Consider the following 56,204-nt stretch of genomic DNA (forward strand, 5'->3'; position numbering starts at 1 on the left):
GTTACTCCGAGGACTACCCGATCGCCTCGAACACCACCGAGGAGGGACGGCGCAAGAACCGCCGCGTGGAGGTGTCGTTCCCACGCAGCGAGAGCTGAGGGGCGTCGCGCGTTGAACCGCTCGGCCGGCCACCACGTACCAGTCGGAGACGGTCCGTGGCAGGCCTGTGCACCCAGAGAAGGGTCCGAGCGATTTCAGTTGATGCGAGTCCGCCGGTCGGCAGCCCTGTCGTACCGACGGAAAGGACGAGCGAGGCACCCACCCCCCGGCAGGTGCGGGGCCTGGACGGCCTGCGCGGCCTGGCGGCGCTGTACGTCGTCCTGTTCCACTGCTGGCTGTACACCTTCCCGGGCTACCCCGACAGTTCCGCGCCCGCCTGGCTGGACGGACTGATGTTCGGGCGGGTCGCCGTCGTCTTCTTCCTGGTGCTGTCAGGTTTCTCCCTGGCCATCTCCCCGGCGCGGCACGGCTGGCGCTCGGGCGGCGCCGCCGAGTTCCTGCGCCGGCGCGCCTGGCGCATCCTGCCTCCGTACTGGGCGGCGCTGGTCCTGAGCCTGGCCATCTCCTGGTTCGTGGTGCCGGCCTCGCACTTCGGGCCGCCCACCGCCGCGACGGTCCTGGTCTACGGGCTCGTCGCACAGGACGTGATCACCGCCCCGACACCGAACGGCGCCTTCTGGTCGATCGGGGTGGAGGCCGAGCTGTATCTCCTCTTCCTTCTCTTCCTGTACGTCCGGCGGCGCACGAACGCGACGGTCCTGGTGGCCTGCGTGGCGCTCCCGGTGATCGTCGGCGGCCTGACGGCACCCGGCGCGTCCCCCGTCGAGGGCGACAACTGGCTCGCTCCCCATCTCGCCCCCGTGTTCGTCGCCGGCATGGCCGGTGCGGGAGTCGTCGCCGCCTCCGAAAGGGTGCGGCGCCTGCCGTGGGCCTGGTTCGCCGCCCTGGCCGCCCTGCCCGTCCTGGTACTGGGCGTCGTACAGGGTTCCGTGTGGACGGTGAACCACTACTTCTGGGTGGACCTGGCCATCGCCCCCGCCATGACGATGCTGCTCGCGGCGGTGGCCACCGGCAGGCCCGCCGTCCTGGTGCGGCTGCTGACCACGCGGCCCGTCGAGGGCCTGGGCGGCTTCTCCTACAGCCTCTACCTCATCCATCTGCCGATCGTCCTGGCGGTGATCCGCCGGGTGGCCCCGCACTTCGTGGCGCCCGGCCTGCCCACGTTCCTCTTCACGCTCGCCGTCGCGCTGCCCGTGTCGGTTGCCGGGGCGTGGCTGTTCTCGAAGGTCTTCGAGATCCCGTTCAAGCGGTACAGGTCGTGGAAGTCCCTGACGGCGGCGCTCGGCGCACGTCCCCGGGGCTAGGCCCGCACTTCGACCCGCTCCCCGACCCGCACTCCCCACTTCTCCATCGCTCCGGCCTCGGCCTCCAGGACATGCCGTGAGCGGAGCCGGGGCAGCCCGAGCCTGCCGGGCCGCATGGTGCGCACGGCGACGACCCTGAGGCCGCGGTCGAGGTAGGCGACGTCGATCGGGAAGCCCATACGGAAGGTGTGCACGCTGTTGGCGGGGGAGAGCAGGATCGCGCCGTCGACGCCGTCCCGGCCCAGCAACCCCCTGGTGCGCGACCGGTAGGAGGCGGCGATCTCCAGGGGCACGGACACGGCTGCCGCCCCGTCCTCCGGACGCACCACGAGTTCGCCCCGCCCGTCACGCCATCGCCGCGCCATACTCAGGACCTCCCGGCGGTGCCGCCCACCGCGCGAACCGAAGGTATCCGCCCCGCGCACGGGAAAGAAGGGGACCATGGGAAAGATCGTCCTGATGATGTCCGTCTCCCTCGACGGTTACATGGAGGGCCCGGACCACGACATCAGCTGGAGCCGGGTCGACGAGGAACTCGCCCAGCACTTCAACGACACGGTCAGGGGCCTGGGCGCCCTGATCGAGGGCCGCCGGGTCTACGAGCTCATGGCCGCCTACTGGCCCACCGCCGACTCCGACCCGGACGCCTCCCCGACCACCGTCGAGTTCGCCGGGATCTGGCGGGACATCCCCAAGGTCGTGTACTCGCGGACCCTGGAGAAGGCCGACTGGAACGCCACCCTGCGCCGGGAGGTCGTGCCCGAGGAGGTCCGGGCGCTCAAGGAACGCACGCAGGGCGACCTGTGGGTCGGCGGGGCCGAACTCGGCGCCGAGTTCCTGCGCCTCGGGCTCGTCGACGAGTACCGGGTGTACGTCCATCCCGCCCTCGTCGGCCGGGGCAGGCGGCTCTTCCCGGAGGGCGACATCGCCGCCTCGCTCAGGCTCGTCGAGAGCCATGTCTTCGGCAACGGCGTCGTACTGCTGCGGTACGCGCCGGACGGCGACAACGGCGAGGAGTAAAGCAGTTGTCCGGTTCCTGCCCGCCGGGTAGGAAGAGGGGCATGACTGCACTCGGCGCCGTGTTCCGACCCCAACTCCCGCCCGAGCGACTGCGTGCCGTCGCCGAACTCGCCGACGACAGCGGGCTCGAGGAACTGTGGCTGTGGGAGGACTGCTTCAGGGAGGGCGGCATCTCCACGGCCGCCGCCGCCCTCGCCTGGACCGAGCGGCTGAAGGTCGGGGTCGGTCTCCTGCCGGTGCCGCTGCGCAACGTCGCCGTCACCGCCATGGAGACCGCGGCGCTGCACCGCATGTTCCCCGGCCGTCCGATCGTCGCCGTCGGACACGGAGTGCAGGACTGGATGGGGCAGGTCGGGGCGCGGGCCGAGTCGCCGGTCACCCTGCTGCGGGAGCACCTCCTCGCCCTGCGCGCCCTGCTCCGCGGGGAACGGCTGACCACGAACGGACGCTACGTCCGTCTCGACGACGTCGCCCTCGACTGGCCGCCCGCCACCCCCGCCCCCGTCCTGGCCGGCGCCACCGGTCCGCGCTCACTGCGGCTGGCCGGGGAGGCCGCCGACGGCACCGTCCTGACAGCGTCGACCAACGCCGACGGCGTACGTGCGGCCCGCCGGCTCGTCGACGAGGGCCGGGAGTCGGCCGGACGCACCGCCGAACCCCACGAGACCGTCGTCTACCTCCTCACCGCCACCGGCCCCGACGCCGCCTCCCGGCTGCGCGCCGAGCTCACCGCCGAGGGCCTGGAGTCCGTCCCCGACATCGGCGTCGCCGGGGACGCCGACACCGTCGCGAAGGCCGTCCGGCGGCTCGCCGAGGCCGGCGCCGACCGGGTGATCCTCCAGCCGACGGGCGACGAGCCCGACCCGGAGGGGTTCGTGCGGTTCGCGGCACAGGAGGTCGCACTCCTCGTCCGCTGAAGCCGGCGACAGCGGCCCCGGCAGCCGCGGGGCACGGAAATTCGCGAGCGCCCGTCGCCGCACCCCTGTCAGGATCACCTCATGGCCCCCCACGACACCCCCCGTTCCTTCGAAGCCCTCGTCGCCGAGGGTGCCGCCGTCCCCACCGACGGCTGGGACTTCTCCTGGTTCGACGGAAGGGCCACGGAGGAACGGCCCTCGTGGGGATACGCCGCCTCGCTGGCCGGCCGCCTCGCCCGCGCCACCGCCGCGCTGGACATCCAGACCGGGGGAGGAGAGGTACTCGACTTCGCCCTGGGCCGGGCCGGCACGAGCGCGCCGGTGCTCAGCGCCGCCACCGAGGGCTGGCCGCCGAACGTCGCCAAGGCCACCGAACTGCTCCGGCCTCGCGGCACCGTGGTCGTCGCCGCGCACGAGGACGCGCCGCTCCCCTTCGCGGACGGCGCCTTCGACCTGGTCAGCAGCCGGCACCCGGTGACCCCGCACTGGACGGAGATCGCCCGCGTCCTGCGGCCCGGCGGCACGTACTTCGCCCAGCACGTCGGCCCTCGCAGCGTCTTCGAACTCGTCGAGTACTTCCTCGGTCCGCTCCCGGCGGAGCAGAGCTCCGGCCGGGACCCCGACTGCGAACGCGCGGACGCCGAGGCCGCCGGTCTGGAGGTCGTCGACCTGCGCGCCGAGCGCCTGCGGATCGAGTTCCACGACATCGCGGCCGTCGTCCACTTCCTCCGCAAGGTGGTGTGGATGGTCCCCGGTTTCACGGTCGAGGCCTACGAGGACCGCCTGCGGTCCCTGCACGAGGAGATCGAGAGCAAGGGCCCCTTCGTCGCCCACAGCACCCGCCACCTCTTCGACATCCGCAAGCCGCACGCGTAGACGCCCGCGGACGCCCGCTTCGGCGCGGATTGGCCAGGAAGCGCCGCTGCAGACGGCGAGCGGCGGGACGGGATGAGGACAGCTCCTGTCCGCCGCCGTCGGTGGTTCACCCGGCCGGGCCCGTCCGGCCCACGCACCCCGGTTTCCACATTGTTATGCCCGCGAGTCCCATCCCGCCCCAAGCGTCACGTAGGTTCGGACCAATGTAATTCGCGTGAGCAAAGCTGCGCGGGCGGCACCGCGCAGCGGAGGGGGCTGCGCGGTGCCTTTTTGCATGTCCATGGCCCGCACCGTCGTCAAGCCGGGGTTCGCGGCCCGCGTCACCCGCCCGGGCGACCCCCGACCACATTCCGCCGAACGGCCGCACAGGCCCGCCGAACCTCCCGAATCCTGCCGCGTCCTACGCGAATCCCCTGTACATCAGCTGTCTTTCGGCCATGGGGCACCCTGAAAAGGGCTCTCGGCGACCACCCGGGCGTCGCCGTTCGATTCCGGAGAGTAGTTGTGGCACGCCGATGCACGCAGCATCACTTACGAAGGGTTATGGTGGAAACCCCCCCTCGGGCCGGTCCGTCTCCCCCCCACGGACCGGCCCGTTTTTGTGTTCCCCCGCCACCCTTGGGAGAGTGGCGGTGCGGCGGGGGTAGGCTTTCGCCGCCGGGGACCGCCATTTGGACAGGGAGCGCCCGCCGCACGCCTGGGCCGCGCCGTCCGATCGCATCTGAGGGGCTGACAATCACGTGAACCTGCGCGACAAGCTGCGCGGCCTGCTGGTCAGGCTGTACGCGCGCCGGGTGGAAGGCCACCTGGACCACGCTCAGGTGCCCAAGCACATCGGCGTCATCATGGACGGCAACCGGCGCTGGGCGAAGGCCTCGGGCTCCACCACCGTGCACGGCCACCGCGCCGGTGCCGAGAAGATCGAGGAATTCCTCGGCTGGTGCAGCGAGACGGACGTCGAGGTCGTCACCCTGTGGCTGCTGTCGACGGACAACTTCGACCGCCCTCAGGAGGAACTCGGCCCGCTCCTCGGCATCATCGAGGACGTCGTCCGCACCCTGGCCGCCGACGGCCGCTGGCGGGTGCACCACGTGGGCACCCCCGACCTGCTGCCGTCGAACATGCAGACGACGCTCAAGGAGGCCGAGGAGACCACCGCCCACGTCGACGGGATACTCGTCAACGTGGCCATCGGCTACGGCGGCCGCCAGGAGATCGCGGACGCCGTGCGCTCGATGCTCCTCGACGCCCACGAGAAGGGCACCTCCATGGAGGACCTCGCGGAGGCCGTCGACATCGACATGATCGGCCGCCACCTCTACACCGGCGCCCAGCCAGACCCCGACCTCGTCATCCGCACCAGCGGCGAGCAGCGGCTGTCCGGCTTCATGCTGTGGCAGACCGCGCACTCCGAGTACTACTTCTGCGAAGTCTTCTGGCCGGCCTTCCGCAAGGTCGACTTCCTGCGGGCCCTGCGCGACTACGCGGCGCGACACCGGCGCTACGGAGGCTGACCGCCCTACCCACATTGGGGCGCGTGTAACAAGGAGTTCACCGGGGCGCCGTGGTGAGTGTCGGCATGGTGACGCGTGTTCGAGGGCATAAGCCAGTCAGGTCGATGCCCGAACCACGGGTGTCGGATCTCAGCGGACGGCACGGGGCCGTCCGCCCGGGAGGCCCTTTGCACCAGCCCGACCGTGCGGTTCCAGCACGGAAGACAAGGCGGAGGGCCGGTCCTCGGCCCGTGCATCGCGGCCGTCGACCGGTCCAGCTCCACTCCGTCGCTCCCCGACCTCATCCGAGGGGGTACGTCCTTCCGTGGTGACCAGCACAAAGCGCCACAAGCCAGACCGGCGCACCTATGTTCTCGACACCAGCGTCCTGCTGGCCGACCCGAACGCCCTGACCCGCTTCGAGGAGCACGAGGTCGTGCTCCCCATCGTGGTGGTCACGGAGCTGGAGGCGAAGCGGCACCATCCCGAACTCGGCTACTTCGCCCGGCAGGCCCTGCGCCTGCTCGACGACTACCGGGTGAAGCATGGCCGCCTCGACGCCCCCATCCCGATCGGGGAATTCGGCGGGACCGTTCGTGTCGAGCTCAACCACTCGGACCCCAGCGTTCTGCCGACCGGCTACCGCCTGGGGGACAACGACTCCCGTATCCTCGCGGTCGCCCGCAATCTGCAGGCCGAGGGGTTCGACGTCACCGTCGTGTCGAAGGACCTGCCGCTCAGGATCAAGGCCTCCTCCGTCGGTCTCCTCGCCGAGGAATACCGCGCCGAGCTCGCCATCACGGACTCCTCCGGCTGGACCGGAATGTCCGAACTGACCCTGCCGGCCGAACAGGTGGACATCCTCTTCGAGGAAGGGCACGTCTACGTCCCCGAGATGTCCGACGTGCCCGTGCACACCGGTCTGACCATCCACTCCGAGCGCGGCAAGGCACTCGGCAGGGTCACGGCCGAGGGCAACGTCCGGCTGGTGCGCGGCGACCGGGAGGCGTTCGGCATCAAGGGACGCAGCGCCGAGCAGCGGATCGCACTCGACCTGCTCCTCGACCCGGACGTCGGGATCGTGTCCATGGGCGGCCGGGCCGGCACCGGCAAGTCGGCGCTCGCGCTGTGCGCCGGCCTCGAAGCGGTCCTGGAGCGCCGCCAGCACCAGAAGGTGATGGTCTTCCGTCCGCTGTACGCGGTGGGCGGGCAGGAACTCGGCTATCTGCCGGGCTCCGAGGCCGAGAAGATGAGCCCCTGGGCGCAGGCGGTCTTCGACACCCTCTCCGCGGTCACCAGCCGCGAGGTCATCGAGGAGGTCACCTCCCGCGGGATGCTGGAGGTTCTGCCGCTCACCCACATCCGCGGACGCTCGCTGCACGACGCGTTCGTCATCGTGGACGAGGCACAGTCGCTGGAACGGAACGTCCTGCTGACCGTTCTGTCCCGAATCGGCGCCAATTCGCGGGTGGTTCTCACCCATGACGTGGCGCAGCGGGACAATCTGCGTGTCGGGCGCTACGACGGTGTCGTCGCTGTCGTGGAGAAGCTGAAGGGTCATCCGCTCTTCGCGCACGTGACCCTGACGAGGTCCGAGCGGTCCCAGATCGCGGCACTTGTGACCGAAATGCTGGAAGACGGCCAAATCTGACCGATTCCGCACCAGTTGGCGCCGTCCCGTAAAGGCCGAGAGCCTAGCGGGGCGGCGCCTTCGCGTTGTGCTGTTCCGTGAAATCCCCCGGGGCAAACGGCATGTGAGCTTTCACACGCAACTCGGAATTGCCACCCGGCGTCCGCGTACGGCAGAGTCTCATTCCTGTCAGGCCCCGCATGCGACACACCTGTACCCCCAGCGGTACGGCACCACAGAAGCACCACAGCCAACTCCATAGCGTCGTCGTATGCCGCCCGAGCACCACCGGCGCTCCCCGAGCGGGAGTTGCCCACCGGGCCCGTGTCTCCCGTGACCCCGTAGTTGGGAGGCCAGCGCCAGGGGCACGATTGCGTCCGCCAGGGTCACCGAAGCGGGCGATGCTGGAAGGAAACCGTGTGAGCCGGATTTCGGTCCGGGGATTCGCAGTGGCCTCGGCCACCGCGGTCACCGCCGTCGGAAGCGTCGTCGGAGTTGCCTCGGGCAGCGTCGCGCAGAACAACGACGCCGAGCCGACGGCCGCCGACACCACGCTGCTCGCGGACATACCCACGGGTCAGCAGGCCCAGGTGCAGACCGCTTCCCTGACGCAGCAGGCCGACGCGCAGGCCATCCAGGCCGACGCGAGCGCCAAGAAGGACGCCGAGGCGGCCGCCCGCAAGGCCGCCGCCGACACCGCCATCGCCAAGAAGGCGGCGGCGGAGAAGGCCGCCAAGGAAGCCAAGGAGCGCGCCGAGGCCAAGCAGACCGCCAGCCGCAGCAGCGCCGACTTCCCGGTCCAGAGCTCGTACACGGTCGCCGAGATCCAGGCGATGGCCCGGCAGATGGTCCCGGGCAACCAGTTCCAGTGCTTCAGCTACATCGTGGACCACGAGTCCAGCTGGAACTACCACGCGGTCAACGCCTCCTCCGGCGCCTACGGTCTCTTCCAGGCACTGCCCGCCTCGAAGTACTCCACGGCCGGCTCCGATTGGCAGACCAACCCGGCCACCCAGATCAAGTGGGGCCTGAACTACATGAACAGCCGCTACGGCAGCCCGTGCGAGGCCCAGTCCTTCTGGGTCGCCAACCACTGGTACTGAGCCGGCGAGGCTCACCGCCTCACCTCTCAACCCCGCGCAGCCCCTCCCCGTCCTAGGGGGAGGGGCTTTCGCACTGTACGGTCGGACCCGAACGACTCCAGGGGGGAGTAGTGGCATCACCCGGGGACTCGGGGGAAGAGGACGGATCATGTCGCGAGTACCAGGGTGGCTCGGCCGGCTCGGCGCAGGGCTGACGGAGGTCGGCGAGCTGTTGGACGAACGCCGCGCCGAGGTGGAGCGGGAGGAGTCCGAGATCGGGCCGCCGTCCCGTCGGCGTCCGGTGCGCGCGGCTCAGGAGCCCGTGGCGGACGAGGTGCCCCAGGCCGTCGTCGTCCCGGTGCGCCCCGACCCCGCCCAGGCCGTGCCCTGGGGCGTGCGTGTCGCCGCCGAGGCCGGCTGGCGGCTGCTGGTGCTCGCGGGCACCGTCTGGGTGCTGATGCGGGTCATCAGCGCCGTACAGCTCGTCGTCTTCGCGTTCGTCGTGTCCCTGCTCATCACCGCGCTGCTGCAGCCCACCGTGGCCCGCCTGAAGAGCTACGGCGTCCCGCGCGGCCCCGCCACCGCCCTCACCGCGATCCTCGGCTTCATCGTCATAGGGCTCCTGGGCTGGTTCGTGACCTGGCAGGTCATGGAGAACATCGACACGCTCTCCGACCAGATCCAGAACGGCATCGACGATCTGCGCAACTGGCTGCTGAAGAGCCCCTTCCACGTCACCGAGAAGCAGATCAACCAGATCGCCAAGAATCTCAGGGACGCGGTCGGCGCCAACACCGACCAGATCACCTCGGCGGGCCTGGAGGGCGTCCAGGTCGTCGTCGAGGCCCTCACCGGCATCCTGCTGACGTTCTTCTCCACCCTCTTCCTGCTCTACGACGGCCGGCGCATCTGGGAGTGGTTCCTGAAGCTGGTCCCCGCGGCGGCCCGCCCGGGCGTCGCCGGCGCGGGCCCGCGGGCCTGGCGCACCCTGACCGCCTACGTCCGCGGCACGGTCCTCGTCGCCCTCATCGACGCCGTCTTCATCGGCCTCGGCATCTACTTCCTCGACGTCCCCATGGCGGTCCCGCTGGCCGTCTTCATCTTCCTGTTCTCCTTCATCCCCCTGGTCGGCGCGGTGGCCTCCGGCGCGCTGGCGGTGGTCGTCGCACTGGTCACCCAGGGCGTCTTCACCGCGGTGATGACCCTGGTCGTGGTCCTCGCCGTGCAGCAGATCGAGGGGCACATCCTGCAGCCCTTCATCCTCGGCCGCGCGGTACGCGTCCACCCCCTCGCGGTGGTCCTGACGGTCGCCGCGGGCGGCATGGTGGCGGGCATCGGCGGCGCCGTGGTGGCCGTACCGCTGGTGGCGGTGACGAACACGGTGGTCGGCTACCTGCGGGCCTATTCCGCGGGCGAGACCGACGAGACGGACGGGACCGGAGGGACGGAGCCGGAAGACGCCGACGCGCCCGAAGCCCGTCCGGCGATCGAGGACGAGACCGTCCAGGCCGAAGCCGGGTCCGGGGGCGCAGCCCCCGGCGACGCCCACGACAAGGCCGGAGCCTGACCGCCGACCCGCTCCGAATCCCCTTCGCGTTCGATCAAATGAACGCCGAACAAAGCCAATTGCGCGGACCCTCGGTCCAACTTCCGCCATTGAGCGACAGGTCGGAAATCTCCGTCCGGAATATGCGCTCCGGCTGATAAATCTTCCCCCCTCAGCGCTACGCGTCAGGCGTATGTGCGAGACGGCTGCGGCGGGCGAGGAGCGTGATGTCGGGCTACGACCTGCTGGCGCGGTCCCTGGCCGCCTGTGGGCGCGAGGGGCTGACCGGCGAGCTGAGGGTGTCCGGGGTGCCCGGCGGGACCTTCCATCTGCGCAACGGACTCGTCGTCGCCGTGGAGACACCCGGCGCGCCCGGACCAGAGGCCCTGCTGCTGCGCTCCGGACGGGTGAGCGGTGAGCAGTGGGCGGCGCTGGTCCGCGAGGCCGGCGGCGCGCGCTGGCCGGTGACCGGGCTGATCGCGCACGGCTACACGGGCGCCGCCCAGCTGCGGGTGGTGTGCGCGATGGCGCTGCAGGACGCGGTGTTCGCGGTCATCGCCGGACGGATCGACGGCTGCGAGAGCGGCCCCGCCGGACTGGAACCGCCCGCCCCGGTACCGGTCGGTGAGTCCTCCGTGCGGCTGCTGGAGGAGGCGAGCCGCAAGCTCGCCGCCCTGGCCACCCTGCCGTACCCCGTCCACCCGGACCGGGAACGGCCGCTGCCCGTGGCGGGGTACGAGGGCCCGCTCACCGAACTGCGGCGGGACGTCCTCGCCCACGCCGACGGCCGCCGCACCGCCCGCGACCTCGCCTTCCGCACCGCCCGCGGCGTCTACACCGTCACCGTCGAACTCGCCCGGATGCTCGCCGAGGGACTGCTGACCTGCCCCCCGACGCCCGCTCCCATCCCGGTCCGCACCCCTGCCGAGGGCGTACGGCACCGCGTACCGCCGCCTCCCACTCCGCCCCCACCCGAACCGCCCGGCCCGGCGGACCTGCCGCGCCGCAGGCCGGGCGGCTTCTTCCGGCTTCGCAACGGCACCACGAGATGAACAAAGACCAGAGAAATCACGGGAGTTGAGTACATGGATCACGAAGCCCTGGCGCTCGAGATGCGCGGTCTACGGGAGCAGGTGACCGGCATCACCGACACCGCGGTCGCCGCGGCCGACGGCCTGCTCATCGCGGCCGACACCGCCGACTCGATCGACCCGGAAGGTCTGGCCGCGCTCGCCGCGGCAGGCCTGGGCCTGGCCCGCCGTACCGCCCAGGCGACCGCCCGCGGCGCCCTGCGCCAGACCGTGACGTACGGAAGCCACGGCTGCGCGGCCTTCTACGCGGTGGGTGACACGGCTCTCATGATCGTCCTCGGTGACGAGGGCATGGACGTCGACCGGCTGCACCTGGCGACCCAGCCCGCCCTGGACCGGATCGGTTCGATCCTCATGAGCAGGACAGCAGAAGGAGTCTGAAAGGATGGCGACGAAGCGTATGAACGCCGGTTTCTCGGACCAGGTGATGAGCCTGGTCAAATCCCTGCGCACCGAGGCCCCCGACTGTGTCGCGTCGGGTGTCGTCGACATGGCCACCGGCATGCTGCTGGCGTACGAGACGGTCGACAATCACCCTCCGGAGGTCCTGGACCTGCTGGCGGGCGCGACGCTCGACCTGTTCCAGGGCCGAACCGTCCTGATGATCGAGGACCTGTGGAAGGAACGCCGGGGGCAGAGCGGCGACGAGACCCACTTCTTCCAGGAGGTCCTCGTCAACAGCGACAACGTCACCCACCTGTTCGTGCGGATGAGTCAGCAGCAGGACGTCGTGGCGGTCGTCGTGTGCCGCAAGTCCGTCAACGTCGGCATGCTGTTCGCGCAGGTACGGCGGGTGGTGGGGCAGCACAGCCTGTGAACGGGCCGGGCCCCTCCCCGGCGCGGGGGAGGGGCCTTGCGGGGCACGCGTACTACTCGGTGCGCAGACCGTCCGGGCGCATCAGCCGCAGCAGTGGCGGCAGGCTGAGCACGGTCACGGCGATGACCACCGCGGCGCCGATGCCCGTCATGGACAGCACGCTCGCCCAGTCCACCCGCACGGTCTCGCCGGTCATCCGCAGCAGCACCGCGCCCAGCGTCAGCCCGACGGCCGACGCCAGCAGCAGACCGAGCGCGATCGGGATCGCCGTCTGCCACAGCACCGACAGGCTCAGCGTGCGCCGCCGGGTGCCGAAGGCGACCAGCGACGACAGCAGCTTCTTGCGCTCCCGCAGTTGCTCCAGCTGGGAGACCAGCAGACTCGCCCCGATCAGCACCAGGACGCAGGTGGCCCCGACGAACAGGCCGGTGCGGATGGAGCGGAACTGCAGGTTCACCCTGCCCGACGTCAGCGCGTACACGTCCGCCAGCGGGTCCATGGCCGCGGCGGAGTTGCGCGCGTACTCACGGGCGTCGGAGACCGACGGGTCCAGCGAGACGTACACCTTCCGCACGAAGCCGGCCGTGGTGGCCGAGGGGAGCGCCTTGGGCGTGATGAGCAAACCGCCGCGCTCGTAGCCGGTCGGGTCCTTCCGCGGCCCCGCGGTCTTCAGACCGGCGGGCACCTTCCAGGCGACCGTGTGGCTCGTCGACCCGCTGTAGGCCGGGTCGAAGTAGAGGGTCCTGCCCGCCTTGAGCAGCTTCGGCGACGTGGAGTCGTAGTGGGCGCCGACGACCCGGAAGATGTCGCCGTCCCGGCACGAGGCCAGCCGCGCCACCTGGCCGAGTTCCGCGCAGGAGCCGACGGCCACCTCCACCGAGTCGTCCGGATCCTTCGGGACGTTGCCGGCCGCGCCCAGCGACAGGGCCGTCGCGCGGCGCACCCCCTCGGTCTTCGCCAGCCGCCGGCCGGCCTCGGACAGCGGGACGTCACCGTGCAGGGACATCTCCATCTGGGCCCGGTTCAGGTCGGCACGGGTGGACTTGACGTAGTCGTGCTCGACGCCGGCGAACAGCATCTGCAGCGCGATCGCGCCGGCCACCGCGACGGCGATGCCGTTGACCATGCGGGCCGCCGAGCCGCTGCTCAACTGCAGGCGGCGCACGGCCAGTTGCCAGGACACGGCGCCCGGGTCCAGCCGGGCCACCACGGCCTCGACGAGCCACGGCAGCAGCGCGGTGACGCCGACCAGCAGCAGCACGGTGCCGCTGATCACCATCCACTCGTTGAAGTTCCCGTTTGAGTTGCCCTTGCCCATCATCGGGTAGAGCAGCGCCAGACCGCCCAGCGGCAGCAGCAGCCGCCACCACAGCCGGCGGCGCGGCGGCTTCGCCGTACGGACCACGCCGAGCGGTTCGATGACCACCCCGCGCAGCGCGAACAGCGTCACCAGGACGGCGGCGGCCGGAACGGCGACGGCGACCAGCGCGACGAGCGCGGGCGCGGGGTTGAGGTCGCTGGGGAAGACACTGATGTCCCGCACCACCAGCAGGGCCGCGAGCTGCCGCCCCACCAGGAAGAAGACGGTGCCCAGGACGAGCCCCAGCAGGGCCCCGGCGAGGGCCTCGCCGCCCGCGATCCGGCGGGCCATCCGGCCGTCCGCGCCGACCAGCCGCAGGGCCGCGAGCCGCCGGTCGCGGCGCTCACCGCCGAAGCGCACGGCCGCCGCGATGAACACGCCCACCGGCAGCAGCAGCACCACGAAGATGATCATGATGAGCAGGAGCAGCACCGGGTCCAGTTCGTCCTGCTGGTGTCCCTGGGACGGGCCGAAGTAGTCGATGCGCTCGACGTACCCGCCGGCCAGGTGGTCCTCCAGGCCGGTGGCGCCCGCGTAGTAGGCGAGTTCGGCGGGCCCGATCAGCCCGGCGTGCCCGATCGTGCCGCTGATCCGGTACGGCAGGCGTTCGCGCAGCAGCTTGCCCGAGCCGGACTCCAGCAGCTTGCGCAGCGCGGGCGAGACCACCATCTCGCCCTTCGCGGGGAACTTCCCCACGCCGGGCGGCAGCGGTGCCTTCGCGCCGTCGGGCTGCAGCAGCCGGCCGCGGATGTCGTCGCTGCGGAAGGTGGTGTCCGTCTTGGCGACGATCAGCGTGTCGTCTGCCTTCGGCAGCACCTTGCCGCTGTACGTGAAGTCGTCCCGGTCGCTGCCGCGCCGGTCACGCGCGGACAACGCACTGGGAATGGCGGTCGTCAGCAGCAGCAGGGCCACGCCGAGCCCCACGCCGACCGCCGTCAGCAGGGCCCGTACCCAGCCCTCGCGGCCGCCGGCGAAGGCGAACCGCACCCCCATGGCCAAGTCCTTGGCCCACCCCCGCAAGGTCATACGACGCGCTCCATGTCCCGGGACTTGCCGTCCCGTACGACGATCTCGCGGTCCGAGTACGCGGCCACCCGCGCCTCGTGCGTGACCAGCACCACGGCCGCGTTGGTGGACCGCGCGGCGTCCGTGAGCAGTTCCATCACGCGCTCGCCGTTGAGCGAGTCGAGCGCGCCCGTGGGCTCGTCGGCGAACAGCACCCGCGGGTCGGTCACCAGCGCCCGCGCCACCGCGACGCGCTGGCCCTGACCGCCCGAGACCTCGCCGGGCCGCTTCTTGCCGAGGTCGTCGACCTCAAGCCGCTCCATCCAGGTGAGCGCGGCCCGCTCGGCCTCCTTGCGGGAGGTGCCGTTGAGCCGCAGCGGCAGCGCGACGTTCTCGACGCAGGTCAGCTCAGGCACCAGCTGGCCGAACTGGAAGACGAACCCGAACTCCGAGCGCCGCAGGGCGCTGCGCTCGGCGTCACTCATGGTCGCCATCTCGCGCCCGTTGTAGAGGATCGACCCCGAGTCGGGCGGCACGATCCCGGCGAGGCAGTGCAGCAGCGTCGACTTGCCGGACCCGGAGGGGCCCATGACGGCGACGACCTCGCCCGGGTGGATGGAGAACTCGGCGCCGTCGAGGGCCACGGTCGGGCCGTACGCCTTGTGCAGGTCGTCCGCGACCAGCAGGGAACCGTCGGGAGTCACTTGGTCACCGCCTCGGCGAGTTTGTCGAGGCGCGCGGCGGTGAGCTCCAGCCAGCGCAGGTCGGCCTCGAGGTGGAACAGGGCGTGGTCGCAGATGAGCTGGTCGGCGAGGTCGCCCCTGCGCTTGCGGTCGGTGAGGATCCGCATCATGCGCAGGTGCTCGGCGCGCTGGGTGTCGAGGATGTCGGCGGCGTCGCGGTGCGTGAGCAGCGCGAGGACGACCTTGGTGTAGAGCGTCGACTGCAGATACGGCTCCGGCGCCTCCGGCGTCGCGAGCCACCGCTCCACGTCGGTGACCCCGGCGTCGGTGATGGCGTAGCGCTTGCGCTCGGGGCCGCCGCCCGGCTCGATGCCGTCGACCTCGACGAGGCCGTTCTTCAGCAGCCGGGACATCGTCGAGTAGACCTGGCCGTAGTGCAGCGGCCGGTCGTGACCGAACTTCTCGTCGAAGGCCCGCTTGAGGTCGTAACCGTGGCGGGGCCCGGACTCCAGGAGTCCCAGAAGGGTGTGACCGATGGACATGCCAAGGACTGTACACGGGGTGTATACGCCTTGTGTATACGCGCTGTGTGTAGATCATGGCGCGCTGTGCGGCCGCCCTGGTGGCGGTCGATTGTCATGGTTCTGCAACAAGGGCCCCAGGTGTCGAGGTGGTATCGCTTCGCCTGGTCGGGCAACCCCGGGCGGCCCGTATCCGTCGGTTCCGTTGGGGTGGGTGCTGATTGTCACGTCCGCAAAAGGCGGGAACGACGGACCTTTGGCACATCTCCCAGTGTTAGCTTTCTGAGCTGACCTGTGCGGCGAACCTGTGTGACACATGAGCACACATGAACGAAGCGGAGCGGAACGGACTCATGGGACGAGCGGAAGAGAGAAGAGCGCGACAGCGCGGTGGCCGCCGCGCGGCGCCCCCCACGCGCTCGTCCGGCACGGCGGCGCCCACCCGCCCGGCCGGCCCGGCGTCGGTCGGCACGGTCGAGGGCGGTCCGGTCGAGGGCGGCCGCGCCGCAGCTCGGCGCGCCGCCAAGGGCAAAGCGGGCCGTGCCGCCGCGGGCGCGGGCAAGGGCAAGGACGGCAAGAGCTTCATACGCCGGCTCTTCACCTGGAAGAAGATCGTCGGCGGCTTCCTCGGCGTGTGCCTGCTCGGCATGGGCGCCTTCGTCGTGCTGTACATGATGATCGACATTCCCAAGGGCAATGCCGACGCGACGCTGCAAAGCAACGTCTACAAGTACAGCGACGGCTCGCTCCTCACCCGCGACGGCAAGCGCAACCGCGAGATCGTGCCGCTGTCCAAGGTGCCCAAGAGCGTCCAGAAGACCTTCGTCGCCGCCGAGAACAAGACGTTCTACAAGGACAACGGCATCGACCTCAAGGGCACCGCCCGCGGTCTGCTGAACACCCTGTCCGGCAAGGGCGCGCAGGGCGGTTCGACCATCACCCAGCAGTACGTCAAGAACTACTACCTCACCCAGAACCAGACCGTCTCGCGCAAGCTGAAGGAACTGGTCATCTCGCTGAAGCTGGACCGGGAGAAGTCCAAGGACTACATCCTCGCCGGCTACATCAACACCAGCTACTACGGCCGCGGCGCCTACGGCATCCAGGCCGCCGCGCAGGCCTACTACCGCGTCGACGCCGAGAAGCTCTCGGTCCGGCAGGGCGCCTACCTCGCCGCCCTGCTCCAGGCGCCGAACCAGTACGACTGGGCGATCGCCTCCGACACCGGCCGGCGCCTGGTGCAGGCCCGCTGGAACTACGTCCTCGACAACATGGTCGGACAGGGCTGGCTGGACAAGGCCGAGCGCGACAAGATGACGTTCCCGAAGCCGAAGGCGCCCAAGGCCGCGCCCGGCATGGACGGCCAGGTCGGCTACCTGGTGAACGCCGCCAACAACCAGCTCGCCAAGCAGCTGGTCGCGCAGGGCAGCGCCGACAACGTCAACGACGCCCTGAATCTCGTGGACGCGGGCGGCTGGACGATCACGCTCAACATCGACAAGAAGAAGCAGACCGCGCTGGAGAAGGCCGCCAAGTCTCAGCTGACCAGCAAGCTCGATCCGAAGAAGCGCTCGGTGGACGCCGACGTCCAGGCCGGCGCGGTGTCGGTCAACCCCAAGACGGGCGCGGTCGTCGCGATGTACGGCGGCAAGAGCTACTACCAGCACTACCGCAACAACGCGACCCGCGTGGACTACCAGCCAGCGTCGACGTTCAAGCCGGTCATCCTCGCGGCCGCCTTCGACGAGGCCGCTCAGACCCAGACCGGCAAGCCGATCACCGCCAACACGATGTACGACGGCACCAGCAAGCGCCCGGTCGTGGACAAGGGCGTCAAGGTCGGTTTCGCCCCGCAGAACGAGGACGACCACGACTACGGGCCCATCACCGTCCAGACGGCGATGAACTACTCCGTCAACTCCGTCTTCGCGCAGATGGGCGTCGACGTGGGCATGGACAAGGTGCTCAAGGTGGCGAGCCGGCTGGGCATGGACACCGCCGACCTCAAGGCCGTGCCCGCGCAGACCCTCGGCACGATGGGCGCCAGCCCGCTGCAGATGGCCGGCGTCTACGCGACCCTCGACAACCACGGCAAGAAGGTCACCCCGTCCATCATCAAGTCGGTCGAGAACAGCAGGCGCACGGTCGACCTGCCGAACCCGATCGGCGGGCAGGTCATCGACCGCAACGCCGCCGACTCCGTCACCTCCGTGCTGACCGGCGTGGTCGACGACGGTACGGCCAAGATCTCGGTCCGGGACAACGCCAACCGCGACGGGCGCAAGGTCGCCGGCAAGACCGGCACCTCCGACGAGAACCGCTCTGCCTGGTTCAGCGGGTACACGCCCGACCTGGTCACCTCGGTGGGCCTGTTCGGCGAGTCCAAGAAGAACGGGGCCCAGGTCTCGATGTACAAGGCGGGCGGCTACCCGCGCGTCAACGGCGGTGGGTTCCCGGCGCAGATCTGGGCGGCCTACATGTTCGGTGTCTCCCAGACGGGCCTGAAGTTCGACCTGGAGACCGACCAGGGCGCGGCGGTCCAGCCGACGTACACGCCGACGGTCTCGCAGACGCCGACCCAGACCCCGTCGCAGACGCCGTCGAGCCAGGCGCCGACGTCCCAGTCGCCGTCACAGACACCCACGCAGACGCCGACCCAGACCCCGACGCAGACACCCACCCAGACCCCGACGCAGACACCGACGGGGACGCCGACCAACGGGAACATCGACAATCCGCTGAATCCCAACGGCCGGCCGTAGCAGCGCGAAGGGAGGGCCGCCCGGTATGCACCGGGCGGCCCTCCCTTCGGTCTTCCTCAGGCTTCCTACGGCGCGGTCTTGCTCAGTTCGAACCACACGACCTTGCCGGTGCTCAGCCGGGTCGCGCCCCACCGCCGGGCCAGCCGGTTGACGAGGTACAGACCGCGTCCACCCTCGTCGGTCGCGCGGGCCTGCCGCAGCCGGGGCAGCTGGGGCACGTCGTCGCCCACCTCGCACCGCAGCACGTCGGTGCGCAGCAGCCGCAGCGTCACCGGCCGCGAGGCATAGCGCACCGCGTTGGTGACGACCTCGCTGACCAGCAGCTCGACGGAGTCGCTGAGCTCCTCCAGGCCCCACCGGGACAGCGCCCGGCGCGCGAGCCGCCGCGCCCGCCCGGGCGCCGCGTCCTCCGGTTCCAGGAACCAGTACGCGACGTCACTGGGCGCGATCCCGTCGAAGCGGGCCGCGAGCAGCGCGATGTCGTCGTCGCGGTCACCCGGCCCGAGCATGTCCAGGACCTCGTCGCACAGCGCCTCCAGCGGCGGCGGATGGTCGGGCCCCGTCAGCTGCGCGGTGGCGGCCAGCTTCTCCCGCAGCTGCTCTATCCCGGTCCAGACGTCCCGCAGCCGGGACTCCACCAGACCGTCGGTGTAAAGCAGCAGGGTCGCGCCGGCGGGCGCGTCCAGTTCCACGGCCTCGAAGTCGACCCCGCCGACGCCGATCGGCGCGCCCGGCGGCACCCGCAGCACCTCGGCCCGCCCGCCCAGGTGCAGCAGCACCGGAGGCGGATGGCCCGCGTTGGCGATGGTGATGCGGTGCGAGACCGGGTCGTAGACGGCGTAGAGGCAGGTCGCCATGCGGTCGGTGCCCAGCCGCTGCGCCTGTTCGTCGAGGTGGTGCAGCACCTCCTGCGGTGGCAGGTCCAGGCCGGCGAGCGTCTGTGCCGTGGTGCGCAGCTGGCCCATGATGGCCGCCGAGGTCATGGAGTGACCCATGACGTCGCCCACCACCAGCGCCACCCGGCTGCCCGGCAGCGGGATCGCGTCGTACCAGTCGCCGCCGACCCGCGCCGTCTCGGCGGCCGGGAGGTAGCGGGAGGCCAGCCGCACGCCCGTGGGCCGCGGCAGGTGCTCCGGGAGCATGGTGCGCTGCAGCTCGTCGGCGATGTACGCCTCACGGCCGTACAGCACCGCCTTGTCGATGCCCAGCGCGCTGTGCGTGGCCAGCTGGGCGGCGACCAGCAGGTCGTCGGCCTCGAAGGCCAGGCGTTCCGGCCGTCGCAGGAACAGCGCGGCGCCGATCACCCGGCGCCGACCGCGCAGCGGGGCGAGGATCGAGCGCTGGCCGCCGGGCACCAGCGACTCCCCGCCCTCCCCGAGCAGCTCGGGCAGCGCGGCGTGGGCCGCGGGCGCGTCCGTGAAGACCGGACGGACACCGCGCAGCACCTCGGCGAGCGCGCTGCCCGGCCGCACCTCGCACAGCTCGGCGCCGAGCGAGTCGAGTTCGGTGAGCTCCGCGGGCTCGGGCTGGAGCGCGGGCGAGAAACCGGCGCCCTCGCTGTCCCGCTCGGCCGGGATGCGGTCGGTGCGGCGCAGCCGCAGCAGCAGCGGACCGGTGGGCCGCTCGTCGCCGACGGGCAGCGGATCACGCAGATAGACCAGGATCGCGTCCGAGAACGTCGGTACGGTCGCCCGGCACAGGCCCATGACGATCTCGTCCAGGTCGATGCCGCGGGCGATCCGCCGCGTCGCCGCCCCGACGAACCGCAGCCGGTCGCCGTCCCGGCGCATGGGCGTGGGCCGGCCCGGCGCGAGCCCCTGGCCCTTGCGGCGCTCGGGGCCGCCGCTCTGCGGCCGGTCCTGCTCGGTGTCGGGCCGGTCCGGAACGGATTCGGGCACGGGCCGCGGACGGTGCGTGTCGGGCTCCACGGCGGAAGGCTGGGAGTGCTCGGGGCCCGGGCCCGTGGTGTCGGCAGACGAGGCCGGCTCCTTTCCCTTGCCGCACGGTGTGGCCGTACTCGGTTTCGAGGGTGTCTCTCCGGCGCGCGCCTGCGCGGGTAAGGCGGCCATGGGCGCGTCCGGCACCTGCGTCGGGGTGTGCAGAACCGCCCCGCGGGCGTCCGCAGGGTCGGCGCCGGGGCGCTCGAAGGAGATGGGGTACTCCGTCACGCGTCTTGAATCCGTCCGTCCGGGGCTGCACGTCGTGCGTGCAGTTGGTCCCGCAGGAATCCCGATACCCGGAATACGTGTCCCCGGAACGGAATTCCCGCGTGGTCAGAGGCTGTTCCTGTGCCACCGGCGAACCGTCGGCGGTCCGTTCCGGCGTTGCCCTCGTACCCCTCGCTCACGTCCTGCCGCCCCTCGGTGACGTTCGGTCAAGCCCGGCGCATGCTCCGGGAGTTGCTGCTGCACGCCCATCCGTCACCCGGCCACCACCCCTCAACGACGGCTCTGCGCACCGGTCCTTGATATCAAGTTGCGGAGGACGATCCTACGGTTGTGGACCGGGGGCGCATCAAGGGTCTCATGAGGACACGTGCGCGGGCGTACGGTCCCAGTCCTCCGGCAACGAAGGTACAGCCCAGGACGGATCCGGGCGCCAGTGCTGCCAGCCCTCGCTGAACGGCGGCCCCCAGGCGCGGATCACCTCCACCGCGGACTCGCCCGCCTGCCGCACCCGCTCGGCCACCGACTCGTCCATCAGCCCGTCCCGCCGGGCCTGCGCGAACTCGTCCTCGTCGCGCCAGTGCCAACTGCGGTCCGGGTGCACCGAGATGTCGAGAAAGTGGTCCTCGGAGTCGACGCCGCCGTGCCAACGGGCGAGCGGCGTCTCGAGGTTCACGTACCAGTTCTTGAACCGCCAGCCCGGCTCCCAGAACAGCCACACCGACCAGGGCTCGCCCGGCCGGGCCAGCTTCAGCACGCCGGTGCCGAACCAGCGGTCGTACTGCACGGTCCGCGGCTTGGTGTAGCGCGTCCGCAGCGGCTCGACGTGCACGGGCGTGCCGTCGGCGAGGACCGGCTTGACGCACTCGGTGCCGGGCGCCAGCCACACGGCGAGCAGTTCGGCGTCGTCCCGCACGACGGTGACGGGGCGGGCGATGTGGAAACGCTCGCCCGCGTTCTCCCGGTACCGCCACAGGATCTGGCTGCCGGGCTCCCAGAAACCCGCCGACGTGCCCGCTGCCGCTTCCGCTCTCACCGCTCCGCCCTCTGCCATGGACAGATATTAGGTGCCCCAGGCATACGACGCTGCGCTCCACGTCACGGTTCTCGCCGGGGCGGCGAACGGTTACGGGCGCGTCATACGCAGGACATCCAGCGCCTCGTCGAGCTGCTGTTCGGTCAGGTCCCCCCGCTCCACGTAACCGCCCTCCACGACGACCTGCCGGATCGTCTTGCGCTGCGCCAGCGCCTTCTTGGCGACCTTGGCCGCCTCCTCGTACCCGATGTACTTGTTGAGCGGGGTGACGACCGACGGCGAGGACTCGGCGTACTCGCGCGCCCGCTCCCGGTTCGCGGTGATGCCGTCCACGGTCCGGTCGGCGAGCAGCCGGGAGACGTTGGCGAGCAGCCGGATCGACTCCAGCACGTTCTTGGCGATCACCGGCAGCATGACGTTGAGCTCGAAGTTGCCGGCCGCTCCGGCGGTGGCGACGGTGGCGTCGTTGCCGATGACCTGGGCGGCGACCATGAGGACCGCCTCCGGGATGACCGGGTTGACCTTGCCCGGCATGATCGACGAGCCGGGCTGCAGGTCGGGCAGGGCGATCTCGGCGAGCCCGGTGCGCGGCCCGGAGGACATCCAGCGCAGGTCGTTGGCGATCTTCGTCAGGCCGACCGCGATGGTCCGCAGCTGACCGCTGGTCTCGACGATCCCGTCCCGCGCGCCCTGCGCCTCGAAGTGGTCCCGTGCCTCGGTCAGCGGCAGCCCGGTGACGCGGCCGACCTCCTCGATCACGGCCGCCGAGAAGCCGGGCGGGGTGTTGATGCCGGTGCCGACGGCCGTGCCGCCCAGGGGCAGCTCGGCGAGGCGGGGGAGGGAGGCGTGCAGCCGCTCCACGCCGTAGCGGATCTGGGCCGCGTACCCGCCGAACTCCTGGCCGAGGGTGACGGGCGTGGCGTCCATCAGGTGCGTGCGCCCCGACTTCACGACGTCCGCGAACTCCTCGGACTTGCGCTCCAGCGAGCCGGCGAGATGCTCCAGGGCCGGGACCAGGTCGCGGGTGACGGCGGCGGTGGCGGCGATGTGGATGGAGGACGGGAAGACGTCGTTGGACGACTGCGAGGCGTTGACGTGGTCGTTGGGGTGGACGTCCCGGCCGAGCCGCTCGGTCGCGAGCGTGGCGATGACCTCGTTGGTGTTCATGTTCGAGGAGGTGCCGGAACCGGTCTGGAAGACGTCGATCGGGAAGTGCTCGTCCCACTCGCCCCGCGCGACCTCCTCGGCCGCCTCCTGGATCGCCTCCGCGACGTCCTTGTCGAGCACCCCGAGCCGCCCGTTCACCTTCGCCGCCGCGCCCTTGATTCGGGCGAGCGCCTCGATGTGGGCGCGCTCGATGCGCTGTCCGGAGACGGGGAAGTTCTCCACGGCACGCTGCGTCTGGGCCCGCCACTTGGCGTCCGCAGGGACGCGGACCTCCCCCATGGAGTCGTGCTCGATCCGGAACCCGGTCCCGCTCTGCTCCTGCTCGTCGGTCATCGACGATCACCTCCACGTCTCACAGCGTCCACGACGGGACCACTGTTCCCCGCAGAGGCGAACCGTCACGGTCTTCCGCCGAAAGGGCCCCGTCCCAGCCCCGGTCCCCGCACCGGACCGGCTGGTCGGCCCGTCCGGCGTTCGAGGACGAGGCCCGTTCGGGGCCGAAGGGGTCCAGGGGCGGAGCCCCGGGCGGGGGCGAAGGGACGGCAGCCCCTGGGGACGGGACGGGTAGGGGCGGCGGGGGCGAGATCCGTCCCGCCGCACCCGAGGCACTAGCCCAGGCCCGGCCCCCGGACCGGAATGGACGTGAACGTCGGCGCCGGGGCGGAGTCCTGGAAGAAGTCGTTCGGCTTGTTCGTCCGGCGGGTACTGCCGCGTGCCACGCCGAGCGGCCTCGCGGGGGTTCAGGGCGCGGAGTCCCTGGCGGGGTCGAAGGGGCGGAGCCCCTGGTGATGGAACGGGTAGGGGCGGCGGGGGCGAAAACCATCCCCGCCGCCACCCGAAGGCACTACGCCAGGCCGGGACCGCGCACGGGGATCGACGTGAAGGTCGGCTGAGGCGCGGGGTCCTGGAAGAAGTCGTTGCCCTTGTCGTCGACGACGATGAACGCCGGGAAGTCCTCGACCTCGATCTTCCAGACCGCCTCCATGCCGAGCTCCTCGTACTCGACGACCTCGACCTTCTTGATGCAGTCCTGGGCGAGACGGGCCGCCGGACCGCCGATGGAGCCGAGGTAGAAGCCGCCGTGCGCGTCGCAGGCGTCGGTGACCTGCTTGCTGCGGTTGCCCTTGGCGAGCATGACCTTGGAGCCGCCGGCGGCCTGGAACTGCTCCACGTAGGAGTCCATGCGTCCGGCCGTGGTCGGGCCGAAGGAACCGGAGGCGTAGCCCTCGGGGGTCTTCGCCGGACCCGCGTAGTACACCGGGTGGTCCTTCAGGTACTGCGGCATCTCCTCGCCCGCGTCCAGCCGCTCCTTGATCTTGGCGTGCGCGATGTCACGGGCCACGACCAGCGGGCCGGTGAGCGAGAGACGGGTCTTCACCGGGTACTTGGTGAGCTCGGCGAGGATGTCGTCCATCGGCTGGTTCAGGTCGATCCGCACGACGTCGGCCTCGTCCAGGTGCTCGTCGGTCGTCTCCGGCAGGAAGCGCGCCGGGTCCGTCTCCAGCTGCTCCAGGAAGACGCCCTCGGGGGTGATCTTCGCGAGCGCCTGGCGGTCGGCCGAGCAGGAGACGGCGATGGCGACCGGGCAGGACGCGCCGTGCCGCGGCAGGCGCACCACCCGTACGTCGTGGCAGAAGTACTTGCCGCCGAACTGCGCGCCGATCCCGATCCGCTGCGTCAGCTCGAAGACCTTCTGCTCCAGCTCCTTGTCCCGGAAACCGTGCCCGAGCTCGGAGCCCTCGGCCGGGATCTCGTCCAGGTAGTGCGCGGAGGCGTACTTGGCGGTCTTCAGCGCGTACTCGGCGCTGGTGCCGCCGACGACGATCGCCAGGTGGTACGGCGGGCAGGCGGCCGTACCGAGCGAACGGATCTTCTCCTCCAGGAACCTCATCATGGAGGACTCGTTCAGGACGGCCTTCGTCTCCTGGTACAGGAAGGACTTGTTGGCGGAGCCGCCGCCCTTGGCCATGAACAGGAACTTGTACGTGCCGCCGTCGGTGGCGTACAGCTCGATCTGGGCGGGGAGGTTGGAGCCGGTGTTCTTCTCCTCCCACATCGTCAGCGGCGCCATCTGCGAGTAGCGCAGGTTGAGGTTCTTGTACGCGTCGTAGACGCCGCGCGAGAGGGCCGCCTCGTCGCCGCCCTGCGTGAGGACGTTCTGGCCGCGCTTGCCCATGACGATCGCCGTACCGGTGTCCTGGCACATGGGGAGCACGCCGGCGGCGGCGATGTTGGCGTTCTTCAGCAGGTCCAGGGCGACGAACTTGTCGTTGCCGGACGCCTCGGGGTCGTCGATGATGCGCCGCAGCTGGGCGAGGTGCGCGGGCCGCAGGTAGTGCTGGATGTCGTGGATGGCCTCCTCGGCGAGCTTGCGCAGCGCCTCCGGCTCCACCTTGAGAAACGTCCGCCCGTCGGCCTCGAAGGTGGAGACACCCTCGGAGGTCACCAGCCGGTAGGGGGTGGTGTCCTCTCCCATGGGGAGCAGATCGGTGTACGCGAACTCAGGCATCGCAGCCCATTCCTCACTCGACAGACGGCCGCCCGCCGACACTGGCGGGCGCCCACCAGCGTAGAACCTGCCTCCGACAGCGGGCTTGTGAGGTTGTCCTCAGTCGGGGGGTAGTCGCGATCTATCGCGTTTCGCTACGCTGCTGCCGTGGACCTTCAGAAGCACACCGAACCGACGTCCTCGGCGGCCGGCCTGCGCGCCTCGGACGCCGACCGCGACCGTGTCGCCGACCTCCTGCGCGAGGCCCTCGCCGAAGGCCGCCTGACCGCCGACGAGCACGCCGAGCGGGTGGAGGGCGTGCTCGCCGCCAAGACGGTCGGGGAGCTGGAGGTCTTCGTACAGGACCTGCCCGCCGCCCACCGCCACCGCGCCGCCCCCTCCTTCGCCGCCGCCCCCGACCGGCCCCCGCTGGGCAGCGTCCCGGTCGACGCCGACGACCATGTGGTGGCGGTGCTCAGCAGCGCCGTGCGCAGGGGCCGGCGGCGCGCCGGCCGCCGTATCCACGCGTACGCGGTCTTCGGCAGCGTGGAGATAGACCTCAGCGAGGCGCTGTTCGAGTACCAGCAGGTCGTGATCAAGGCGGTCGCGGTCTTCGGCAGTGTCGAGGTCCGCGTCCCGGAGAACGTCTCGCTGCGCGGCACGGGCGGCGGGGTGCTCGGCAGCTTCGAGGTGGCATCGCTGGACGCGGACGACGCCAACGCCCCCGTGGTGTACGTCGACGGCTGGGCCGTGCTGGGCAGTGTCGAGGCGAAACCGAAGCGCGGCAGGTTCGTCGCGGACATTCTCGATCGCGTGCAGCACAAGGTCGACAAGAGTTTGCGCAAATACCTGGACCGTTGACGGATGTGAATCACGGGTGACTTGGGCGGTTCGGAACTCAGTGCATAGGCGTGCGCACAGCGGGTAGGGCTTGCTGCATCGTCGCTCGCTCGCGAAGCCGTCGTCAGGAGTAGACCGTGCTGCAACCGCCGCATTCGTCCCTGCAGGTAGCTGCCGTTCCGGCCCAGCGGGTGCCAGTGCCAGTCAGGGACCAGGACGCCCCTTGGCACACCGAGGCGGTGTGCCGGCGGGACGAGGCCGGTCTGTTCTTCGCCCCCTCCAAGGAGCCCACCGCGGCACGCCTGTCCCGCGAGGAGGCGGCCAAGCGCGTCTGTGCCCGCTGTCCGGTGATGGTCGAGTGCCGTGAGCACGCCCTGCTGCAACCCGAGCCCTACGGCGTCTGGGGCGGCCTCACGGCCGCCGAGCGCCGCGTGGTGCTCGCCAGGCGGCGGCGCCGCGAGATGGAGCTGAAGAAGACGGCGCGAGCGCAGGGCCGTATAGCGGCGGCGGGATAGCACCCGTGCATACGAGAAGTGGGCGCCCCCTGCCGCACCAGGGGGCGCCCACTTCTCGGCTCGGCGGCCGATCCCGGCCGGAGCGCGCTACTTGGCGCGGTCGAAGTCGATCGCGCTGTAGGCCCGCAGCTTGCTCAGCCGGTGGTCGGAGGCGATCCGCCGGACGGTGCCCGACTTCGAGCGCATCACGATCGAGTCGGTCGTCGCGGTCTCCGACCGGTACCGCACACCCCGCAGCAGCTCCCCGTCGGTGATCCCGGTGGCGACGAAGAACACGTTCTCCCCGGCCACCAGGTCGTCGGTCATCAGCACGCGGTCCAGGTCGTGCCCGGCGTCGATCGCCCGCGCCCGCTCCTCGTCGTCCTTGGGCCACAGCTTGCCCTGGATCGTGCCGCCGAGACACTTCACGGCGCAGGCCGAGATGATCCCCTCGGGCGTGCCGCCGATGCCCAGCAGCATGTCGACGCCGGTGCCCTCGCGCAGCGCGTAGATCGACCCGGCGACATCGCCGTCGGAGATCAGCTTGATCCGTGCCCCGGCCTCCCGGATCTCCTTGATGATCCCCTCGTGCCGCGGCCGGTCCAGGATCACCACCGTCACGTCCTCCGGGGTGGACCGCTTGGCCTTGGCCACCCGGCGGATGTTCACCGACACGGGCGCGTCGATGTCGACGAAGTCCGCCGCCTCGGGCCCGGTGACCAGCTTGTCCATGTAGAAGACGGCGGACGGGTCGAACATCGACCCGCGGTCCGCGGCCGCCAGTACGGCGATCGCGTTCGGCATGCCCTTGGCCGTCAGCGTGGTTCCGTCGATCGGGTCCACGGCGATGTCGCACTCGGGGCCGGTTCCGTCGCCGACGCGCTCCCCGTTGAAGAGCATCGGCGCCTCGTCCTTCTCGCCCTCGCCGATGACGACCACGCCGTTCATCGACACGGTGGAGACGAGGGTCCGCATGGCGCGGACGGCGGCGCCGTCGGCGCCGTTCTTGTCGCCGCGTCCGACCCAGCGGCCCGCGGCCATCGCGGCGGCTTCGGTCACCCGGACGAGCTCCAGGGCGAGGTTGCGGTCGGGGGCTTCGCTGGGAACTTCGAGCTCGGACGGCAAGTGATGATGCTCGGTCATCGGAGCGCACCTTTCTGATACGACGACGGCCGGATGAGGGTTCGACCCTCGACTCTATCGTCAGTCCGACAAAATGAGCAGGGGACCCCACGGATGAGCGGACCGGGCACCTGCGACGATAGAGGACGTGGCAGGTTCGAACGGCAGGCAGAAGACGGTCCGGGACATGATTCTCTCCCTGGGCCTCATCGGGATCGCGGCGGCGCTCATCTACGTCTTCATCCCCCACGACGACTCGGCTCCCGACATCAAGCGGGTGGACTACCGCGTCGAGCTGCTCACGGCACGCCGCGCCGCGGCCTACCCGGTGGCCGCGCCCGAGGGTCTGCCCAGGACCTGGAAGGCGACGTCCGTGCGCTTCGACGGCGCGAACAACGACGCCTGGCACCTGGGCTTCCACGCCCCCGACGGTCAGTACGTGCAGATCGAGCAGTCGACTCAGAAGCCGTCGGAGTTCATCGACCAGGCCACCCAGGGCGGCAAGGCGACCAAGGCGACCCAGGACATCGACGGCCGGACCTGGACGCGCTGTACCGGCGGCCGCTACGACGCCCTCGTGCTGCCCGGCAAGGGCTCGACGACGGTGGTCGCGGGCACCGGCTCCCTGCGGCAGCTGACCGAGATGGTGCAGGCCCTGAAGATGTCGTGACCGGAACACCCGCATGCGAAGAGGCCCCCGACGGTGATCGCCGGGGGCCTCTTCGCATGCGGGGTTCGCTCAGACCGTGGTGACGACCTGCTCGTAGTCCAGGCGCGGGGAGCGCGGGAACCAGGCGTCCTCGCCCGGCTTGCCGATGTTGACGACCATCAGGGGGGTGTGGTCGTCGTCCAGGAACTCCTTGCGGACGCCCTCGAAGTCGAGGCCGGTCATCGGGCCGGCGGCGAGACCGGCGGCACGGACGCCGATGATGAAGTAGGCGGCCTGCAGGGCGGCGTTCAGCGCGGCGTTCTTCTCGCGGGCCTCACGGCTGCCGGCGAAGAGGTCCTTGGCCTGCGGGAAGTGCGGGAAGAGGTGCGGCAGCTCCTCGTGGAACTCGTTGTCCGCGGAGAGGATCGCGACCAGCGGGGCGGCGGCGGTCTTCTTCTGGTTGCCCTCGGCCAGGTGCTGCACCAGACGCTCACGCGCCTCGGGGGAGCGGACCAGCGTGACGCGCAGCGGCGACTGGTTCATTGAGGTCGGGCCGTACTTGACCAGGTCGTAGATCGCCTGCACCTGCTCGTCCGTCACCGGCTCGTCGGTGAAGGTGTTCGCGGTGCGGGCCTCACGGAACAGCAGGTCCTGGGCGGCGGGGTCGAGCACGAGAGACATGCGGGATCTTCCTCGGGGTGACGTTCGATCCGTACCGGACCGCGGTCCGGATCGGCTGACGACACCGAAGGTACGCCAAGGGAGGTTCAAGTTTCAACGAATGTGAGGGCGTGGTGATCCGCTTCACAGCAGAACGGCTCGCGCCCCTATGCGTCGTCCTCCCGGACGTCGTCCCCGTCCGGCTCTTGCTCCTCGGCCAGAGCGGCGTCCAGGCGGGCCCGAGCGCCGTCCAGCCAGCGCCGGCACACCTTGGCCAGCTCCTCGCCGCGCTCCCACAGGGCCAGCGACTCCTCCAGCGTCGTGCCGCCCGCCTCCAGCCGCCGTACGACCTCGATCAGTTCGTCCCGCGCCTGCTCGTACCCGAGCGCCTCTTCCGCCACCTTGCTGGTCATCCACCCACCCTATGTGTCGACTCGGACAACGAACTCGCCCTCGCTGACCCGCGCCCGCAGCGTCTCGTCCGCCGCGACCTCGTCCGGATCCCGCACCACGTGCCCGTCGGCCTTCTGCAGCACCGCGTACCCGCGCTTGAGGGTGGCGGCGGGGGAGAGGGCCACCACGCGTGCGTGCGTGTGCGTGAGCTCGGAGTCGGCACGGTCGAGAAGGTGACCGAGGGTCCGGCGCGAGCGCTCCACCAGCGAGGTCACGTGGTCGGCCCGCTCGTCGACCATCCGGTGCGGATCCTGTATCGCGGGCCGGGCGAGGGCGTGCGCGAGCCCGCGCTCCTCCCGCTCCACCAGGGCCCGCGCACAACGCCGGGCCCGGTCCCGCAGCATCCGCACCCGCTCGTACTCCTCGCCCACGTCCGGGACGACCTTCTTGGCGGCGTCCGTCGGTGTGGAGGCACGCAGGTCGGCCACGTGATCGAGGAGGGGATTGTCCGGCTCGTGCCCGATGGCCGACACCACGGGCGTACGGCACTGCGCGACCGCGCGCACCAGTTGCTCGTCGGAGAACGGCAGCAGGTCCTCCACGCTGCCGCCCCCTCGGGCGACGATGATCACGTCCACGTCCGCCAGCTCGTCGAGCTCCTTCACGGCCTGCACCACCTGCGGGACGGCGTGCACGCCCTGCACCGCGACGTTGCGCACCTCGAAGCGGACGGCGGGCCAGCGGTGCCGGGCGTTCTCCAGCACGTCCCGCTCCGCCGCGGAGGCCCGCCCGCACACCAGCCCGATCAGCTGTGGCAGGAACGGCAGCGGCTTCTTGCGCTCCGCCGAGAACAGCCCCTCGGCGGCCAGCGCCTTCTTCAACCGCTCCAGCCGCGCGAGCAGCTCACCGACACCCACGGGCCTTATCTCGGTGGCCCGCAGGGAGAGCTGGCCGCGCGGGGCGTACCACTCCGGCTTGGCCTGCACGACGACCCGCGCGCCCTCGCCGACCACGTCGGCGACGGCGTCGAACACCTGCCGGTAGCAGGTCACGCCGATCGAGATGTCGTACGACGGATCGCGCAGGGTCAGGAATACCACTCCGGCCCCGGGCCGCCGCGACAGCTGCGTGATCTGCCCCTCGACCCAGACCGCCCCCAACCGGTCGATCCACCCCCCGATGAGCCGCGAGACCTCACCGACGGGCACGGGCGCTTCGGCGGACGTGTTGAGAGCCATGCGGCGAGGGTAACGGCCCGCTCCGACAACGCGGGGCCGGCGGACGCGATCTTCAGGCCCCCGGGTGTGGCCCTACGATGGACGCATGACTGCTTCGCCTGGCCGCCGTGTCCTGCTCGCCGCTCCCCGTGGCTACTGCGCGGGTGTGGACCGCGCCGTGATCGCCGTCGAGAAAGCCCTCGAGCAGTACGGGGCTCCGATCTACGTCCGCCACGAGATCGTCCACAACAAGTACGTCGTGCAGACCCTGGAGAAGAAGGGCGCGATCTTCGTCGAGCGGACCGAGGAGGTCCCGGAGGGGAACATCGTGATGTTCTCCGCGCACGGCGTCGCCCCCGTCGTCCACGAGGAGGCCGAGCGTGGCAGGCTCGCCACCATCGACGCCACCTGCCCGCTGGTGACCAAGGTCCACAAGGAAGCCGTCCGCTTCGCCAATGAGGACTACGACATCCTCCTGATCGGGCACGAGGGTCACGAGGAGGTCATCGGCACCTCCGGCGAGGCCCCCGACCACATCACCCTGGTCGACGGCCCCGGCGACGTCGCCAAGGTCGAGGTCCGCGACCCCGCCAAGGTCGTGTGGCTGTCCCAGACCACGCTCTCCGTCGACGAGACCATGGAGACCGTCGACGCGCTGAAGGAGAAGTTCCCGCAGCTGATCTCCCCGCCCAGCGACGACATCTGCTACGCCACCCAGAACCGCCAGCTCGCGGTCAAGCAGATGGGCGCCGAGGCGGACCTGGTCATCGTGGTCGGCTCCCGCAACTCCTCCAACTCCAAGCGCCTGGTCGAGGTCGCCAAGCTGGCCGGCGCCCGCGCGGCGTACCTCGTGGACTTCGCCGACGAGATCGACGAGGCCTGGCTGGAGGGCGTGACCACGGTCGGCGTCACCTCCGGCGCCTCCGTCCCCGAGGTCCTCGTCGAGCAGGTCCTGGAGTGGCTGTCGCAGCGCGGCTTCGAGGACGTGGAGATCGTCAAGGCGGCCGAGGAGTCCATCACCTTCTCGCTGCCCAAGGAACTCCGCCGCGACCTGCGCGAAGAGGCCGCGGCCCTGATCGCCGAGCGTACGGGCACCTCGGCCGAGTGACTGTCAGTCGTTCGTCGTAACGTAGAGCCATGCAGATCTTCGGTGTGGACATCGGCGGTTCCGGGATCAAGGGCGCCCCTGTGGATCTCGACAGGGGCGACCTGGCCGAGGAGCGCCACAAGGTGCTCACCCCCGTCCCGGCGACGCCCGACGGCGTGGCCGACGGGGTCAAGCAGGTCGTGGAGCACTTCGGCTGGACCGGCCCGGTCGGTCTGACCTTCCCGGGCGTGGTCACGGACAGCTCGACGATCCGTACGGCGGCCAACGTCGACAAGAGCTGGATCGACACGGACGCGCGCGCGTTGTTCAGCGAACGCCTGGGCGGCCTGCCGGTGACGGTGGTCAACGACGCGGACGCGGCGGGCGTCGCCGAGATGCACTTCGGCGCCGGAAAGGACCGCAGGGGCACCGTCATCCTGCTCACCTTCGGCACGGGCATCGGCAGCGCGCTCTTCGTCGACGGCGTCCTGGTCCCCAACACCGAGCTGGGCCACCTCGAGCTGCACGGCCACGACGCGGAGAAGCGCGCCTCCAGCAAGGCCAAGGACGACGGCGACCTGACCTGGGAGCACTGGGCGCACCGGGTCCAGAAGTACCTCGCCCACGTCGAGATGCTCTTCTCGCCGGACCTGTTCATCATCGGCGGCGGTGTCAGCCGCAAGTCCGCGAAGTTCCTGCACTTCATCGAGGGCATCAAGGCGGAGGTCGTCCCGGCGCAGCTGCAGAACAACGCGGGAATCGTGGGGGCGGCGATGAGGGCGGTCACGGAGCCCCACTAGGCCCGGGAAGGGCAGGCGCCGGTCAGCGGTAGGGGTCGCTCCGGCGCCGGACGGCCTGACGGCGCATCAGGGCGATCTGCCGCACGGTCACGATCAGTCCGGCGATGAGTGTCCCTCCGTACAGCCATCCCGCCTGCGTGGCGAGCGCCGTCACCAGGCCCATGAGCCGGCCCAGCATCCCGCCGCTGCTGTCGGCGACGGGGAGCAGACCCACCGCGAAGGCGATGGGCACGACGACGGGGGCGGTCACCAGGTCGCCCTTGCGCACCCAGGCCGCGGTCAGCACGCACACCGGCAGGAACAGCACGCCGTACACCGTCAGCGAGCCGCCGAGGAGCAGGTCGTCGAGGCAGCCGAGGACGAACATCACGGCCCCGCAGAAGAGGCCGCCGCCCAGCCCGGTCAGCCGCGGGTTGGGCAGCTGCCGTGCCCTCACCGTCAGGGGGGCGCGGGGCTGCCGTACCCCCGCGGGGCGGGCGGCCGGGCGTTTCTGCGCGGGGCGCGGCGCAGGTCGCGCACCGCCGTCCGCGGCGCCGCCGCGGGCCGCCTGCGGGGGCAGCGGGGGCGTACCTCGTCGCGTGCCGTCGTGCGGGGGGCGCGTCCTGTGTTGCTCCACCCGACCAACTTAGGTCTGTTTATGTGTCGAATCGCCCCTGGGACACGCCGTAGGAAAGACCTTGGCCATGCGTTCGATCGGTAGCCGGGGCGCGGTTCGGCACGCCGTAGACTGGTGGATCGGCCCAGCCCCTCCAGTCCTCTCCTCTCACGTACGGGAAGTCGCAACGTGTCGCTCACGATCGGAATCGTCGGTCTGCCGAATGTCGGCAAGTCGACCCTGTTCAACGCCCTGACCAAGAACGACGTGCTCGCGGCCAACTACCCGTTCGCCACGATCGAGCCGAACGTGGGCGTGGTCGGCGTCCCCGACGCCCGGCTGACGAAACTGGCCGAAATCTTCTCCTCGCAGCGCATCCTCCCGGCGACCGTCGACTTCGTCGACATCGCGGGCATCGTGCGCGGCGCCAGCGAGGGCGAGGGCCTGGGCAACAAGTTCCTGGCGAACATCCGCGAGTCCGACGCGATCTGCCAGGTCATCCGTGCCTTCAAGGACGAGAACGTCGTGCACGTCGACGGCAAGGTCTCGCCGAAGGACGACATCGAGACGATCAACACCGAGCTGATCCTCGCCGACCTGCAGACCATCGAGAAAGTCCTGCCGCGCCTGCAGAAGGACTCGCGGATCAAGAAGGACATCGCGCCGAAGGTCAAGGCGGTCGAGGAGGCCAAGGAGATCCTGGAGAAGGGCGACACGCTCTTCGCGCACGGCATCGTCCAGGGCAGCGAGCGTGCGGAGCCGCTGCACGACCTCCACCTCCTGACGACGAAGCCCTTCCTGTACGTCTTCAACGTCGACGAGGACGAACTGGTCGACGACGACTTCAAGAACGAGCAGCGCGCCCTGGTCGCCCCCGCCGAGGCGATCTTCCTCAACGCCAAGCTGGAGGCGGACCTCGCCGAGCTCGACGAGGCCGACGCCATGGAACTGCTGGAGTCCGTCGGCGCCGAGGAGCCCGGCCTCGCCACCCTCGCGCGCGTGGGCTTCAACACCCTCGGCCTGCAGACCTACCTCACGGCCGGCCCCAAGGAATCCCGCGCCTGGACCATCAAGAAGGGTGCCACCGCCCCCGAGGCCGCCGGTGTCATCCACACCGACTTCCAGAAGGGCTTCATCAAGGCGGAGGTCATCTCCTTCTCCGACCTGGTGGAGACCGGCTCGGTCGCCGAGGCCCGCGCCAAGGGCAAGGCCCGCATGGAGGGCAAGGACTACGTCATGCAGGACGGCGACGTGGTGGAGTTCAGGTTCAACGTGTGATCACGGCGGGGACCGGGCTTGTGCGGGCCCGGTCCTTCGTGCGCTCGCCGGCTCAGGTGCGGGGCGGGGTGAGCTTGTCCAGGTCGAGGCTGATCTCGAAGGGTACGGGTCGTTCGAGGGTGCCCCGGAAGATGCCCGCGGGCGCGTAGACGCCGGTCGGTTCGTCGAGTTCGTAGACGTGGACGACGGGGGCTCCGTCCTCGTCCTCGATGCACCAGTAGTGCGGGATGCCGGCCTGCGCGTACTTGCGCAGCTTCACCGTGCGGTCGCGGTGGGCGGACTCGGGTGAGACGACCTCGACGACGAGCTGCACCTCGTCCGGCGCGAACCAGGTACGGTCCGCGTCGTAGCCGGCCGTCGTCAGCAGCAGGTCCGGCTCGGGCCGGTTTCGCTCGTCGAGCTTTATGGTCATCTCGCGGCCGACCCTGACATCGCCGGGCGCCTGCTCCATGAGAGCGACGGTGAGCATGGTGACGAGGTGGCCGTGCCACCACCTCTGGGGCGACATCATGAAAACGAGTGCTCCGTCGATGAGCTCGGTGTGGCGAGGTGCCTCGGGGAGGCGGTCCAGGTCCTCCGCGAACCAGCCTTCCTCGCGCGGCGGGCGCATCCAGTCGGGCAGTGCGGTCATGGCTCAACGGTAGCGACTCGGCGAGGGCCGAGCCACGAGATCATCGACGGTGTGATCGAGCCGGTCACCCCAGAGCGGCCTCGGCCGCCGCCAATACCGTGCGGGTCTGGTGGGCGATCTGGTGGTGGACGGGAACCCAGCGCAGGCGCAGGGACTTCTCGAAGTCCGCGCACCAGCTGGTGAACAGGTCGTCCAGGTCGCGGTACAGACCGGGGGCGGCGGGGTCGTCCGCCGTCTCCAGCAGGCGCAGCAGGAGACCCGCGGCCCGCAGGGGCTGCCGGCGGGCCACGATGTCGAGGGCCGAGACCTGGGCGCGGGTCGGCGCGGGTCGCTCGTCCTCGGCCGCCTGCCGGGCCAGTGGCTGCCAGGACTCGGCGACCAGGTCGTAGAGGCCGTCGGCCATCCACTCCAGCACCCGTCGCGGCGCGCTGTCCCGGGGCGGGGGCAGGAAGGCGCGTGCCTTGTCGAGGACCGTGGTCACCTGCCGGCCGCCGTCCCGGACCAGGCCGGCCAGATCGCGCAGTGCGGTGGCGGCCTCCGGATGGGGCGCGGAGTCGTCGGCCAGGTCGCTCGCCCACATGGGCACTTCGATGATCGCGGTGAGGCCGCCGTGACGCTGGGGCGCGCACCAGGTGGACAGCCCGATGTTCTCGGAGCCGGCCGCCAGCCGGGCGGTGCTGTCCGGCGGGGGCAGGACATGGATCCCGGGGCTCGGGTTCTCCCAGTACAGGGCGTCGAAGGTGCCGAGCTGGACGGGGATGCCGAGGTCCGCGGCCGACGCCTGGAAGGGCGCGGCGAGTTCGGGCAGATCCCGGGTCAACTGCACCCAGCTGCCGCCCGCTTCGACACTGTGCAGGGAGCACTGCAGAACCGGACGCAGTTCGTCGATCACCGTGAACAGTGCCTGGCTCTCCGGGAGTTGACGCGCCAGGATCGGTGCCCACTCCGGCTGTTCGGCCGCGACCGGGCGGTAGGCGGCACGGTAGTAGCCCGCCAGGGAGTGGTCGGGGCCGGCCGTCGCCTCTTCGATTCCCCGGCTCAGTGCCGCACCGTCCGGGTCCAGGCACAGCACGATGTCCCAGGTCACGCGGGAGAGATCGGTCGCCACGCCCGGTCCGTCGCCGCGTGCCAGCCGCTCCGCCAGGGCGAGCGCGGTGGCGGGGCCCACGGGTTCGTCGGGGTGCGGCCCGGCGACGACCAACACATGGCGCGGCCCGCGTCCCAGGGACAGCATCGTCATCGGGCGGCCCGCACGGGACGTACCGATCCGGCGCAGCCGGCCGACGGCACCGGGGAACCGGGACACCAACCGCCGCGCCGAGTCGGTGACTTCCTCGACCGTCGGATAACGGTCCGCGACCGTCGGGGAACGGTCCATCGTCCGCGTCCGGTCAGGCGCCGCCGTTGCCACCGGACTCGCCGGTGGTCTCCTTCTTGTCCAGCGGGCGGATCTCGATCTTGTTCGGCATGCCGTGTCCTCCTGACGATGGCTGCGGCCTGCGGTGGTCCGACGTGCTCTTGCCAGAGTTGGTCAGTCGGACGATTGTTGTCAATGTCCGTTGTCCAGCGGTGAGTTGGGGCCGACGAGATTGGCGTGAAGATGACTGTGCACGCGCTGTGGCGGCCCCGGATCAAGCCGGAGCACCGGGCCTATCGGACGGTCGACGGCAACGTACGGATCGGGAGCGTCGTGCACGGCGTAGGCGCCGAGGTCAAGGACCCCGACGGCTGGGTGTGGACGCTGGTCGAGGCCTTGGACGGCACCGGGAGCGCCGCGGACGTCGTCGCCGAGGTCGCCCGCCGCCATCCGGAGCTGCCGGAGCCGGACATCACCCGGGCGATGACGGACCTCACCACGGCCGGGTACGTGGAGGACGCCGGCGCCCCGCCGCCGGCGGACCTGTCGGAGCGGGAACGGGAGCGCTACGGCAGGGGCATGACCCTGTTGCGCTGGATGGACCTCCGGCCCAGGGAGAGCGCCTGGGAGCCGCAGCTCCTGCTGCGCCGGGCCCGGGTCCTGCTGGTCGGCCTCGGCGGCACCGGCTCGGCCGCCGCCCGGGACCTGGTGGCCTCCGGGCTGGGGCGGCTGCACTGTGTCGAACCGGACGTCGTCGAACTGTCCAATCTCAACCGTCAGACCCTCTTCCGCGAGGCCGACCTGGGCACCCCCAGGATCGACGCGGCGCTGTCGGCACTGCACGCCCTGAACTCGGACACGACGGTCACGGGCGAACGCCGGGAGGTGCGCGGCCCGTCGGACCTCGAGGACCTCCTGGCAGGCGGCGCTCCCCGGTACGACCTGCTGCTCCTGGCCGCCGACCGGCCGCCCGTGATCCGCCGATGGGCCAATCGGGTATGCCTGGCCTCCGGTGTCCCGTGGGCCGAGGCGGGCTATCGCGGGCCCCTGGTGAGTGTCGGGGTGTTCACACCTGGCCGGGGCGCGTGCTGGGAGTGCCTGCGCAGTGCCGAGATCGAGCGCCGCGACCTGCGTCTCGCGCCCGGCCAGGACGAGGAGGCCGCCTCGCCGCGGATGCCGTGGAACCCGGTCAACGCCGTGACCGCGGGCCTGTCCGGCGGTCTGCTGGCCCATGCCGCGATCGCGCTGCTGTGCGGGATTCCGCCGGTCGAGCCCGGCTGCCGGTTCGGCCTCAACCTCATGGTCCCCGGCGAGGCGATCATGCAGCGCTCGGAGCGACGCCCCGACTGCCCGGCCTGCGGGACGTAGACCCCCAGGGCCACGGACCCCGGTGACGGGCGGTCAGCCGCCTCACGCGTGACACGCCTCCGGATGGCCCATCGCACAGGCCCGCGAGGCATCCGGTCATAACGTGTGGAATATGACTAAATGTCGCATCGCGTATCTGGCGTGCACCGCAGCGATCCTCGGGGCGGGCCTCGGTGCCGCCCCACCGGACTCCGTCCCCGGTATCCACCTGGTGTTCCCCGGCCAGTCCATCCAGAAGGCGGTGGACGCCGCCGTCCCCGGGGACACCGTGCTGGTGACCCCCGGCATCTACCACGAGAGCGTCAAGGTGACGACGCCTCACCTGACCCTGCGGGGCACGGGCCGCGAAACGGTCGTCGAACCGGGCACCGACAAGACAGGCGCCTGCGCGGCGCGCGGCAACGGCATCTGCGTGGTCGGCGCCAAGGACCACAACCTGCCGGGCGTCACCGTGGCCGACCTGACGGTGACCGGCTTCAGCCACAGCGGCGTCTTCGCCATGGCCACCGACCGCCTGACCGTGCGGAACGTGACCGCCGTGAAGAACGGCGTGTGGGGCATCGCCCAGGAACGCTCGGTGCACAGCGTGATCCGCGGCAACACCGCCCGCAACAACGGCGACGCGGGTGTCTTCCTCGCCAACACCATCACGCGGGAGGAGGGCGCCGCGGACACCCACGGCACCCTCGTCGAGCACAACCGGCTGGAGGGCAACCGGATCGGCATCACCGTCCGCCGCCTGCGCGACCTCACCGTCGCCCGCAACCACCTCACCGGCAACTGCGCCGCCGTGTTCGTCGTCGGTGACGAGAACAAGCCCAGGACCGGCGACCTGACCGTCCGCGACAACCGCATCGTGAGCAACAACAAGTCGTGCCCCAAGACCGAGCGGCTGCCCGCGCTCCAGGGCTCCGGCATCGTCCTGACCGGCACCGAGAACACCCTCGTCACCCACAACACCATCCGGGACAACGCCGGTGACTCGCCGTTGTCCGGCGGCATCGTGCTGTTCAAGAGCTTCGTGGGCGCCGCCAGCGACCACAACCGCATCGAGGACAACGTCCTGCGGAACAACGCCCCGGCCGACCTCGTCAACGGCGACACCGGCCAGGACAACACCTTCAGCGGCAACAACTGCCGGGCCTCCAGGCCCGCGGGCCTGTGCTGACCACCGTACCGTCCGACCCCAGGAAGGAGGGCGGCACATGACGACCGCCCAGACCGCCCCACCGCCTTCGATGCGGCTGCGGGAACTCGCCTTCGGGGCGGCCTGTGCCGCCGCCCTGCGCGCCGCGGCACGGCTCGGCGTCGCCGACGCCCTCGGCGACGGCCCCATGGCCGCGGAGGACCTCGCCGCCGCGGTGAAGACCGAACCGGGGCCGCTACGAAGGCTGTTGCGGGCCCTGTCCTGCTACGGCGTCTTCGCCGAGCGGCCGGACGGGACGTTCGCGCACACCGACGTCTCCCGGCTGCTGCGCGAGGACGACCCGCACAGCCTGCGGGCCATCGCCCTGTGGTGCACCGAGCCGTGGACCTGGGACGCCTGGCCCAAGCTGGACGAGGCCGTGCGCAGCGGCCGCAACGTCGTCCAGGAGCTGTACGGGAAGGAGTTCTTCCAGTACCTCAACGAGGACGCCCCCGAGTCCGCGCACGTCTTCAACCGCGCCATGACCACCTCCAGCAAGCAGTCCGCCCAGGAGGTCGCCGAACTCCTGGACCTGTCCGGGAGTTCGTCGGTCGCCGACATCGGGGGCGGCCAGGGGCACGTCGTGGCGAGCCTGCTGGAGAAGTACCCGTCGATGCGCGGCACCCTGCTGGACCTGCCGCAGGTGGTGGAGAACGCCGACCCCCGGCTGCGGGAGGGCGGCGCGCTCGCCGACCGGGTGCAGATCCTGGGCGGCGACTGCCGGGAGTCCGTGCCGGTCCGGGCCGACACGTACATCATCAAGAACATCCTGGAGTGGGACGACGAGAGCACGGCCCGCCTGCTGCGCAACGTCCGCGAGACCGGCGGGCCCGGGGCCAGGGTCGTGGTCATCGAGAACCTGGTCGACGACACGCCCTCCATGCGCTTCAGCACCGCCATGGACCTGTTGCTGCTGCTCAACGTCGGCGGGGCGAAGCACACCACCGAGAGCATGGTGAGCCGGATCACCGCGGCCGGGCTGGTCATCGACGACATCAGCCCCGTCAACCCCTATCTGCACGCCTTCGACTGCCACGTCCCGGGCTGAGCGGGGCCGCACACACCGGTCGCCGGACCCGCGGCGCTGCGGGTCCGGCGACCGGTGAGATGCCGGCTCAGCCGGCCGGGTCGCGCTCCCAGAGATAGAAGCGCTGCGCCATGGCGTCCTTCGGGGAACGCCACGTCTCGGGGTCGTACGCGCTGACGTACGAGGCGAGACGCTCGCTGACGCCCCGGAACTCCGGGTGGTCGACGACCTTGGCGATGGCGGGTCCGGGATCGCGCTCGGACTCCACGAGATGCATGTACACATCTCCGAACTGGAACAGGCTGCGCCGGACGACTCCGACGAGGTGCGGCAGCTCGCCCCGGTCGGACTCCGCGAAGATCTTCGCGATGTCCGGGGCCGAGCCCGGGGCCATCCGGGCGACGATCAGCGCCTGGTGCATGGGCGGGTCTCCGTCCGGCTCAGTCGGTCAGGCCGGGCGTGAGGCCCTGCTCGGCGGCGGTCTTCTCGATGCGGTCGCGGATCAGCGCCAGCTGCACCTTGGAGTTGCGGTTGATGTTGTCGGTCATCCAGTCGTCGTCGACCGGCGCCTCGGGCTTCATCGCGAAGTCCTGCGTCCAGACCATCCGCACGCCCTGCGGGACCTCCTCGTACCGCCACAGGATGTTCATGTGGTCGAACGGTCCCGTCTCGACCCGGCGGGCCCGGACGGTGAGGGTGTCGCGGTCCGCCTCGCGCTCCGAGACCCAGCTCCACACCTTGCCGTTGTCGTCGGGGTGCATGGTCAGCCGGAAGGTGACCTTGTTCCCCTCCCGGGAGAGGATCTCGGCGGAGGCGTACTCGCTGAACAGCCGCGGCCAGCCCGCCACGTCGTTCGTGATGTCCCACACCAGGTCCAGCGGTGCGGCGATGGTGATCTCGTTCTCGGTGTGTCCGGTCATGTCACGCCCCCGCCAGCAGGGCGCCGTTGACCTGCTCGAGGAACCGCCGGGGCGTCTTGCTGCGCTCGGCGTCCGGCGGCATCGGCGTGCCGTAGCGGTTCTCCAGCTCGCCGACGATGCCCAGCAGCCCCAGCGAGTCGATGCCGAAGGTGTCGAAGCCGGAGTCGTAACCCCGCTGCAACTCCTCGGGCGCGACGGTGACGCCGGCTGCCTTCTTCATCAGCTCGGACAGCTCTTCCACAGTGATGCGGTCACTCATGCGGTGGTTCTCCTTCGCTCTGTGACGGTTGATCAGGTGGCGCCGTGCCGCAGCACGAGCGCCGAGTTCGACCCCATGAGCCCTCGGCTGAGGACCAGCGCCGTGCGCGGCTCGGCGGCGCGGGCCGCGCCGGTCACGAGGTCGAGGTCGTGGCAGACGTCGAAGACGTTCGGGGTGGGCGGGATCACGCCGTGCCCCATCGCCAGCACCGCCGCCGCGACGTCCAGCACCGGCGCGGCGCCGTAACCGCGGCCGATCCCGGTCTTCGGCGCGGTGACCGGCACCCGCCGCCCGTGCGCGCCGAACACGTCGGCGATCGCCAGGGCCTCGGCCCGGTCGGCCTCCGGCACGCCCAGGGCGTCGGCGAAGACCACGTCGATCTCCTCGGGCGCGCAGCGGGCCTCGGCCAGGGCACCGCGGATGGCGTGCGCGAGCCCCTCCCGGGACCGCTCCCAGCGGCCGGCCCCGGTGAACGTCGCCGCGTGCCCGGCGAGCCTGGCCCGCACCTCGGCACCGCGCTCGCGGGCCGACCCCTCGTCCTCCACCACGAGCATCGCGCCGCCCTCGGCGGGCACGAATCCGCAGGCCGCGGAGGTGAAGGGGCGGTAGGCGCGGGTCGGGTCCTCCTCGGTGCTCAGCTCCGGGTAACCGAGCTGGCAGACCACCGAGTACGGGGCGAGCGGCGCCTCCGTGGACCCCGCCACCACCACGTCGGTGCCACGGCGCACCGCCCGTGCCGCGTGCGCCAGGGCGTCCAGGCCGCCCGCCTCGTCGGAGGCGACCACACCACAGGGGCCCTTGAAGCCGCGGCGGATGGAGATCTGGCCGGTGCTGGCGGCGTAGAACCAGGCGATCGACTGGTACGGGCCGACGAACCGGCTGCCCTTGCCCCACAGTTGCTGCAGCTCCCGCTGTCCGAACTCGCCGCCGCCGGAACCGGCCGCCGTGACCACGCCGACCGAGAACGGAGCGTCGTCGGTGTCGGCCCGGCCGAGCCCGGCGTCGTCCAGCGCGCGGTCCGCGGCGGCCAGCGCGAAGTGCGTGAAGCGGTCGGTCTGCACGAGATACCGCTCCTCGACCGCCTCGACGGCGTCGAAGTCCCGGACCTCGCCGGCCACCCGCAGCGGCAGGTGCTCACAGCCCTCGCGGGTGACCCGGCCGAGGACGCTGAGGCCCGCCTCGGTGGACTTCCAGAAGGCTTCCGTGCCGTTGCCGTTGGGCGCGACCACGCCGATTCCGGTGACGGCGGCACGCCGTGGATACGGTTCGCTCATCGTCTTGGCTCCCTCGACCGGGACAGGACCACCGCGGACTGGAAGCCCCCGAACCCGCTGCCCACGGACAGCACGCTGTCCAGCCGGCGTTCGCGGGCCGTGCGAGGGACGTAGTCCAGGTCGCACTCGGGGTCCGGGGTCTCGTAGTTCGCGGTGGGCGGTACGACCTGGTGGGCCAGGGCCAGCACGCAGGCGACGACCTCTATCGCGCCGATCGCGCCCAGGGAGTGGCCCACCATGGACTTGATGGAGCTCATCGGGGTCTCGTAGGCGTGCGGGCCCAGCGCCCGCTTGACCGCCGCGGTCTCGTGCCGGTCGTTCTGCTGGGTGCCCGACCCGTGCGCGTTGACGTAGTCGATCGCCGTCGGATCGAGTCGGGCGTGGTCGAGGGCGTCCTTGATGGCACGGGCCATCTCCACTCCCTCGGTGGTCAGACCGGTCATGTGGTAGGCGTTGCCGAAGGTGGCGTAGCCGCTGAGCTCGCAGTACACGTGCGCGCCCCGGGCTCGCGCGTGCTCCAGCTCCTCCAGGACGAGTACGGCGCCGCCCTCGCCCATGACGAAGCCGTTGCGTTCGGCGTCGAAGGGGCGGGAGGCGTGGGCCGGGTCGTCGTTGTTGGGGGAGGTGGCCTTGATCGCGTCGAAGCACGCCATGGTGATCGGGGAGATCGGCGAGTCCGAGGCGCCGGCTATGCAGATGTCGGCCCGGCCCTCCTCGATCGTGTGGAAGGCGTAGCCCACCGCGTCCAGGCCGGAGGTGCAGCCCGTGGAGACCGTCTGCACCGGCCCGCCCGCGCCGAACCGTTCCGCCACCGTGGCGGCGAGCGTGCTCGGCGCGAACGCGCGCTGCAGGTGCGGGCCGGCCTGCCGGTCGTCCACGTCCCAGCGCTGCCCACGATGGCTGACCAGGACGTAGTCGTGCTCCAGCCGGGTGGTCCCGCCGACCGCGGTGCCCAGAGACACCCCGACCCGCCAGGGATCCTCCCGGCCCAGGTCGAGACCCGCGTCCCGGACCGCCTCCTCGCCCGCCACCAGGGCGAACTGGATGTAGCGGTCGCACCGCGCGGCCTGCTCCGCGTCCAGCCCGTGCGCGCCAGGCTCGAAGTCGCACTCGGCGGCGATCCGCGACCGCAGCCCGGACGGGTCGAAGAACGTGATGCCCCGGGTCGCGGTGCGCCCCTCGGCCAGCAGGTTCCAGAACGCCGGTACGCCGATGCCGCCCGGTGCGACGATGCCTATGCCGGTGACCGCGACGCGCCTGCTCATGACGCCACCCGATCTCGGCCGGCCACCGGGGCGGAGTCCGTCTCCTCGGTGTCCACGTGCCCGAGCGGCGGGGTCGGGGCCAGCGGGCCGAGGTGGAAGACGAGACGGGCCTCGACGTTGCCCACGTTGCGGAAGCGGTGGCGCATGTGGGCGGGGATCATCAGCCCCTGCTCGGGCTGCAGCGGGTGGGCCTCGCCGTCGAGGTCCACCTCCAGCTGCCCGCACAGGACGTACACGAACTCCTCGGAGTACGGGTGGTAGTGCTCACCGATGCGGTCGCCGGGCTGCACGATGGCCACACCCATGAAACCGCTGGTCGAGCCGACCGTGGCGGGGGTGAGCAGGGCGCGCAGATCGCCGCCACGGCGGGTGTTGGGCTCGATCTCGTTCAGAGCCACGATTCTGGGACGGGAAGTGGTCACGACAGTGCTCCGATTCATGCGCTGCACGGGTCGGGTGGGGGAGTGGCCGTCGCGGTCGACCGGTCAGGCGTCGGGCGAACGGCGGTCGGTGACGAGGTCCATACGCGCGGTCTCGAGCACGCGCGCCGGGTCGTCGTCCGGGAACGTGGTCAGTTCGGCCACCTGCCCGGGGTCGGTGAGCCCGAGGAACGGCCCGGGAGCGGCGGTGTCGAGCGCGCCGCGCACGTCGATCAGCCGGACAACGATGTCGTCGCGCTGGAAGATGGTGCTGCGCAGGACCGGACCGTGCGGGTGGTCCGCCGCCGCCGCGTCCTGCCGGGCCAGCACCTCGGCCAGCCGCATCCCGTGTCCCGGACGGGCCGGGTAGTACAGGGCGTGCCGCTCCACCTGCGTGTCCCGCTGCTCCGCCGTCACGTGGTGCACGGCGGGCAGGGCCGCACGGGTGAAGAACATCCGGGCCGACTCGGGGTCGTCGAGGTCCCGGTCCTGCTCCAGGTAGGGGTTGATGGCCTCCTCGACGGCGCGGACCTCGGGCTGGCGGGCGACGTGGCGCAGCGCGGCCAGCAGGTCGCCCTTGACCTCGACGGCCCGTACCACCCGGTTGCCGTGCATGAAGAGGGACGTACGGCACAGCCGGGTGTTGTCGTCGACGCGGGGCTCGGGGGAGGCGTAGTCGGCGAGGATCTTCTTGACCTGCTCCTCGCTTCCCGGCTTGACGGTGAAGGTGAGCGCGTGCCGGATCACACCGTCACCGATGCGCGGCATGCTCTGCAGCCGGCGCTTGTCGCCCACGGCGGGACCGCCGGTCTCGCGGACGACGTGGAAGCGCAGCGACCGCGTGTCCCGCACGCAGCTGTGCAGCGGCTCCACCATCCGCACGTGCTCCTCGCTGTTGACCCAGGCGAGGAACGGCGGGGCGCTCTCCCACTCGCTGGTGATCAGCCACTGGGAGGGGTTCTCGATGGACTGGCACAGCTGGTCGCTGACGTGCCCGGGGACGGACGCGACCTGGTGGCACAACTGCTCGTAGGCCTCCAGGAACTGCTGCTGGGCGCCGTCGTAGACGTCCACGAGCAGCACGACCCGCAGCTGGGAGCCGTCGAACACGGACTGGGACACACGGGGCGATGCCTGGGGGGCACGTTCGGACGTGGTGGTCATCCTGCGCACATCTCCTTCTCGGGGGATTGCTTGCTTCTCGGCGTTCTCGATCCTGAGCCCGTCCTGTGAAGCGCGCGACTCGCGTGAACTACGCGGGTGACCGTGGCTCACACCAGGTGCGCGAAGACGACCAGGTTGTCGGTGTAGTCCCGGACCGTGCGGTCGTAATCGCCCGCACAGGTGATGAGGCGCGCCTCGGCCCGCGGGGTGTCGCCGTAGACGCGGTCGCTGGGGAAGTCCGCCTTCGAAAAGGTCTCCGCGCCGTCGACCTGGAAGGTGGCGGTACGGCCGTCGGCGCGCTCCACGGAGAACACGTCGTCCTTGCGCAGTTCGCCCAGGTCGGCGAAGACGGCGGCGGACGTCTTGGTGTCGACGTGCCCCGCGATGACCGCCGTGCCCGTCTGTCCGGGCGCGGCGCCGCCGGCGTACCAGCCGACGAGGTTGGTGTCGGCCGCCGGCGGTGGCTGGAGCTGCCCGTTCGCGCCGAGGGACAGGTCGGTGAAGGGCGCGTCGACGCCGATCTTCGGGATGCGCAGACGCACCGGCCTCGACCAGGGCAGGTGCGGTCCCGCCGAACTCCCCGACGGAGCCGCCTGGGCGGGTGGGGCCGATACGGCGGCCTGCTCGGCGCGCGGGGCCCGGGAGGTGCCGGGCGCGGGGTCGTGGCCCGCGATCAGGGCGATGGCCAGGAGCAGCCCGGCCGCGGCCCAGATCATGACCGGGCTCGTACGCGAACTCGCGGTGGAGGCCGGGTCGTCGCCGGAGGGGGGAGAGGAAGGGGCTGCCATCGGGAAGAACACCTCACTCGGACACGGCAGTCGAGCGGACGGGGCGAGGGCGGGAGCGGCCGGGCCGCCACGGGGGCGCGTGTGGCGGCCCGGGCCGCTATCGCGTCCGGCATGGCTAGGCCAGGCTTCCTGCGGTCTTCCTGCGCCGCGCCGCGTACAGGCCGGCCCCGGCGAGGCCCAGGACGGCCAGCCCGCCCGCGGTCACCGTCGGCGTGGCGAGCGCGCCGCCACCGGTGTGCATGCCCCCGTGCGGCTTGTCGTGCTCACCGTGCCAGCCGTTGGAGTCACCGGAGCCGCTCGACGAGCCGTCGCCGTTGTTGCGGTAGGTGTTCGGGTCGAACCGGGGGTCCGAGGAGCCGCCCCAGTCCCCCTTCACGGCGGTCAGCGCCCCGCCACCCGTGTGCATGCCACCACGCGGTCCGTCGTGGCTGCCGTCCTTGCCGTGCTCCTTGGACCAGGAGGAGGAAGAGTCGTGCTCCTTGCCGGAGGACGAGGAGGAAGAGGAGGCGTCCGGACTCCAGCCGCCGTCGGCCGCGTAGGCGCCGGGGGCGGTGATCGCCAGGACGGCCGTGGCCGCCGCGGTGGCCAGAAGCATGCGAGCAGAGCGCATAGGTGGATTTCCTTCCGTCGCGGGCCTGGGCAGCTGTCGTCGTGTCAGCTGAGGTGACCCGGCCCCGACATGAACCACCGTCAGCGCGGTGGCGCTCCCCCACCACTCAAGACGATCACGCGGGTGAACGGAATGGGCCGGCCGGGCGGTGTCGCACCGCCCGGCCGGCCCTCCTGCCCCGAGATCAGGTCAGTGCCGTCACCTCCGTCAGAACATGACGCAGCGTCGACTCGGCGTCCGGCACCGGGCCCGGCGAGCGCCAGGCCACGAACCCGTCGGGGCGGACCAGCACGGCGCCCCCGGGCTCCGTGCCGTGGCACTGCGCCCAGTCCGCGCCCTCCTCGGGCACCAGCTCGGCGTCGGGCCCGCTGCCCACGCGGTACGACTCGACCGGGACGGACGTCTGCGCCGCGAGCCGGAGGGCCGCCTCGTGCCAGCCACCCGGCTGACCGGCCCCGCTCAGCAGGACCAGGGACTTCTCGTACAGGTCGAGGGTGGAGATCCGCTCGCCGTGGTGACGCAGCCACATGTGCGGGGCGCGGCTGCCGGGTTCACCCGTCAGGGCGAGGCCGTCCGGGACGACCGGGGCGGTGGGCTCGGTGCCGACGACGGCGCCCTGCGGATAGCGGTAGCCGAGGGCCACGTTGAGGATGCCCCGCTGGGGGCCGCCGGCCCCCGCCCCGGGCGGCGGCGCGAAACCGGGGTGGCTGTGCTCGGCCGACCGGGCGGCGGCCCGGGCGCTGGTCGCCTCCGCCACCGGCCGCCGCTCGGCGTCGTACGTCTCCAGCAGTCCCTCGCCGGCCCAGCCACCCAGCACCGCGGCCAGCTTCCACGCGAGGTTGTGCGCGTCCTGGATGCCGGTGTTGGAGCCGAACGCCCCGGTGGGGGACATCTCGTGGGCCGAGTCGCCGGCCAGGAAGACGCGGCCCGAGCGGTAGCTGCGGGCGACGCGCTGGGCGGCGTGCCAGGGCGCCCGCCCGGTGATCTCCACGTCCAGGTCCGCCACACCGACGGCGCGCCGGATGTGCTCGACGCACCGCTCGTCGGTGAACTCCTCCAGCGTCTCGCCGTGTTCGGGGTGCCAGGGCGCGTGGAACACCCAGTTCTCGACGTTGTCCACGGGCAGCAGCGCGCCGTCGGCGTCCGGGCTGGTCAGGTAGCAGACGATGAAGCGGCGCTCGCCCACCACCTCGGCCAGCCTGCGGGAGCGGAAGGTGACGCTGACGTTGTGGAACAGATCGCCGGGGCCGCTCTGGCCGATGCCGAGCTGCTCGCGGACCGGACTGCGCGGGCCGTCGGCGGCGACGAGATAGTCCGCGCGGATGGTCGTGTGCTCGCCGGTCTCACGGCTCTTGACCACGGCGGTCACGCCGTTCGGACCGGCGTCGAAGGACATCATCTCGGTGGCGAACCGCAGATCGCCGCCCAGCCGCCGGGCGTGCTCCAGCAGCACCGGCTCCAGGTCGTTCTGGCTGCACAGGCACCAGCCGCTGGGGCTGAACCGGGCCAGCCCGCCGCCCGGGTCGATCTGCCGGAACAGCCACTCGCCGGCGTCCCCGACCAGGGTGGGCGTCTGCAGGATGCCGTGGTTGCCGGACAGGGTGGCCGCCGCCCGGTGGATCGCCGGTTCGACGCCGGCCACCCGGAACAGTTCCATCGTGCGGACGTTGTTGCCGCGGCCGCGCGGGTGGATGGAGGTGCCGGCGTGCCGCTCGACCAGCGTGTGCTCCACCCCCAGCCGTCCGAGGAACAGCGACGTCGACAGGCCGACCAGGGACCCGCCGACGATCAGGACCGGCGTCCTGTGGACGCGGGCGCCCGTCTGCTCCGCTTCTTCGTTCATCACTCGCCTCCGGCGCGTCGTCTCCACCGACTCGGCCGTGTTGGGGTCGGCCCTCCATCCATGCCCCGCAGAGCTGACAACGGGTCAGATTTCACCCGTTGGCAGGCGCGCACGGCCGGCCGGTGTGCGGGGCGTGTGCTTCGCGCACCACCGGCCGGCGCTCCCGCGATCTCCGTACGAACCCCAGGTGGATCTTGCCCAAGTGGGTAGGCTGGTAACGGCGTTGGGGCGGACCGGGTGTGACCGGCCCCGGCGCACACGGCAGATCGGACCTCGACGCGGGGGCGTTGGCATGGCTGTGAAGATCTCGGTCTCCGTCAAGGGACCGCTCGGGCTGGACGATCCGGACCGCATGCTCGGCGAACTCGCGGCGGAGACCGGCCTGGCCTGGCACCGCCGGGAGGTCGAGGAGGACGGCGTCCTCACCGGCGGCATCGTCGAGATCATCCTGGTCGCCGTGGTCGGCAAGGCCACCGAGATGACCGTCTCGGCGGCGGTGGACGCGGCCAAGCAGGTCGTCGAGCGGTGGCGCGGCGAGCGCCTCGACCCGCTGGACACCTCCGTCGACACCGAGCCGGAGTCCGGCACGACCGACCGGGACGGCTGACATGGCATCCAGGGCGGTGGTCATCGGACCGGCGACGTACGCCGTGAACTCGGGCATCGACTCCCACCCGTCGATCGGCGAGAGCGCGCGCATGTACGGCGAGGTGCTCTCCGGCGACGCGATGTGGGGCCCCGACAGCTGCCGCGTCCTCGGCTCCGACGAGGTCGGCACCGCGGACGGCGTGATGCGGGCCCTGCAGCAGGCGGCGGACGAGACGGAACCCGAGGACATCTTCCTCGTGGTCTACGTCGGCCACGGCCAGTACTGGAGCGACCTGCCCGGCGCCCAGGTGCACTTCTCCGTGGGCTCCTCCCACAAGAACCAGCCCTGGACCTGGCTGTCGAGCTGGTACGTCTACCGCGTGATGCGCAGGGCCAGGGCGAAGCTGAAGGTCCTGATCGCCGACTGCTGCTACTCCAACCTGCTGCCGCAGCTCGGGGAGGAGCCGGTGCTGCCCGGCGTCCTGGGCGAACTGGACGAGGGCACCTGCGTCTTCACCGCCGTCAAGAACGCCAACTTCGCCTCCGCCGAGGGCTGTTCCTCGCTGCCCGGAGACCTCGCGCGGTGCACCCCGTTCAGCGGGCACCTGCTGCGGATACTGCAGGACGGCACCAAGGACCACGAGTCCCGGCTGACCATCGGCCTGCTGCGGGAGGCCGTCAAGCGGGAGATGGACAGCTGCGCGGCCGCCCGCCACCAGGTGCCGCGGATGTCGCTGAACGACGCCCGCGACGGCACGCCGCTGTTCACCAACCGGATGGAACCCACGCGGCGCGACCGGGCCCCGTACCTCCCCGTCGATCCGCAGGACTGGGTCAGGACCCTGATGCTGGACCGCGACTCCCGCCTCGACGAACTGCTCCGCGACGAGCGCAAGACCGGTGACGTGGTCGCCATCCTCCGCTCCCGGCGCGACGAGGCCAGCAGGCACCTCGCCCGGCACATCGACGCCCGGGCCAACACCTCCTTCAGCGATCCGCACGCCTTCGCCCGGTACTGGAACAGGGCGGAGAAGGCACTGCGCGTATGAGTGACGGCCGTACGGCCGCGGGCTTTGAACCGGCCCTCGCCGCCGAGAGCGAGGACGGCGAGGCATGGAGCTCCGGCTACGAATGGGTGACCAACTGCACGGTCGACGGCTTCGTCGGCCGTGTGCAGGCCATGCGGGAGGGCGACGCGCCGGGCACCGAGGGCGGGGTAGGGCCCCGGCCGGCCGCAGCGGTCCGTGCCCTGCACGCCTTCGCCGTGCGCCGGTCCGTGGACGAACTCATCCGCTCCGCGGCCCGGTTCGACGACCGGGACGCCGTCACCGTGCTGGCCACCGCGGCCCTGTACCGCAACATCCTGCAGGCCGCGGAACTCGCCATCAAACAGTGGGACGTCGAGCACCAGCCGGGCGGGGCCGCCGACGGAGGCCCCCGGCTCATCGACGGCGTCATCCACGACATCGCCTGCCAGCGCACCGTCCTCGACGTCGCCGTGTTCGTCCGCCGGTGCCGCGACGCCGGCCGGCACGAGATGGTCGACCGCACGGTCCGCGTCTTCACCACGCCCAGCTCGGGCCGCACCAACCTCGACAAGGCGCTGCTCTACGTCGCCCTGCGCGACGAGGAGTGCGTGGAGGAGGCGGCCGAGCTCCTGCGCCGGTCCCTCGTCGCGATCACCGAGAACGGCGCGCAGACGCCGGACACCGTGCCGAGGCAGTTCCACGACCTCGCCGGAGCGCTGCACCACGTCAGCCCCCGCGAACGCATCCTGGAGGAGTGGGCCGACGCCCAGCTCCAGCTCGACGACGACTTCGTGCACGAGACCCGCCAGATCATCGCCCAGCTGATCGCCACCCGCACCGACGGCCCCGACACCCTCGTGGAGCACGTCGGCAAGCGGCGCACCCGGCACGACATCGCCGAGATCTGCGGCCGGCTGAGCAGGCCCCCGCACGCCGCGAAGTGCGCCGAGATCCGCCGGCACGCCGCCGCGCGCGAGAAGACGGAGGACCTCGCCGAGATCGTCCGTACCTGGTACGAGTCCGACGCGCTGAAGGGGACGACGGAGGAACTGCTCGCCGACATCGTGGCCCGCGGAGCGGCCCGGGACGCCGGACCCCGGTCGCTGCGCGAACTCGACCGGCTGGACACGGCGCTGAGCAACGTCAACGCCCCGGCGGAGTGCCGGCGGATGCTGCGCGTCGCCGCGGCCGTGCACACCGACGGCCGTACCGGCGCCGAACTGGTGGCGCTGCTGGGCAAGGTGGAGCGGCCGCGGGACCGTAACCGCGCCGCCCGCACCGTCGCCCGCCGCCTCGCCGCCCGCGTCCTGGCGAACTCCGCGGAGGCCGATCTGTTCGTCGAGTACGTCCACGGACTGCGCGGCGCCGGCCGCACCGAGGCCGTCTACCTGGCCTGCAAGGAGCTCGCGGACCCGTCCGACCCCGTGCCCGCGCCGGACGGCTCGGGCGCGGTGGTCGCCAGGATCGCGGCCCGGCTGTACGACGCCGACCTGCGCCGCGACGGCCGGGACCCGCGCCGGGACGGCTGGGACCTGCTGGAGCGCTGCCTGGAGAACGAGCAGCGGATCACCCCGCAGGAAGTGGCGGTCGTCGTCGCGCAGTTGCGCCTCAGCGCCATGAACGAGGAGGACCGGCACTTCCTGCTGCGGGCCACCGTGGGCCGCTGGTCCGACGCCCGGCGCCGGGAGGAGGCGGTCGCCGAGCTGAGCGAGAAGGGGTTCGACGCGGAAGCCAGGGAGGTCATTCGCTCACTGCGATAGGCGTCGGCGCCGCAGCGGGCGAGCCGATCCCCGGCGTCGGCAGCATGGGCGGCACCTGCCGGATGTGCCGCCGGGACGCCCTGACCAGCCCCTCGAAGGACACCAGTGCCGTGACGACGGCCAGGAAGCCGCCCAGCACCTTGTGGTGCAGGCCGACCGGGGAGTCGCCCAGGAACAGGGTCAGCAGCATCAGCACCGTGAGATGGCCCAGCAGCCACACCGCCGCCTGGGCGGAGGGTCTGGTACGCCACTGGCGGAACTGCGTCACATGCACCTTGGCGTCGTATATCCGGCCGAACGCCGGCAGCCACTGGGCCAGGCTCGGCAGCCACAGCAGCAGCACGCAGCCCACCGTGAGCGCCGCCAGACCCTGCCAGAGGAAGGCCCAGCCCGCCCCGTAGAGGATCAGCGCGACCAGGGCGAAGCTCGCCCGGGCCAGCACCTCGTGGGCGTCGCGCCGCCGGCCGGAGTAGCCGGGCAGATGCTCGCGCAGCGACACCAGGGCCACGCCGGGGACGGCGTAGACGACCAGGGTCAGCACCCCGGTGGCGGCGACCAGGGCGCTCCAGCTGCCGCCGAGTGCGCGCAGGGCGACGGCGGCGATGAAGAAGTCGACGACCAGGACCAGCCAGTACACGTCGTAACGCCGTTTCAGGGACGCCTTGCGGGCCGTCTGCAGCCCCCGGTGCGTCAGATGCGCCCGGCTGAGCGCCGCGACCTCGCGCGTGAGGGCGTGCGCGAAGACGAGCCCGGCGCCCATCGGCGAGACCACGCCGTTGACGCGGAGCAGCACGCCGAGCCAGAACAGCCCGGCGGCGTACGCGAAGTGCGCGTACGGCGAGGACCCCATGTTCGCGCCGCTCCACTCGGTGTCGTGGTACCGGGTGAAGACGGCCTGCAGCGCTATGTACAGCACCATCGAGCCGACGATTGTCCCGAAGACCGCCCGCCGCAGCCGGGCCGCCTCGCCCGGCGGCCGCCGTTTGACGTTCCCGGCGAAGTCCAGCGGCCCCTGGAAGCCGACGTAGGCGTAGATCACACCGCTGCCGACCACCGCGCTCAGCGCCGCGGCCGCGCCCTTGCCGTCGCTGTGCGCGCTCGCCGTCAGCCCCCGGTCGTCGAAGCCGGCGACGATCAGCAGGACGACGGTCAGCACGGGGACGAGGACCTTCAGCACGGTCAGCCAGGAGTTGATCCGGAAGAAGATGCGCGGGGCGACCAGGTTCACCGCGGAGATCACCGCCATGAACACCAGCGCGTAGCACCAGCCCCGGTCGGTGAGCGTGTCCGAGCCGTCCAGGAGCCCGTGCACCCGCCACCCGGACAGCGCCTTCGTCATCGCGACGGCCTCGCTGGCCAGGTTGATCGCGTACACCAGCCACAGCCCGGCCGCGACGACCGTCGCCACCACCTCGCCGCTGCTCTGCAGCGGCAGGAAGATCAGCCCGCCGGTCTTGGGCGCCGCGGTGCCCAGCTCGACCATGACGCCCGCGATCAGCAGCATGAGCAGCCCGCCGAACAGCCAGGCGAGCCAGGCGTCCGAACCGGCCTTGCGGAACGCCTCGCCGGCCCCCAGCATCCAGCCCGAACCGATCACACCGCCCGCGGCGAGACCGACGAGGTGGAACACCGACAACCGCCGCTGTTCGTCCTCGTCCTCGAACGGCAATGCCCGGAGACTCATCCGCCCTATCCCCCGCGTAGCGTCGGCAGCTCCTCACGCACAGTGGCGACAAGGGTACAGCCGGGGGCATGGTGGCGCCCCGGAGTTGATCGCACGTCAGGGGCTGCCCGCCCCTCAGGGCCCCTTCTGCCGTCGAGGCCCGGTTGTCAGTGCCTGGTGCGAGGATGTGGGCAGTGGGACCGGCGGCGCGGGAGGGACGGCGGAGTGGGCGTGGGGGAGGTGCAGGCGGCGCCCGTGGGCCGGCGGGCCCGGGAGGTCTGCGAGCAGGGCACGCGGCTGTACGAGGCCGCGCGTGCCGTTCTCGACGATCACGCCCGCGCCCTGGAGGCGGTGCGCTCCGCCCTGGCGCCGCTCAGGGACGAACTGGTGGCCGGGGAGCTGGAGTCCATCCCGGTCGCCCGGCTGAAGGACGCCACCGAGGGCAGGCTGCGGCTGGCGGCCGTGGAAGCGGCCGGGTTCACGACGGTGCGGTCGGTGCACGAGGCGAGCCGCCACGAACTGCGCCGGCTCCCCGGTGTCGGCGCCCAGACCGCCGACCAGGCCCTCGCCGCCGCCCACCAGATCGCGGCGGCCGTCGCGGAGACGGTCTCGGTCCGCATCGACGTCGACCGTCCCGAACCCCGGACCACCGCCCTGGTCGTCGCCCTGCACCGGCTCGTGGAGGCCGGGCCGGAACTGCGCAGCGCCGTCGACACCGCCGGGCGGCTGGACGGTGAGCTGGCCGGACTGCTGCCCGCCGCCCGCCCGGCCACCGGCCGGCTCCGCCTGGCACTCGCCGGCCACCGCCGCAGGGAGGTCGCCCTCGCCGCGACGGCCCGGCTGCGCGCGCTGACGGCCGAGGCGGAGGCGCAGGGCACCCGGTTGAAGCTGGCCCAGGCCTCGACCGACCTGCTGCGCGGGCCGGCCGACGAGATCGAGGCCTGGGTCGACTTCGAACTGCGCTCCGCCGAGTACTACAGCCAACTCGCCGAGGTCTCCGCCCACCGCACGGACGAGGCGGCCGCCGAGGGCTTCCTGCCGTCGGAGGTCGCCGAGCGGGTACGCGCGCAGCCCCTGGACGACATCCACCGCCGGGTCTCCCTGCGCGGCTACCAGTCCTTCGGCGCCCGCTTCGCCCTCGCCCAGCGCCGCGTCGTCCTCGGCGACGAGATGGGCCTGGGCAAGACGGTCCAGGCCATCGCCGCGCTCGCCCACCTCGCGGCCGAGGGACAGACGCACTTCCTGGTGGTGTGCCCGGCGAGCGTGCTGATCAACTGGACGCGGGAGATCCGCTCCCGCAGCACGCTGCGGGCGGTGCCGGTGCACGGCCCGGACCGTCAGGACGCGTACGCCGAGTGGCGCGAGCGCGGCGGCATCGCCCTGACCACCTTCGACCTGCTGCACACCCTGCCCGCCCCGGACGACGGCACCGGTCCCGGGATGCTCGTCGTGGACGAGGCGCACTACGTCAAGAACCCCGACACCCGCCGCACCAGGTCGATCGCCGCCTGGACGAAGACCTGCGACCGCGTGCTGTTCCTGACCGGAACCCCGATGGAGAACCGCGTCGAGGAGTTCCGCACGCTCGTCCGCCTCCTGCGCCCGGAACTGCTCCCCGGGATCCGCGACAGCGACGCGGTCGCCGGCCCGCACGCCTTCCGCAGAGCCGTCGCCCCCGCCTACCTGCGCCGCAACCAGCAGGACGTGCTCACCGAACTCCCCGCCGTGCTCCAGGTGGACGAGTGGGAGGAGTTCGGCGCGGCCGACGAGGACGCCTACCGCACGGCGGTCGCCGCGGGGAACTTCATGGCGATGCGCCGGGCCGCCTACGCCGACCCGGAGAAGTCCGCGAAGCTGCAGCGGCTGCGTGAACTGGTCGCGGACGCGGCGGCGAACGACCTGAAGGTGGTGGTGTTCTCGTACTTCCGCGACGTGCTCGCCGCGGTCGGGTCGGCCCTGGACGGCACGACCGTGGGTCCGATCGCGGGCAACGTTCCCGCCGCCCGCCGTCAGCGCATGGTCGACGACTTCACGGCGGCCGACGGCCACGCGGTCCTGCTCGCGCAGATCGAGGCGGGCGGTACCGGCCTCAACCTCCAGGCGGCGTCCGTGGTGATCCTGTGCGAACCGCAGGTCAAACCCACCCTGGAACACCAGGCCGTGGCCCGCGCGCACCGCATGGGCCAGGTCCGCCCGGTCCAGGTGCACCGCCTGCTGTCGCCCGACAGCGTCGACGAACGCCTCCTGCGCATCCTGAACGACAAGAGCCGCCTCTTCGACGCCTACGCCCGCCGCAGCGACACCGCCGACGCCACCCCGGACGCGATCGACGTCTCGGACGCCGACATCGCCCGCCGGATCGTGGAGGAGGAGCAGCGCAGACTGGCGGCCGAACCGGCCGGGTGACGCCGGGCCTCAGGGACACTCTTCGGCGTACTCCGGGTACGGCTGAGGGTCCGTCACCCACCCGGCCGCCAGCACGAGCCGGGAGTGGCGGTGCAGGGCGAGGAAGCCGAAGGGGCGGTCGTAGACGGCCTCGACGACGGTGGTCGCCCAGCGGAGCCGGGGCATCGCGCCCCCCGGCATGCCGAATGCCGTCACCGCCGCCGCCTCGAAGCCATGGGCGAAGAACCGGGCCATCGCCGACTGCCGGGCCGACCCGACGAACAGCGGGTCGCCGCTGATGCCGGGGAAGGGGCCGGGGGTGTGGTCCAGCATCGCCGCGCCCAGCCCGAACAACTCGGGCCGCGCCAGCAGATCGTGCTCGGCCGTCACCCCGAACGCCACCGTCTGCACGTCCAGCGACGGCGGCAGGGGCCTGGTGGACAGCTCCTTCACCACGCGCAGCCCCGGCCCGGCCTCCCCGTACGGCAGCGCCGGCCCCGGCAGGACCGGA

Annotated in this window: 54 protein-coding genes (2 of these 54 cut by a window edge); 26 read left to right on the forward strand and 28 right to left on the reverse strand. The window is 71.4% G+C overall.

Annotation, left to right across the window (positions count from 1 at the left end):
- Positions 1–98: the 3' portion of an OmpA family protein gene (locus FBY22_RS02190; RefSeq protein WP_142147297.1), read on the forward strand. It extends 484 nt beyond the left edge of the window; only the last 98 of its 582 coding nucleotides appear in the window; the start codon falls outside the window, past its left edge; its stop codon occupies positions 96–98.
- 174 nt (positions 99–272) lie between these two features.
- Positions 273–1,364, forward strand: coding sequence for an acyltransferase (locus FBY22_RS02195; protein ID WP_142142200.1), 1,092 nt, complete (start codon positions 273–275; stop codon positions 1,362–1,364).
- Here FBY22_RS02195 and FBY22_RS02200 read toward each other — a convergent pair.
- Entirely contained in the window at positions 1,361–1,729 is a 369-nt protein-coding gene (locus FBY22_RS02200; protein ID WP_142142201.1) for a DUF192 domain-containing protein, read from the reverse strand. The two genes, FBY22_RS02195 and FBY22_RS02200, sit on opposite strands and share 4 nt — an antisense overlap.
- Positions 1,730–1,805: 76 nt before the next feature.
- On the opposite strand from FBY22_RS02200, the gene FBY22_RS02205 reads away from it, so the two are divergent.
- The 10 genes from FBY22_RS02205 to FBY22_RS02255 all read left to right on the forward strand — a co-directional run bounded on the left by FBY22_RS02205 (position 1,806) and on the right by FBY22_RS02255 (position 11,836).
- Positions 1,806–2,384 carry a dihydrofolate reductase family protein gene (locus tag FBY22_RS02205; protein WP_142142202.1) on the forward strand — a complete coding sequence of 193 codons (579 nt, stop codon included), beginning with the start codon at positions 1,806–1,808 and terminating at the stop codon, positions 2,382–2,384.
- Positions 2,385–2,425: 41 nt separating this feature from the next.
- Positions 2,426–3,301, forward strand: a complete 876-nt coding sequence (locus FBY22_RS02210; RefSeq protein WP_142142203.1) for an LLM class flavin-dependent oxidoreductase — start codon at positions 2,426–2,428, stop codon at positions 3,299–3,301.
- 81 nt (positions 3,302–3,382) lie between these two features.
- A complete protein-coding gene (locus FBY22_RS02215) occupies positions 3,383–4,177 on the forward strand; it encodes a methyltransferase domain-containing protein (RefSeq protein WP_142142204.1) in 795 nt (264 codons plus the stop codon).
- A 740-nt stretch (positions 4,178–4,917) separates the two neighbouring features.
- The gene (locus FBY22_RS02220; RefSeq protein WP_142142205.1) at positions 4,918–5,691 is read left to right on the forward strand and encodes an isoprenyl transferase; all 774 of its coding nucleotides are present in this window, start codon (positions 4,918–4,920) and stop codon (positions 5,689–5,691) included.
- 304 nt (positions 5,692–5,995) lie between these two features.
- Positions 5,996–7,321 carry a PhoH family protein gene (locus FBY22_RS02230; RefSeq protein ID WP_142142207.1) on the forward strand — a complete coding sequence of 442 codons (1,326 nt, stop codon included), beginning with the start codon at positions 5,996–5,998 and terminating at the stop codon, positions 7,319–7,321.
- Between the two features lie 398 nt (positions 7,322–7,719).
- Positions 7,720–8,403 (forward strand): transglycosylase SLT domain-containing protein, encoded by a 684-nt coding sequence (locus FBY22_RS02235; RefSeq protein ID WP_142142208.1) that lies wholly within the window; start codon positions 7,720–7,722, stop codon positions 8,401–8,403.
- A gap of 148 nt (positions 8,404–8,551) precedes the next feature.
- Complete coding sequence (locus FBY22_RS02240) at positions 8,552–9,949, forward strand: AI-2E family transporter (protein ID WP_142142209.1); 1,398 nt, start codon at positions 8,552–8,554, stop codon at positions 9,947–9,949.
- A 206-nt stretch (positions 9,950–10,155) separates the two neighbouring features.
- Positions 10,156–10,980: a MarR family transcriptional regulator gene (locus FBY22_RS02245; protein WP_142142210.1), complete on the forward strand. Its 825-nt coding sequence runs from the start codon at positions 10,156–10,158 to the stop codon at positions 10,978–10,980.
- Between the two features lie 33 nt (positions 10,981–11,013).
- The gene (locus tag FBY22_RS02250) at positions 11,014–11,400 is read left to right on the forward strand and encodes a roadblock/LC7 domain-containing protein (protein WP_058923487.1); all 387 of its coding nucleotides are present in this window, start codon (positions 11,014–11,016) and stop codon (positions 11,398–11,400) included.
- 4 nt (positions 11,401–11,404) lie between these two features.
- Entirely contained in the window at positions 11,405–11,836 is a 432-nt protein-coding gene (locus FBY22_RS02255; RefSeq protein WP_142142211.1) for a hypothetical protein, read from the forward strand.
- Positions 11,837–11,888: 52 nt separating this feature from the next.
- Here the strand turns inward: FBY22_RS02255 and FBY22_RS02260 are convergent, their stop codons facing one another.
- The 3 genes from FBY22_RS02260 to FBY22_RS02270 are packed head-to-tail and all read right to left on the reverse strand — an operon-like array spanning position 11,889 to position 15,426.
- The gene (locus FBY22_RS02260) at positions 11,889–14,222 is read right to left on the reverse strand and encodes an ABC transporter permease (RefSeq protein ID WP_142142212.1); all 2,334 of its coding nucleotides are present in this window, start codon (positions 14,220–14,222) and stop codon (positions 11,889–11,891) included.
- Positions 14,219–14,905: an ABC transporter ATP-binding protein gene (locus tag FBY22_RS02265; protein WP_142142213.1), complete on the reverse strand. Its 687-nt coding sequence runs from the start codon at positions 14,903–14,905 to the stop codon at positions 14,219–14,221. The genes FBY22_RS02260 and FBY22_RS02265 overlap by 4 nt, the downstream gene beginning before the upstream one ends.
- Positions 14,902–15,426 (reverse strand): PadR family transcriptional regulator, encoded by a 525-nt coding sequence (locus FBY22_RS02270; RefSeq protein ID WP_142142214.1) that lies wholly within the window; start codon positions 15,424–15,426, stop codon positions 14,902–14,904. Before FBY22_RS02270 ends, FBY22_RS02265 begins: the two co-directional genes overlap by 4 nt.
- Before the next feature lie 332 nt (positions 15,427–15,758).
- Between FBY22_RS02270 and FBY22_RS02275 the strand changes: the two genes are divergently transcribed.
- On the forward strand, positions 15,759–18,167 hold the full coding sequence (locus FBY22_RS02275) for a transglycosylase domain-containing protein (RefSeq protein WP_142142215.1): 2,409 nt from the start codon (positions 15,759–15,761) through the stop codon (positions 18,165–18,167).
- Between the two features lie 65 nt (positions 18,168–18,232).
- On the opposite strand, the gene FBY22_RS02280 is transcribed toward FBY22_RS02275, so the two are convergent.
- The 4 genes from FBY22_RS02280 to FBY22_RS02300 all read right to left on the reverse strand — a co-directional run bounded on the left by FBY22_RS02280 (position 18,233) and on the right by FBY22_RS02300 (position 25,044).
- Entirely contained in the window at positions 18,233–20,335 is a 2,103-nt protein-coding gene (locus FBY22_RS02280; protein ID WP_142142216.1) for a SpoIIE family protein phosphatase, read from the reverse strand.
- A gap of 355 nt (positions 20,336–20,690) precedes the next feature.
- Positions 20,691–21,386, reverse strand: a complete 696-nt coding sequence (locus FBY22_RS02285; protein WP_142142217.1) for a DUF402 domain-containing protein — start codon at positions 21,384–21,386, stop codon at positions 20,691–20,693.
- A gap of 72 nt (positions 21,387–21,458) precedes the next feature.
- Positions 21,459–22,868, reverse strand: coding sequence for an aspartate ammonia-lyase (locus tag FBY22_RS02290; protein WP_142142218.1), 1,410 nt, complete (start codon positions 22,866–22,868; stop codon positions 21,459–21,461).
- 511 nt (positions 22,869–23,379) lie between these two features.
- On the reverse strand, positions 23,380–25,044 hold the full coding sequence (locus tag FBY22_RS02300; protein ID WP_142142219.1) for a fumarate hydratase: 1,665 nt from the start codon (positions 25,042–25,044) through the stop codon (positions 23,380–23,382).
- A 147-nt stretch (positions 25,045–25,191) separates the two neighbouring features.
- Here FBY22_RS02300 and FBY22_RS02305 point away from each other — a divergent pair, with 147 nt between their 5' ends.
- Together FBY22_RS02305 and FBY22_RS02310 are read left to right on the forward strand one after the other, a co-directional pair.
- The gene (locus FBY22_RS02305) at positions 25,192–25,884 is read left to right on the forward strand and encodes a DUF1707 domain-containing protein (RefSeq protein ID WP_142142220.1); all 693 of its coding nucleotides are present in this window, start codon (positions 25,192–25,194) and stop codon (positions 25,882–25,884) included.
- 116 nt (positions 25,885–26,000) lie between these two features.
- The gene (locus FBY22_RS02310) at positions 26,001–26,378 is read left to right on the forward strand and encodes a WhiB family transcriptional regulator (RefSeq protein WP_079077994.1); all 378 of its coding nucleotides are present in this window, start codon (positions 26,001–26,003) and stop codon (positions 26,376–26,378) included.
- Positions 26,379–26,465: 87 nt separating this feature from the next.
- Here the strand turns inward: FBY22_RS02310 and glpX are convergent, their stop codons facing one another.
- Entirely contained in the window at positions 26,466–27,500 is a 1,035-nt protein-coding gene (gene glpX / locus FBY22_RS02315) for a class II fructose-bisphosphatase (protein WP_058923475.1), read from the reverse strand.
- 127 nt (positions 27,501–27,627) lie between these two features.
- Between glpX and FBY22_RS02320 the strand changes: the two genes are divergently transcribed.
- Complete coding sequence (locus tag FBY22_RS02320) at positions 27,628–28,149, forward strand: DUF4245 domain-containing protein (protein WP_142142221.1); 522 nt, start codon at positions 27,628–27,630, stop codon at positions 28,147–28,149.
- Between the two features lie 69 nt (positions 28,150–28,218).
- On the opposite strand, the gene FBY22_RS02325 is transcribed toward FBY22_RS02320, so the two are convergent.
- From FBY22_RS02325 to xseA, 3 genes are all read right to left on the reverse strand, one after another.
- Positions 28,219–28,809, reverse strand: a complete 591-nt coding sequence (locus FBY22_RS02325) for a malonic semialdehyde reductase (RefSeq protein WP_142142222.1) — start codon at positions 28,807–28,809, stop codon at positions 28,219–28,221.
- Between the two features lie 146 nt (positions 28,810–28,955).
- Entirely contained in the window at positions 28,956–29,201 is a 246-nt protein-coding gene (locus tag FBY22_RS02330) for an exodeoxyribonuclease VII small subunit (RefSeq protein WP_142142223.1), read from the reverse strand.
- Between the two features lie 9 nt (positions 29,202–29,210).
- Complete coding sequence (xseA, locus tag FBY22_RS02335; RefSeq protein WP_142142224.1) at positions 29,211–30,419, reverse strand: exodeoxyribonuclease VII large subunit; 1,209 nt, start codon at positions 30,417–30,419, stop codon at positions 29,211–29,213.
- An 85-nt stretch (positions 30,420–30,504) separates the two neighbouring features.
- Here xseA and FBY22_RS02340 point away from each other — a divergent pair, with 85 nt between their 5' ends.
- Both FBY22_RS02340 and ppgK read left to right on the forward strand, forming a co-directional pair.
- Positions 30,505–31,506 carry a 4-hydroxy-3-methylbut-2-enyl diphosphate reductase gene (locus FBY22_RS02340; RefSeq protein WP_142142225.1) on the forward strand — a complete coding sequence of 334 codons (1,002 nt, stop codon included), beginning with the start codon at positions 30,505–30,507 and terminating at the stop codon, positions 31,504–31,506.
- Positions 31,507–31,535: 29 nt separating this feature from the next.
- A complete protein-coding gene (gene ppgK, locus FBY22_RS02345) occupies positions 31,536–32,285 on the forward strand; it encodes a polyphosphate--glucose phosphotransferase (RefSeq protein ID WP_142142226.1) in 750 nt (249 codons plus the stop codon).
- Between the two features lie 22 nt (positions 32,286–32,307).
- Here ppgK and FBY22_RS02350 read toward each other — a convergent pair whose 3' ends face one another.
- Positions 32,308–32,901: a DUF6542 domain-containing protein gene (locus FBY22_RS02350; protein WP_142142227.1), complete on the reverse strand. Its 594-nt coding sequence runs from the start codon at positions 32,899–32,901 to the stop codon at positions 32,308–32,310.
- A gap of 168 nt (positions 32,902–33,069) precedes the next feature.
- Between FBY22_RS02350 and ychF the strand changes: the two genes are divergently transcribed.
- Positions 33,070–34,158 carry a redox-regulated ATPase YchF gene (gene ychF, locus FBY22_RS02355; RefSeq protein WP_142142228.1) on the forward strand — a complete coding sequence of 363 codons (1,089 nt, stop codon included), beginning with the start codon at positions 33,070–33,072 and terminating at the stop codon, positions 34,156–34,158.
- 52 nt (positions 34,159–34,210) lie between these two features.
- On the opposite strand, the gene FBY22_RS02360 is transcribed toward ychF, so the two are convergent.
- From FBY22_RS02360 to FBY22_RS43810, 3 genes are all read right to left on the reverse strand, one after another.
- Entirely contained in the window at positions 34,211–34,789 is a 579-nt protein-coding gene (locus tag FBY22_RS02360; protein ID WP_142142229.1) for a Uma2 family endonuclease, read from the reverse strand.
- A gap of 64 nt (positions 34,790–34,853) precedes the next feature.
- The gene (locus FBY22_RS02365) at positions 34,854–36,167 is read right to left on the reverse strand and encodes a M14 family zinc carboxypeptidase (protein WP_142142230.1); all 1,314 of its coding nucleotides are present in this window, start codon (positions 36,165–36,167) and stop codon (positions 34,854–34,856) included.
- 13 nt (positions 36,168–36,180) lie between these two features.
- The gene (locus FBY22_RS43810; RefSeq protein WP_160159852.1) at positions 36,181–36,342 is read right to left on the reverse strand and encodes a hypothetical protein; all 162 of its coding nucleotides are present in this window, start codon (positions 36,340–36,342) and stop codon (positions 36,181–36,183) included.
- Positions 36,343–36,389: 47 nt separating this feature from the next.
- Between FBY22_RS43810 and FBY22_RS02370 the strand changes: the two genes are divergently transcribed.
- The 3 genes from FBY22_RS02370 (at position 36,390) to FBY22_RS02380 (ending at position 39,748) form a co-directional block, all read left to right on the forward strand.
- Positions 36,390–37,514, forward strand: coding sequence for a ThiF family adenylyltransferase (locus FBY22_RS02370; protein WP_142147299.1), 1,125 nt, complete (start codon positions 36,390–36,392; stop codon positions 37,512–37,514).
- Positions 37,515–37,626: 112 nt separating this feature from the next.
- The gene (locus FBY22_RS02375) at positions 37,627–38,682 is read left to right on the forward strand and encodes a nitrous oxide reductase family maturation protein NosD (protein WP_142142231.1); all 1,056 of its coding nucleotides are present in this window, start codon (positions 37,627–37,629) and stop codon (positions 38,680–38,682) included.
- A 37-nt stretch (positions 38,683–38,719) separates the two neighbouring features.
- Positions 38,720–39,748, forward strand: a complete 1,029-nt coding sequence (locus FBY22_RS02380) for a methyltransferase (RefSeq protein ID WP_142142232.1) — start codon at positions 38,720–38,722, stop codon at positions 39,746–39,748.
- 67 nt (positions 39,749–39,815) lie between these two features.
- On the opposite strand, the gene FBY22_RS02385 is transcribed toward FBY22_RS02380, so the two are convergent.
- From FBY22_RS02385 to FBY22_RS02430, 10 genes are all read right to left on the reverse strand, one after another.
- A complete protein-coding gene (locus FBY22_RS02385; RefSeq protein WP_142142233.1) occupies positions 39,816–40,148 on the reverse strand; it encodes a TcmI family type II polyketide cyclase in 333 nt (110 codons plus the stop codon).
- A 19-nt stretch (positions 40,149–40,167) separates the two neighbouring features.
- A complete protein-coding gene (locus tag FBY22_RS02390) occupies positions 40,168–40,647 on the reverse strand; it encodes an SRPBCC family protein (protein ID WP_142142234.1) in 480 nt (159 codons plus the stop codon).
- A 1-nt stretch (position 40,648) separates the two neighbouring features.
- Entirely contained in the window at positions 40,649–40,906 is a 258-nt protein-coding gene (locus FBY22_RS02395) for an acyl carrier protein (protein WP_142142235.1), read from the reverse strand.
- 32 nt (positions 40,907–40,938) lie between these two features.
- Positions 40,939–42,180 carry a ketosynthase chain-length factor gene (locus FBY22_RS02400; RefSeq protein ID WP_142142236.1) on the reverse strand — a complete coding sequence of 414 codons (1,242 nt, stop codon included), beginning with the start codon at positions 42,178–42,180 and terminating at the stop codon, positions 40,939–40,941.
- On the reverse strand, positions 42,177–43,445 hold the full coding sequence (locus FBY22_RS02405) for a beta-ketoacyl synthase (protein ID WP_142142237.1): 1,269 nt from the start codon (positions 43,443–43,445) through the stop codon (positions 42,177–42,179). Before FBY22_RS02405 ends, FBY22_RS02400 begins: the two co-directional genes overlap by 4 nt.
- Positions 43,442–43,867: a cupin domain-containing protein gene (locus tag FBY22_RS02410; protein ID WP_260844697.1), complete on the reverse strand. Its 426-nt coding sequence runs from the start codon at positions 43,865–43,867 to the stop codon at positions 43,442–43,444. Before FBY22_RS02410 ends, FBY22_RS02405 begins: the two co-directional genes overlap by 4 nt.
- A 63-nt stretch (positions 43,868–43,930) precedes the next feature.
- Positions 43,931–45,028 carry a SchA/CurD-like domain-containing protein gene (locus tag FBY22_RS02415; protein WP_142142239.1) on the reverse strand — a complete coding sequence of 366 codons (1,098 nt, stop codon included), beginning with the start codon at positions 45,026–45,028 and terminating at the stop codon, positions 43,931–43,933.
- 107 nt (positions 45,029–45,135) lie between these two features.
- Complete coding sequence (locus FBY22_RS02420; protein WP_142142240.1) at positions 45,136–45,816, reverse strand: class F sortase; 681 nt, start codon at positions 45,814–45,816, stop codon at positions 45,136–45,138.
- 115 nt (positions 45,817–45,931) lie between these two features.
- Entirely contained in the window at positions 45,932–46,426 is a 495-nt protein-coding gene (locus tag FBY22_RS02425) for a hypothetical protein (protein WP_142142241.1), read from the reverse strand.
- Positions 46,427–46,610: 184 nt separating this feature from the next.
- Positions 46,611–48,269, reverse strand: a complete 1,659-nt coding sequence (locus FBY22_RS02430; RefSeq protein ID WP_142142242.1) for an FAD-dependent monooxygenase — start codon at positions 48,267–48,269, stop codon at positions 46,611–46,613.
- Positions 48,270–48,561: 292 nt separating this feature from the next.
- Here FBY22_RS02430 and FBY22_RS02435 point away from each other — a divergent pair, with 292 nt between their 5' ends.
- Genes FBY22_RS02435 through FBY22_RS02445 form a run of 3 tightly spaced genes read left to right on the forward strand, consistent with a single transcriptional unit; the run spans position 48,562 to position 51,645 of the window.
- Complete coding sequence (locus FBY22_RS02435; RefSeq protein WP_142142243.1) at positions 48,562–48,876, forward strand: hypothetical protein; 315 nt, start codon at positions 48,562–48,564, stop codon at positions 48,874–48,876.
- 1 nt (position 48,877) lies between these two features.
- Positions 48,878–49,906, forward strand: coding sequence for a caspase family protein (locus tag FBY22_RS02440; protein WP_142142244.1), 1,029 nt, complete (start codon positions 48,878–48,880; stop codon positions 49,904–49,906).
- On the forward strand, positions 49,903–51,645 hold the full coding sequence (locus FBY22_RS02445) for a hypothetical protein (protein WP_142142245.1): 1,743 nt from the start codon (positions 49,903–49,905) through the stop codon (positions 51,643–51,645). The genes FBY22_RS02440 and FBY22_RS02445 overlap by 4 nt, the downstream gene beginning before the upstream one ends.
- Here FBY22_RS02445 and FBY22_RS02450 read toward each other — a convergent pair.
- A complete protein-coding gene (locus tag FBY22_RS02450; RefSeq protein WP_142142246.1) occupies positions 51,626–53,329 on the reverse strand; it encodes an APC family permease in 1,704 nt (567 codons plus the stop codon). The two genes, FBY22_RS02445 and FBY22_RS02450, sit on opposite strands and share 20 nt — an antisense overlap.
- Before the next feature lie 219 nt (positions 53,330–53,548).
- Here FBY22_RS02450 and FBY22_RS02455 point away from each other — a divergent pair, with 219 nt between their 5' ends.
- Entirely contained in the window at positions 53,549–55,714 is a 2,166-nt protein-coding gene (locus FBY22_RS02455) for a DEAD/DEAH box helicase (RefSeq protein ID WP_260844955.1), read from the forward strand.
- 9 nt (positions 55,715–55,723) lie between these two features.
- Here FBY22_RS02455 and FBY22_RS02460 read toward each other — a convergent pair whose 3' ends face one another.
- Positions 55,724–56,204 carry the 3' portion of a serpin family protein gene (locus FBY22_RS02460; protein ID WP_142142247.1) on the reverse strand. Its footprint extends 722 nt past the window's final position, so the window shows 481 of its 1,203 coding nt (coding positions 723–1,203); the start codon falls outside the window, past its right edge — the gene reads right to left on this strand; it ends in the stop codon at positions 55,724–55,726.

Origin of the sequence: Streptomyces sp. SLBN-31, from assembly GCF_006715395.1 — a bacterium.
Classification (GTDB): Bacteria; Actinomycetota; Actinomycetes; order Streptomycetales; family Streptomycetaceae; genus Streptomyces.

What these genes read in the sequence shown, in the direction of transcription:
- FBY22_RS02285 (WP_142142217.1), bottom strand. Translation starts at nt 21,386, where the DNA reads ATGGCAGAGGGCGGAGCGGTGAGAGCGGAAGCGGCAGCGGGCACGTCG.
- FBY22_RS02270 (WP_142142214.1), bottom strand. Translation starts at nt 15,426, where the DNA reads ATGTCCATCGGTCACACCCTTCTGGGACTCCTGGAGTCCGGGCCCCGC.
- FBY22_RS02425 (WP_142142241.1), bottom strand. Translation starts at nt 46,426, where the DNA reads ATGCGCTCTGCTCGCATGCTTCTGGCCACCGCGGCGGCCACGGCCGTC.
- FBY22_RS02450 (WP_142142246.1), bottom strand. Translation starts at nt 53,329, where the DNA reads ATGAGTCTCCGGGCATTGCCGTTCGAGGACGAGGACGAACAGCGGCGG.
- FBY22_RS02370 (WP_142147299.1), top strand. Translation starts at nt 36,390, where the DNA reads ATGACTGTGCACGCGCTGTGGCGGCCCCGGATCAAGCCGGAGCACCGG.
- FBY22_RS02395 (WP_142142235.1), bottom strand. Translation starts at nt 40,906, where the DNA reads ATGAGTGACCGCATCACTGTGGAAGAGCTGTCCGAGCTGATGAAGAAG.
- xseA (WP_142142224.1), bottom strand. Translation starts at nt 30,419, where the DNA reads ATGGCTCTCAACACGTCCGCCGAAGCGCCCGTGCCCGTCGGTGAGGTC.
- FBY22_RS02240 (WP_142142209.1), top strand. Translation starts at nt 8,552, where the DNA reads ATGTCGCGAGTACCAGGGTGGCTCGGCCGGCTCGGCGCAGGGCTGACG.
- FBY22_RS02330 (WP_142142223.1), bottom strand. Translation starts at nt 29,201, where the DNA reads ATGACCAGCAAGGTGGCGGAAGAGGCGCTCGGGTACGAGCAGGCGCGG.
- FBY22_RS02360 (WP_142142229.1), bottom strand. Translation starts at nt 34,789, where the DNA reads ATGACCGCACTGCCCGACTGGATGCGCCCGCCGCGCGAGGAAGGCTGG.
- FBY22_RS02445 (WP_142142245.1), top strand. Translation starts at nt 49,903, where the DNA reads ATGAGTGACGGCCGTACGGCCGCGGGCTTTGAACCGGCCCTCGCCGCC.
- FBY22_RS02325 (WP_142142222.1), bottom strand. Translation starts at nt 28,809, where the DNA reads ATGTCTCTCGTGCTCGACCCCGCCGCCCAGGACCTGCTGTTCCGTGAG.
- FBY22_RS02430 (WP_142142242.1), bottom strand. Translation starts at nt 48,269, where the DNA reads ATGAACGAAGAAGCGGAGCAGACGGGCGCCCGCGTCCACAGGACGCCG.
- FBY22_RS02245 (WP_142142210.1), top strand. Translation starts at nt 10,156, where the DNA reads ATGTCGGGCTACGACCTGCTGGCGCGGTCCCTGGCCGCCTGTGGGCGC.
- FBY22_RS02405 (WP_142142237.1), bottom strand. Translation starts at nt 43,445, where the DNA reads ATGAGCAGGCGCGTCGCGGTCACCGGCATAGGCATCGTCGCACCGGGC.
- FBY22_RS02340 (WP_142142225.1), top strand. Translation starts at nt 30,505, where the DNA reads ATGACTGCTTCGCCTGGCCGCCGTGTCCTGCTCGCCGCTCCCCGTGGC.
- FBY22_RS02375 (WP_142142231.1), top strand. Translation starts at nt 37,627, where the DNA reads ATGACTAAATGTCGCATCGCGTATCTGGCGTGCACCGCAGCGATCCTC.
- FBY22_RS02200 (WP_142142201.1), bottom strand. Translation starts at nt 1,729, where the DNA reads ATGGCGCGGCGATGGCGTGACGGGCGGGGCGAACTCGTGGTGCGTCCG.
- FBY22_RS02400 (WP_142142236.1), bottom strand. Translation starts at nt 42,180, where the DNA reads ATGAGCGAACCGTATCCACGGCGTGCCGCCGTCACCGGAATCGGCGTG.
- FBY22_RS02420 (WP_142142240.1), bottom strand. Translation starts at nt 45,816, where the DNA reads ATGGCAGCCCCTTCCTCTCCCCCCTCCGGCGACGACCCGGCCTCCACC.
- FBY22_RS02215 (WP_142142204.1), top strand. Translation starts at nt 3,383, where the DNA reads ATGGCCCCCCACGACACCCCCCGTTCCTTCGAAGCCCTCGTCGCCGAG.
- FBY22_RS02440 (WP_142142244.1), top strand. Translation starts at nt 48,878, where the DNA reads ATGGCATCCAGGGCGGTGGTCATCGGACCGGCGACGTACGCCGTGAAC.
- FBY22_RS02385 (WP_142142233.1), bottom strand. Translation starts at nt 40,148, where the DNA reads ATGCACCAGGCGCTGATCGTCGCCCGGATGGCCCCGGGCTCGGCCCCG.
- FBY22_RS02290 (WP_142142218.1), bottom strand. Translation starts at nt 22,868, where the DNA reads ATGACCGACGAGCAGGAGCAGAGCGGGACCGGGTTCCGGATCGAGCAC.
- FBY22_RS02435 (WP_142142243.1), top strand. Translation starts at nt 48,562, where the DNA reads ATGGCTGTGAAGATCTCGGTCTCCGTCAAGGGACCGCTCGGGCTGGAC.
- glpX (WP_058923475.1), bottom strand. Translation starts at nt 27,500, where the DNA reads ATGACCGAGCATCATCACTTGCCGTCCGAGCTCGAAGTTCCCAGCGAA.
- FBY22_RS02205 (WP_142142202.1), top strand. Translation starts at nt 1,806, where the DNA reads ATGGGAAAGATCGTCCTGATGATGTCCGTCTCCCTCGACGGTTACATG.
- FBY22_RS02255 (WP_142142211.1), top strand. Translation starts at nt 11,405, where the DNA reads ATGGCGACGAAGCGTATGAACGCCGGTTTCTCGGACCAGGTGATGAGC.
- FBY22_RS02260 (WP_142142212.1), bottom strand. Translation starts at nt 14,222, where the DNA reads ATGACCTTGCGGGGGTGGGCCAAGGACTTGGCCATGGGGGTGCGGTTC.
- FBY22_RS02365 (WP_142142230.1), bottom strand. Translation starts at nt 36,167, where the DNA reads ATGGACCGTTCCCCGACGGTCGCGGACCGTTATCCGACGGTCGAGGAA.
- FBY22_RS02380 (WP_142142232.1), top strand. Translation starts at nt 38,720, where the DNA reads ATGACGACCGCCCAGACCGCCCCACCGCCTTCGATGCGGCTGCGGGAA.
- FBY22_RS02415 (WP_142142239.1), bottom strand. Translation starts at nt 45,028, where the DNA reads ATGACCACCACGTCCGAACGTGCCCCCCAGGCATCGCCCCGTGTGTCC.
- FBY22_RS02390 (WP_142142234.1), bottom strand. Translation starts at nt 40,647, where the DNA reads ATGACCGGACACACCGAGAACGAGATCACCATCGCCGCACCGCTGGAC.
- FBY22_RS02210 (WP_142142203.1), top strand. Translation starts at nt 2,426, where the DNA reads ATGACTGCACTCGGCGCCGTGTTCCGACCCCAACTCCCGCCCGAGCGA.
- FBY22_RS02300 (WP_142142219.1), bottom strand. Translation starts at nt 25,044, where the DNA reads ATGCCTGAGTTCGCGTACACCGATCTGCTCCCCATGGGAGAGGACACC.
- FBY22_RS02275 (WP_142142215.1), top strand. Translation starts at nt 15,759, where the DNA reads ATGGGACGAGCGGAAGAGAGAAGAGCGCGACAGCGCGGTGGCCGCCGC.
- FBY22_RS02250 (WP_058923487.1), top strand. Translation starts at nt 11,014, where the DNA reads ATGGATCACGAAGCCCTGGCGCTCGAGATGCGCGGTCTACGGGAGCAG.
- ppgK (WP_142142226.1), top strand. Translation starts at nt 31,536, where the DNA reads ATGCAGATCTTCGGTGTGGACATCGGCGGTTCCGGGATCAAGGGCGCC.